Source organism: Yersinia nurmii (genome assembly GCF_001112925.1).
GTDB lineage: Bacteria > Pseudomonadota > Gammaproteobacteria > Enterobacterales > Enterobacteriaceae > Yersinia > Yersinia nurmii.
The window spans coordinates 57672-115342 of record NZ_CPYD01000014.1; the positions used below are offsets into that span (position 1 = coordinate 57672).

A 57671-nucleotide genomic window follows, 5' to 3' on the forward strand; every position below is an offset into this window, starting at 1 on the left:
AGCGTGCCAGATTACTTTCACTGATTGAACAACGGCTTGAACAATCTGTTTTAACCATACCTGGAGTTGTCAATGCTAGAGTACATGTGAGTTATCCCCTATCAAATAATAGCAGAACTACTCAGTTGCAAAATATATCTTGTTTAGTGACTTATGCCGGTAATGAAGATCCAAGTCGACTGATGACTAAAATAAAACTTTTTTTAAAAAATAGTTTTTCAGACAGTTCATACGACAATGTCTCTGTTGTTATTGTAGAACGTCCGATTATTCAACGTAGTGCATCACTAGATAGTAAATCTAATAATTTAATTCATTATTACATTTTAATTATCATTATAATGATAGGCTTGATTATTTTCATAATCTTTTACTTTCGCAAGTCTACACGTTTTATGGAAAAAAACAGTGATTCCTCAAAAAACATTAACACATAACAGGAGGGTTAATGGATTATATGAAAATATTACTTTCACCAGGAAGCTACTTTCATCCTGATCACATAATGATTGAGCATAAAAAATCACCAATTTATCTTCAGGCTTTCCAGAATAATTATTTAATTAGTAAATATCGACTACCTATTCCTTGCGAACTGTCACTCTGTATTCCTAGAGTGATTAAGGAATCCTGGGGCAACTTACAAGATATAGCTTGGAAATTAGGAACGCTACGAGTTGATACAAAGCATCATTTATATTTATTAACTTATGATGATATAGAATTAAGAAACAATATACTACCTAAGTTCAAATACATATTACAGAAATATAAAGAAAAACATATCACACCCAATCATATAATGGCTTTTGGCGCACGACAACTTGTTGAAACGATTATTTTTTTTGATGCAACATTAAAAAGTAGAGCTGAACACGTATTTAGCCAACGTGTGATAGATATTATGGGCACATTGCAATGTGCCAGGCTCCCATTCAATTTAATAGAAATGGTTTGTTATCATGTTAAAAGTAAAAAAAATACCTTTGAATGAAATATCAAATGAAAAAGTACTTATCAAGAGGAGTTATATTAGTTCTAATGCTTATCACGTACGTATGATTGAATACGCAAAGAAAGAAGCAAAAATGAGGTTATCTAAAACTGAAGTTGAAGTCAAAAATATGACTAATCAAGCACATGATTTTGGGTTCAAAAGCGGGATTTTTTTATTTATTGACACTGTCATCTCAGCAATAAGCCTCTATCAAGAAATATACAACCAAAATACAGCTAATATTGAGGTGAGGCTGAAAAATAAACTACAAGAAATATTCGGTGATACTAGATTTATCGAGTTAGTTTCTGAGCATTTTCATGGTTTTTCAAAATCATCACCAAATATCGAACTACATATCCCCAAAAAACATTACGCTAAAATAATTGTAAACTTGAAGAATAAATCATATGTTTTCGAAAATAATCAGGAAAATATAATCTTCAAGCTAGGTGATGAAATCATAGTATTTGACCCGAATAAAGATCGCCCGGATTTTTTACAAGAAATATTCCCATCAATAAAAACACATATTTTAAATGTTAATGGAATTGTTAACTTAAAAAAAATCAAAGAAATGATAAAATCAACCCCATACGACCCGAGTGAAGAAAATGAAAATAACAAACAATTTGAATAAATTAATAATGAATAACCAAAATACCAATGAAGTAGGAATTAACAAAGGCAACACTCTCTCATTGGAAAAAAAATTTCCTGAGGACATTGCTTATGAACTTGTTAACAATATAAAAATTAATAATTTAAAAAATCTAAAAGAGGCTTATAAAATTATTTCAGAAAATCTCAATGGTAATGATAACAATACAAAATCTAGTATTATAGTTCATGCCAATGCTTTACTACAGTCAACTGACAGTAAAGAAGATAAGGCGCTATCATCCAACATTGCCACCCCACTTTTAATAAACGATTCCGTTATTAATAAAACCGTTAAAGAGTTCACCAGCAGTATATTAAACAATCAACTTAGTTACATTGAGAGTGATGATGAGGACGAAATTTTCTAATTTAACAACACTTATATATTATTTATTTTTCTTTGTGGGAACAGCCCATTCTACTGGTCTAAACCATGCAGCCAAAAAATGGAATGTTCCCTCTATTATGCTTGAATCTATTATTTCTCAAGAGTCTTCCTGGGAAATAAATGCGAGAAATAAAAACGCGAATGGCAGCCATGATGTTGGCTTGATGCAGATAAATTCAATTAATATTTCATTACTGCAATCGGCAGGAATTATTGAAAATGAAAATACGTTGAGATCTCCATGTGATAACATTCAGGCCGGAGCTTATTTGCTTAGCCTCAAGTTTAAAAGATATGGTTATAGCTGGAAAGCGGTAGGAGCCTATCACTCTGAAACACCCAAATTTAGGGATAAGTATGCCAAGCTCATAATGGAAAGATTATATTCTAATGTCGATTTATCAGAAAAAAGATCGCAAGTGCTAGCTAACACACCTTAAATATAGTTATAGTAAATTAATATATATTACAATTCACAAACCATCTTATCATTAAAAATAATCTCAATGCCTTAATTCATCTATCATTTCATTAACTTTACAAGTTTATTCATATATTCCAAGTTTCCTTTATTTATTTCTATTATGCATAATCATCATGTGATAAGTCACAATAACTATTTAGTGAAGCAAGAATATTAGACTTATCCTAATTTATATCGTTTAATGATTCACGAGCATCGGAATAGTCTGTGAAAACAAATTGATATAAGGAAACGATTATATGCACAAAGGGAAAACCATACGACTGAATGGCAACATCGTGTTTGACACATTGCAACGAAGCCTAGCAACTGATCAAAAAAAAACAAGATTATCTGAGAATGAATCACGCCTTTTGCAAATGCTGTTGGAAAAAACCTGTGAGAAGAGAGAAATACTATATACCATTTGGGAATCACGTGGTGTCATTGTTACGGATAGTAGCTACTACAAACTTATCAAGCAGCTCCGCCAATCATTTGTAATGATAGGTGAAAATGAAGACCCAATAATGACGCTTCCACGCATTGGCGTTAGATTTGTCGGCACACAAGAAGAATTCACGCCTACTGCACCATCAAAAATAAGGATTCTTAACATAATCAACTATGTTAAATTAAAAATAGCATCTTCTTTTTTTATCATTGCTGCCATTTTATTCTCCTTCGATTTTATTAGCATTTAATGAGCCACATATGTATTTTACTTTTAAAAAACATTATTCATCCGTTCCGCTATTTATAGCAACATTACTGTGTCTAACGGGATGCAGTATAAGCAATGATTATTTTAATTCCTCATTTTCTATTGACGGGGAGGTTTCTTCATCAATACGGGAAATACCGGAAAATTCACGTATAACAATCACCGTTAGCAACAAGAATCCAGAAGAAACTACAGACAGAGTCATTCAGGAGTTTATTTTCCTCACTCAAAAATTAAAAAGAAATCAGCCTTTCCGTATGAAAATAGCGGAAAAAATTCTAATGAATGAAAAAAACATTCAATTTAGTGTCAGAGTAGAGCATGATGATGAGTTAATTATGATGAGCGATAAAATAGTAGCCATACAGATCGATAAACACGTGATGGAAGGAAGGAAAATAAATAGGCTATTGCTAACGGTGACGCAATCTTGACTTTATTTAAACGAATAATTACAGATATCGGATGACTGCATTATTTCATGTTTCAAAAAACTTTTCTCTATGTCATTCAATCTGTAATTTATTCCTTATAAGTTATTATGTTGTTTATTTTATTCCATCGATGTAATGAGTATTACAAAAATCCCATAGCCCACTGCACAATATTTCTACATTTCTACCTGCGACAACAAAAAAAAATGAAATTCTTATTGAGCGCAGATCGGTAATTCATGATTAAAATTTACCTGCACTGCGAATGAGTGGCAGAAAGTGATTATCTGTAAAATTCACTTACCGCAGACATATCAGGGATAGAGACAACTTGGTGCTTACAACGACTACTACGCTTGTTTTCCTTTCACTGCAGGCTAACTTTGCGAGATGCTTCCAGCTTTTACCCGTGTCAGTTTGCGAGTTGCTGGGATAATATGTCCCAAGAGCCGATGTGCTGTTACCGGCACCTGCGTAATTAGAGCTACTGTGCTCTTAGGCAACATTCACGTAGTATTTACCTATGCTGGATTACTGTGATAATTAACGATAACAATTAAAATCACAATTAACTTTAATTTCAATGGATTAGAAATATATACGCATGAATAATACCGACAAACTCGACGCTCACACCCCCATGATGCAGCAGTATCTACGATTAAAAGCCCAGCATCCTGAAATTCTGCTCTTTTATCGTATGGGCGATTTTTATGAACTTTTCTATGATGATGCAAAACGTGCGTCGCAATTGCTAGATATCTCGCTAACCAAGCGTGGTGCTTCTGCAGGTGAGCCAATTCCAATGGCCGGTGTTCCTCATCATGCTATTGAAAACTATCTGGCTAAGCTCGTCCAAATGGGAGAGTCTGCCGCAATTTGTGAGCAAATAGGCGACCCGGCGACCAGCAAAGGGCCAGTAGAACGTAAAGTGGTTCGCATTGTGACACCTGGCACAGTGAGTGATGAAGCCTTATTAAATGAGCGCCAGGATAATCTGCTAGCCGCAATCTGGCAGGATGCCCGTGGATTTGGTTATGCCACTCTAGATATCAGCTCTGGTCGCTTCCGCGTTTCCGAACCCGCGGATGCAGAAACCATGGCGGCCGAATTACAGCGAACCAATCCCGCTGAATTATTGTATCCAGAAACCTTCGAACAGATGTCGTTGATTGAACAGCGGCACGGGCTACGCCGCAGACCTTTGTGGGAGTTTGAGCTGGATACCGCCCGTCAGCAATTAAACTTACAGTTTGGCACCCGCGATCTTATCGGTTTTGGCGTAGAACAAGCCCATCAAGCCCTGCGCGCCGCAGGCTGTTTACTGCAATACGTTAAAGATACTCAACGCACCTCATTGCCGCACATTCGCGGGTTAACGATGGAACGGCAACAAGACGGCATCATTATGGATGCGGCTACGCGCCGAAATCTGGAACTGACTCAAAGTTTATCCGGTGGAAGTGATAATACTCTCGCAGCAATTTTAGATCAGTGTGTAACACCGATGGGCAGTCGCATGTTAAAACGCTGGTTACATATGCCTATTCGCGACATTGATGTACTCAATCATCGTCAGCAGGCAATCAGTGGTTTGCAAAATATCACTGCGGAACTACAGCAGCCACTGCGACAGGTTGGTGATTTAGAACGTATTCTGGCGCGATTGGCTTTACGTACCGCGCGACCGCGCGATTTGGCCCGGATGCGCCATGCATTCCAGCAATTGCCTGAAATTCACCAATTGCTTAGTTCCGTTGAGGTTCCCCACGTTCAGAATCTGCTATCGCAGGTAGGTAAATTTGAAGCACTCTTGGATCTGCTAGAACGCGCTATCGTTGAGTCTCCGCCTGTATTGGTACGAGATGGCGGAGTTATCGCATCAGGCTACAATGCCGAGTTAGATGAATGGCGCAGCCTTGCCGATGGAGCGACCGATTACCTCGACCGGCTGGAAATTCGCGAGCGGGAAAAACTGGGGCTGGATACGCTCAAAGTTGGATTTAACGGTGTCCACGGCTATTTCATTCAGGTGAGCCGTGGCCAAAGCCATTTGGTGCCAATTCACTATGTACGTCGCCAAACGCTGAAAAATGCGGAACGCTATATCATTCCAGAACTTAAAGAATATGAAGATAAAGTTCTGACTTCCAAAGGTAAGGCACTAGCAATTGAAAAAGGCCTTTATGAAGAAATTTTCGATCTATTATTACCACATCTATCCGATCTACAACTGAGTGCTAACGCACTGGCTGAGCTTGATGTATTGACCAATCTGGCCGAGCGGGCAGAAACATTAGACTATACGCGCCCAACGCTCAGCGAAAAACCGGGCATCAAGATTATTGCAGGTCGTCATCCCGTAGTAGAACAGGTGCTTCGAGATCCTTTTATTGCGAACCCGTTATCACTTTCGCCACAGCGCCGGATGCTTATCATTACTGGCCCGAATATGGGAGGTAAAAGTACCTATATGCGTCAGACTGCCTTAATCGTGTTGCTGGCACATATGGGAAGTTTTGTTCCTGCCGAACAGGCGACTATCGGGCCAGTCGACCGTATTTTCACCCGCGTGGGAGCCGCAGACGATCTGGCCTCTGGCCGCTCTACCTTTATGGTGGAAATGACCGAGACGGCCAATATTCTGCACAATGCAACAGAACAAAGCCTGGTATTAATGGATGAGATTGGTCGTGGTACATCAACTTACGATGGTTTATCTCTGGCCTGGGCCTGCGCTGAAAATCTAGCGAGCCGTATCAAAGCAATGACGCTTTTTGCTACCCATTATTTCGAATTAACCACCTTGCCGGAAAAAATGGAAGGCGTGGTTAACGTGCATCTGGATGCCATGGAGCATGGAGATACTATCGCCTTTATGCATACTGTACAGGATGGTGCGGCCAGTAAAAGTTATGGCCTTGCCGTGGCCGCGTTAGCCGGTGTACCCCGTGAAGTAATCAAACGAGCGAGACAAAAGCTACGGGAGCTTGAGTCACTGTCAAATAATGCGGCGGGAAGCAATATTGATGGCTCCCAGCTGACTCTGCTGAATGAAGAAGTTTCCCCTGCGGTGGAGGCACTGGAAACCTTAGACCCCGATACGCTTAGCCCTCGTCAGGCCTTGGAATGGCTCTATCGCCTGAAAAGTATGGTGTAAGGTAATATGGCGTTATCGGTTAGGATTTTTGCGATTAAAGTTATTTTCCTAGCCGATTCTTTTGGCGCTGAATTAGTCAGTGCCTTAGGCTAGGCTATTCGATAATAAGAAACCGTCTTTTTAAAAGGTCAGTTTCAGTCGATAAAAAAACGGTGGACGAAATGTCCACCGTTTTTATTTAACCCAGTAACAGAATTTACTTTCATCCTCAATAAATCATGAAGTAACACTGCTTCGATTTAGCTAATACTGAATCTGTTTTCGCTATCTTATCTATTGCCTTAATTCAGGCTGCCGATAAGCTTTTTACTCGCGGAACAGTGCTTCAATACTCAAACCTTGTGTTTGCAAGATTTCACGCAGACGGCGTAAGCCCTCAACTTGAATTTGACGAACACGTTCACGGGTTAAGCCGATTTCCCGACCTACATCCTCAAGAGTTGCAGCTTCGTAGCCTAACAGACCAAAACGTCGAGCCAGCACTTCACGCTGTTTAGCGTTCAATTCGAACAGCCACTTGACGATACTTTGTTTCATATCATCATCTTGCGTGGTATCTTCCGGCCCATTTTCGTTTTCGTCGGAGAGAATATCCAGTAACGCCTTCTCTGAGTCGCCGCCTAACGGTGTATCAACGGAAGTGATACGTTCATTCAGGCGTAACATACGGCTCACGTCATCGACCGGTTTGTCGAGTTGCTCTGCAATCTCTTCCGCACTCGGTTCGTGATCTAATTTATGAGAAAGTTCGCGCGCGGTGCGCAAATAGACATTCAGCTCTTTGACAATATGGATTGGCAAACGGATGGTACGGGTTTGGTTCATAATCGCCCGTTCAATCGTCTGACGAATCCACCAGGTTGCGTAAGTAGAGAAACGGAAACCACGTTCTGGATCGAATTTTTCCACTGCGCGAATCAAACCAAGATTGCCTTCCTCGATCAAATCCAACAGCGCCAAACCGCGGTTGCTGTAACGACGGGCGATTTTCACCACCAGCCGCAAGTTACTTTCAATCATACGCCGACGTGATGGCACATCCCCGCGCAATGCACGTCGGGCAAAATAAACCTCTTCTTCTGCGGTCAGCAGCGGTGAATAGCCGATCTCACCAAGATAGAGCTGCGTAGCATCCAGCACGCGTTGGGTAACGCCCTGCGCCAGTAGCTCATCTTCTGCTAATTCACTTTCGGTTGGTTCATCTTCTACTAATGCTTTTTCATCAAAAATTTCAGTTTCCGTACTGTTTTCGTCGAAATCTGCATCTTCGTTTAACTCGTTAACTTTCAGCGTATTTTGGCTCATAAGCTGCTCCTACCCGTGATACCGCGAGCAGAATACAGCGTATTCTGCCCAATCTATCGCTGCGGAAGATAACGCAGCGGGTTTACGGATTTCCCCTTGTAACGAATTTCAAAATGCAATCTAACTGAACTGGTTCCGGTGCTACCCATAGTCGCTATTTTTTGTCCCGCCTTCACTTCTTGTTGTTCCCGGACCAGCATTGTATCGTTATGAGCATAGGCGCTCAGGTAGTCATCATTATGTTTGATGATTATCAGATTACCGTAACCACGCAGCGCGTTGCCGGCATACACTACCCGCCCATTAGCAGTGGCGAAGATAGGCTGCCCACGCGAACCAGCGATATCAATCCCTTTATTACCTCCTTCGGAAGCAGAGAAGCTATCAATGGTTTTCCCGTCGGTTGGCCATTTCCAGCTACTAACTGGACCACCATTACTGGTAGGGATGCCAACGGGAGTGCCCGGAGCGGTAACAGGCGCTGTTGTTGATGCAACGACCCCTGATGCTGGCAACATTTTACCAACATTCTGTTTACCCGAGTTACCAGAATACGCGTTAGTTGATTGAGAATCAACCGCTGAAGCTGTGTTTTGGATGTTTGAAGGCGGTTTTGATACCCCATTAGAGGTAGCGTCAGTTGCCGCCATCATACCGCCGCCAGAACCGTTACCCAACTGGATTGTCTGGCCCACGTTCAAGCTATAAGGCTCGGGAATGCCGTTTTTATTCGCTAAATCACGGAAATCATTACCAGTAATCCAGGCAATATAAAACAGGGTGTCCCCCCGTTTAACCGTATAGGTGCTGCCGTTATAACTCCCTTTAGGGATAGAATTGTAACTACGGTTATAAACAATGCGATCGCCTGATGCATTACTGCCACTCATCATCGAACCAGATGTTTTACCACCCACGGTCGATATTGGCGCAGACGTTGACGCATCATTAGTACAACCAGCCAACCACAAACTCACAACCGTACACGCCGCAACCCGGCGTAAAGTAATCATTGGGCTTCCCGTGCTCATGCTTCCCCCATGACAGCAATATTAAGCAATATTTCCAAATACCCTTTACATCCTAGCTGAGTGTCAATGTTTCACTCATTTTTCTAATGATGAAAGGTTCCTCTGCGCGCCTTGAATAATAAGGTAAAACGCAGAAGAAATAAGATGCAGCACCTTGGGTACAAATTGCACCACCTCTGCCCTACCGTAATCTCGTATAGTTTACATATCGCGCTAACCCAATGGGTTCCTGACCGGAATAAATAGCCAGGGATTAAATACGCGATTTAAAAAATTGTCAGGCCAGTTCCCCTTTCACCAGCGGAACAAAACGAACGGCCTCCACCGTTTCAATAAAGAACTCGTGATCCCGGCGCTGCACGTATTTTAACGTCTGCGCCTGTTCACCGACGGGCAGAACTAATCTCCCACCGTTTTCAAGCTGCTGCAATAATGCTTCTGGAATCTCCGGCGGTGCCGCCGTCACAATGATCGCATCAAATGGCCCGCGCGATGCCCATCCCTGCCAACCGTCACCGTGGCGGGTAGAAACATTGTGCAGATCCAATAATTTTAGGCGGCGCTTAGCCTGCCATTGTAGCCCTTTGATTCGTTCAACTGAGCACACGTGCTCAACCAGATGCGCCAGAATTGCGGTTTGATAACCCGAACCGGTGCCAATCTCTAAGACTTTCGATGTTGGCGTCAGTTGCAGCAATTCTGTCATCCGCGCCACCATATAAGGCTGAGAAATAGTTTGCCCTGAACCAATTGGCAGAGCGGTATTCTCATAGGCCTTATGCGCGAGCGCTTCGTCCACAAAGCGCTCCCGTGGTACAGCTTCAATCGCCTGTAACAGGCGCTCATCACGAATACCTTGCTGTTGTAACTGTTGCAGTAAGGTTTGCATGGATTTATTTACCATTCCCCGTCAACCTCAGTCCTGTCTAACCAGGTTTTGACTACGTCCTGGGCCGCATAGGCGGTTAAATCAACCTGAAGCGGCGTCACTGAAACATATCCCTGTTCCACAGCGCTAAAATCAGTATCCGGCCCAGCGTCACATTTGTCACCTGGCGGCCCAATCCAATAAATATCTTGCCCTCTTGGGTCTTGCTGGCAAATGACCGTTTCGGCTGGGTGCCGACTGCCACAGCGAGTGACTTTGATACCTTTAATTTCATTTAACGGTAAATCAGGCACATTCACATTAAGAATTTTGCCGGTACGCAGCGGGGCGCGCTGTAAAGCGCGCAGCAAGCGGCAGGTTACCGCCGCCGCTGTATCATAATGCTGATGGCCGTTTAGCGAAACTGCCAACGCAGGAAAACCCAAATGCCGTCCTTCCATCGCCGCCGCAACGGTCCCGGAATAAATCACGTCATCCCCTAAATTCGGACCAGCATTGATACCTGAAACTACGATATCTGGACGCGGGCGCATCAATGCATTTACGCCAAGATAAACACAATCCGTCGGCGTACCGTGCTGTACAGCAATATCGCCGTTTGACAATGTGGTCGTTCGCAACGCGGAATCCAGCGTCAGCGAGTTAGAGGCACCGCTACGATTGCGATCCGGTGCAACAATCTGCACTTGAGCAAACTCACGCAATGCCGCAGCCAGCGCCTGAATCCCCGGGGCGGCAATGCCGTCGTCGTTACTCAGTAAGATCCGCAGCATCGCCGTTATCCAGATTCATGATTTCTCTGACTACGCTGGTAGCAAAACTGCCAGCAGGCAGCCAGAAGCGCAGCTCAAGGGTAACTTCATCCCACCAATCCCAACTCATTTCCTGTGGACGCAGCAAGATGGCACGGCGCGCGCCTTCCACTCGTTCACGTTTCAACAACGAAAGCAGTTCGGTTTGATCCGCCAGACAGTTTTGCTCAAAGGCCAAAGCTGCGCCTTGAGTGCCTAAATCGCCGTCTCCCGGCAGCGGTGCGGTGACGTTTAGCTCTCCGGCATCCAAACGCTGCTGCAAAGACTCCAGCTCTTCCGACTGTGCAACAAACCAGCTACCACGGCCACTCAGCTGCAATGCATCCCCCTCCAGCACCTGCATGGCGCTGTTTTGAGCCAAACGAGTGCTGGCAATCAGGTTAAACATGGCGCTGCGACTAGCAGACAGATAAAAGCTACGCTTACTGCGTTCTTTTACCCGAATTTCATTATTCGACCAACGGCGAGCCTGCACCAGATTATTGCCACCGCGGCCAAAGCGTTGACTACCAAAGTAATTGGGAACGCCTTGAGCAGCAATCAGATTTAAGCGAGCCTCAACGTCCTTCTGGTTGCTGATATGGCGTAACACCAGAGTGAACGCGTTACCTTTCAGAGAGCCGATGCGCAATTTTCGCTTTTGACGCACCGTTTCCAATACTTCACAACCTTCCAGCTGAAAGTCCTGCATATTCGGCGTTTCTTTACCTGGCAAGTGTAGGCAGAACCATTGCTCGGTCACCGCATGACGGTCTTTTAAGCCAGCGTAGCTCACTAAACGCGGATGAATACCGGCGAAACGGGATAAATAATCGGCAACAAATTGGGTATTGCAGCCGTTTTTACGAATACGCACCAGCAAATGCTCGCCTTCGCCGTCGGGTTCGAACCCTAAATCCTCTACCACCACGAAATCTTCAGGATTCGCTTTCAACACGCCGCTGGCTTTAGGTTGGCCGTGCAGCCATGTCAGATTTTCCATGTCCATTACTGCTTTTCTCTCTTTACCAACAGTGCCACAGCTTCACAGGCAATTCCCTCACCGCGACCGGTGAAACCCAGCTTTTCCGTGGTGGTGGCTTTAACATTAACGTCATCCATATGGCATTGCAGATCTTCCGCCAAATTCACACGCATTTGCGGAATATGAGGAGCCATTTTAGGGGACTGGGCAATAATGGTGATATCCAAATTGCCGAGCTGATAACCTTTTTCAAGGATACGACGGTAAGCCTCACGCAACAGAGCGCGGCTGTCAGCGCCTTTAAAGGCGGGATCGGTATCGGGGAAGAGTTTGCCGATATCACCCAATGCAGCAGCGCCTAACAGCGCATCAGTTGCAGCATGGAGAGCTACATCACCATCGGAATGAGCCAGTAGGCCCTGCGGATAAGGAATGCGCACGCCACCGATGATTATCGGGCCTTCACCACCGAATTTATGTACATCAAAACCATGTCCAATTCGCATTATGTGCATTCCTTATTATAGAGCCGGGTAAGGTAAAACTCGGCCAACGCCAGATCTTCCGGGCGCGTGACTTTAATATTATCTGAACGGCCACTCACCAATAACGGGTGATAGCCACAGTGCTCCAGAGCAGAGGCTTCATCGGTTACCGTTGCACCTTCACGTAACGCTCGGCTCAGGCAAGTTTTCAGCAACTCGAATGGAAACAGCTGCGGTGTTAGCGCATGCCAGAGATTCTGACGATCGACCGTATGTGCCACCGCGTCAATCCCAGCTTCACCGCGCTTCATGGTGTCTCGCACCGGGGTCGCCAGTAATCCGCCGATTTTAGTTTGACCCATAATGGCCAGAAGATCGCTTAAATCGTCTTGATGCAGGCAAGGTCGGGCAGCATCGTGAACCAGCACCCAGTCAGGCGTTCCGGCACTCATCAAGCCAGCCAGAACCGAATCGGCACGTTGCGCGCCGCCATAAACCCGGCTCACGCGAGAGTCATTGGCGATTGGCAACAGATCGAACTGTTCATCGTTTGGGCTTATTACCACAATAATCCGCTCAATTAGCGGATGGCACAGTAAGGCATCAATAGCGTGTTCAAGTATTGTTTTGCCGCCCACGGTTAAATATTGCTTAGGGCAATCGGCTTGCATACGACTGCCTATTCCAGCAGCCGGCAATACAGCAATGACTTCAGGAAGGGAACCTGCGAAGTTACTCATTATTTATTGTTGCGCGTTATTTTGTGTCGAAGGGATACCCGCATTACGTCTGGATTGGTCAGGAACCAAACGATAGAAACTTTCACCGGGCTTAATCATGCCCAATTCGTTACGTGCGCGTTCTTCGATCGCCTCTTGACCACCGTTTAAATCATCAATCTCAGCAAATAGCTGATCGTTCCGCGCCTTTAGTTTGCCGTTGTTACCCTCTTGGGCAGCAACGTCATTTTGCACGCGGACAAAATCATGAACACCATTCTTACCCAGCCACAGCGAATACTGTAACCAGCCAAGCAAAACCAGCAATAGTAGCGTAAGTTTTCCCATCTCCGCCCCCTGAAAAACTGACTAATCATCCCACAACTTTTCGTCGGACTCCACTCTGAGTGGGAAAATGCCCCAGAGTTTAAGATTAAGGACGATTTCTGGCAAAAATACCATGCAAATCTGCAAAAAGACGGCAATTATTGGGACGCAACAATAGCGACAGTCGTCAAAAATTCCCTTTACCTCGTGAGTTTCTTAGCGAGAAATGCTGCTAAATCGGCTTTTACTTTTCATTTTGCCTTACCGTCACACCCGCTTTTCCGCGAGGGGAAAGGAAAAAAGTGCGTAAAAATAACGGGTAATAAGCGAGGAAAGCAAGAGGAAAAACAGAGTGAAAGCTAAGGATTAAAAAGGTCATCGGGGCATTATGGCGATCATTGTCGCCGCGCCCCCCGCCAGTCGTTTTACCATCCGGTGAGGAAAGAGAACAGCATCCAAAACAGACATATTACCGCAATACCCGTCCCACCGAGGGTAAATAGCACATTACCACGCAGCAACATACTTAAGGCGATGCCGATTAATACCGAAACCGGCATTAGCGCCAGAAAAAACGGCCAGGTATAAAGCAGAAAAAAAACGGTGTTTGGCCCGTAGACCAGAAATGGAATGGCGAAAGCCAACCAGTAAAAGGTAAAACCGGCGATTCCGCCGAGAAAAGAGTGCGATGGTTCCTCCCTTTCTCGCTGTTTGCTCACAATAATTTGGGTGACATTCTGCATAAAAATCCCTAAGGGTATTCTGTAACGGCGCGCTCTGTAGGCGCTTGGCCGAGGGTACATTCAGGATTTGATAATAGCTCTCTCACGCAGGACGTCTAACAATTGTTCAATCAAATATGTTACTAATTGTTCGTCATTCAAGCGAATAGTTAATCGCGGCGTTGGAACGCAGGGATTAACGATGACATCCGTAGCCAACAGGCAAAAAAAGAGGCGATATTTTCGCCTCTTTCTATCATTAGTGTTTTGATATATTTATTAATTTAGCCTCGGATTCTTTTCCCGGCATGCTGTACCAGACCACTGCGGTGAGTAAAATCAAGATGCCGCTAGCGATGCTTAATACTAGACTATGCGAGGTCGAAAATGCCTCACTGGCGCTGGCGAACAATCGCTCGCCCTGCTCCCCACCCAGTTCACTGATAACCTGCATCGCTTCGCTAATAGAGGCGCTGGCCTGTTCTGCCAAATTCGCGGGTAAATCTTCCGGTAAAACCACTGAAGCCATATACACCCGCGATAACAAAAGACCAAATAGCGCTACGCCTAAACCCGCGCCCAGCTCATATGCCATGCCTTCAACCGCTCCAGCGGCACCGGCTTTTTCCGGCGGCGCAGCGCTCATGATAGCGGCAGTAGAAGCCAGCAACGAGATTTGAATACTGCAACCGAGCAACGCCATCCAACCCCACGCCTGATAGATTTGGTAGGAGAAATCCGTCATTGCCAATCCAAAGAAGCTAACGGCACTTAAGGCTATGCCCAGAGTAGCAACTAAACGCAAACCTAACGTTGCCACCAGCCAACCGGCTAGAGGACCACTCAGGCCGCTGGCAATCATCAGAGGCATCAGGAAAAGACCGGCTTCGAGCGGCGTTTTCCCTAATACAAATTGCAGTTCCTGCGTCAGTAACAATTCGAAACCAACCAAGGTAATCATCGCGGTCAGCGCCATAATCATACCGACGGCAATCACCCTCTGGCCAATCAGTCGAAAATCAATCATCGGCGAAGGTGATGAAAGCTGATGCCGGATAAAACCGTACAGGATAACGCCCCCCATCACCGCGGTTAGCGAGGTGCCGAGTAAATCACCATTGCCGCGCAGCCCGCTTTTAGCCGCATAAACCAGTAATAATATTGCCGTGGTCAATACCAAGGCCGGTGCCAGCGTCCAGCTTTGCGTTCTGCGACAAGGCTGGTCTGGAATCAGGAAACAGGTTGCCAATACCACCACTGCGACTATCGGCACGTTAATCATAAAGACCGAGCCCCAATAGAAGTATTCCAGCAGCGCTCCGCCGACCAAGGGTCCCATAGCGGCGCCAGCGGTACCTACCGCCACCCAGATTCCCAATGCCAGCGCTCGCTCGCGCTCATCGGTGAAAATATGCCGAACCGCAGATAAAGTGGCGGGCAGAATCATAGCGGCTCCAATTGCCAAAGAGGCGCGCGCGGCGATTAGCGTTCCCACCGAATCAGCCAAAGCGGCGGCCAGCGACGATAGCCCAAATAGTACAGAACCAATCAGCGCCAGCCGTTTAAAACCGATGCGATCGCCCAAAGCGCCCATGGGTAACAGCAGACAGGCCATCACCAAAGAATAGATATCGATAATCCACAGCAATTCACTCCCCGTTGCCGACAAAGCCAATCCAAGGCGAGGCGCAGCCACATGCAAGACAGTGGCATCAATAGAAATTGGGAGGTACATCAAAATGATAACGCAAAAAATAGTCCATTTCTTAGACATAATCAGAGACTCAAATAAGGCAGAATTTAATGTTGAACACGTGTTCAATACGCGATTGTAGCGAAATGTTGAACATCAGTCCAATTCTCTGCATAATTCCCCTACATACCTAACTGTTAATTCATCTCAGAATGAGAACAAAGGAGCATCCTTGGCATATTTGAATCGCGAAGAGCGGCATAGCAGTATTTTGAATGCTGCCGTGCGGGTGGCCATGGCCGAAGGAATGGCCGCTACCACGGTGCGCCGCGTAGCAAATGAAGCCGAGGTGGCGGTAGGACAGGTTCACCACCATTTTGCGTCGGTCTCTCAACTGCGAGCCGATGCTTTCCTGCTGCTGGTTCAGCAATCACTCGCCGCCTTTAATATAGCCAGCCAAAATCATCCGGCGGTTGAGCGCTTGCTCCTAGTACTAGGTTATCCGCAGGATGACGTGGGAAAAAGAGAAACTCGGCTGTGGAATGAGGTTAGCCTGCTGGCCGAGCGCGATGATGCCATCCGTCTCGCCTATACCCAATCGATGTCCAACTGGCATCAGGCCACGGTAGCCGTCATTAATGCCGGCCGAGAGAGTGGCGAGTTTCGTTCGGGTGATGACAGCGGCAATATTGCCTGGCGATTGATTGGTCTCGTGTGCGGTTTGGATGGAATGACACAGTTTCCGGAGCTTCATTTCTCCGAGGATGAAATCCTGCGTCACCTGAATTCCATGATGAAAAGCGAGCTGCTTAGCGTTTCTGCCTAATCCCGGATAACAGGCGATAAATAGCGTGATAAAAGGGGCCGGTAAAGTCGCCCCTTTCCTGCCAATAAACCTTCGATACTTAGCTGATAATGGCTTTCGCCGAAAGTTGTTCCAGCAATTGCTCAACTAACTGTGCTAAAGGCCGATCCCCTTTCAGATGAATATCAGGTGCCAGTGGTGATTCATAAATTGAATCTATTCCGGTAAAGTTTTTCAGCTCACCGGCACGAGCCTTTTTGTATAAACCTTTTGGATCGCGCGCTTCACAAATGGCGAGAGGCGTATCGACAAAAACCTCGATAAACTGGCCGTTGTCTAACATTTCCTGCACCATTTGCCGTTCTGCACGATGAGGCGAAATAAAGGCGGACAAGACCACCAGTCCGGCATCGACCATCAGCTTTGCCACTTCACCAACACGCCGAATGTTTTCCCGTCGATCGGTATCGGAAAAACCTAAATCCCGACATAACCCGTGACGAACATTATCGCCGTCCAATAAATAGGTGCTGATCCCACGCCGGAACAACTCCTGTTCCAGCGCACCAGCCAACGTCGATTTACCCGAGCCGGATAAACCGGTAAACCACAGCACCACGCCTCGGTGGGCATTTTTCCTTTCACGATCCTGCCGGGTTACCACATGGGAATGCCAGACGACATTCTCATCCGCTGGCATATCCACAGGTAAAGTTTGCTGGTTATCAGAATGCAAAGAATGAGCAGGCAAACTACTTTCCTCCCAGTAGATCGCGCGCACCCCAGTGAGGGTAGTGGCGACGTACTAACGCATTTAATTCCAACTCAAAAGCGCTAAACGGACTGGTTTCCTGATAAACCGACTCCAGCGTTTCGCGAATCAGCCCTGCACCAACCGTGACGTTACTCAACCGATCGATAAAAATCACTCCTCCGGTATCGCGGTTACGCTGATAGCTATCTAATACCAGCGGTTCGTCGAAGGCCAGTGCAACCAGCCCTATCCCGTTCAGAGGCAAGCTTTCTACTACTCGCTGGGTCAGGCTGTTAATTTCCACCTGATACTGAATATTCTCCACCCGAGCACGAGTCTTTTTGCCCGCCACTTTGATGTCGTAACTTTGCCCAACCACCAGAGGCTGCTCCGCCATCCAGACCACGTCTACCAGCGCATTTTGCGCCGGTTTTAGCGTTTCATCGGCATCCACCAGTAAATCGCCACGGCTAATATCCACTTCGTCAGTCAAAACCAGTGTGATAGCTTCGCCGGGAATGCCCTGCTGCAAATCGCCATCGAAAGTCACAATTCTGGCTACGGTGGATTCAACGCCAGAAGGCAACACTTTGATTTTTTGCCCCACGCGCACCACACCGGCGGACAAGGTGCCGGAATAACCGCGAAAATCCAGATTAGGGCGATTCACATACTGCACCGGAAAACGCAGAGGCTGCTGGCGGCTGGCGTTCACCACATCCACGGTTTCTAATACGTCCAACAGCGTGGGACCATTGTACCAGGCCATTTTCTCACTTGGCGTCGCTACGTTATCGCCGTCCAATGCAGACAGTGGAACAAATTTAATATTCAGATCTGTCGGCAACTGTTCGGCAAAACTAAGGTAATCACTTTTGAATTGCTCGAAAACCGACTGCTGATAATCCACCAAATCCATTTTATTCACCGCCACCACCAAATGACGAATCCCCAGCAGAGTGGCGATAAAACTGTGACGACGAGTTTGATCCAATACGCCTTTACGCGCATCGATCAGCAAAATCGCCAGGTCGCAGGTTGATGCACCGGTCGCCATATTACGAGTGTACTGCTCATGCCCCGGAGTATCCGCGATAATAAACTTCCGTTTTTCCGTCGAGAAATAGCGGTAAGCTACATCAATAGTAATGCCCTGCTCCCGCTCGGCCTGTAAGCCATCAACCAACAGCGCCAGATCCAGTTTTTCGCCCTGCGTACCAATGCGCTTGCTATCGGTATGCAGCGTCGTTAATTGGTCTTCATAAATCTGACGAGTATCGTGTAGCAAGCGGCCTATCAGGGTACTTTTCCCGTCATCCACACTGCCACATGTCAGGAAACGCAGCAGGGTCTTATGCTGCTGGGCGTGCAAATAAGCCTCAACGCCGCCTTCATCGGCGATTTGTTGTGCCATCGCCGTATTTTGTAAAATCATGTTGCTCATCGGGCCGCTCCTTAAAAATATCCCTGACGCTTTTTAAGCTCCATGGAGCCGGATTGATCGCGGTCGATCATTCGACCCTGGCGTTCGCTGGTGGTTGATATCAACATTTCTTCAATAATCGACGGCAATGTCTCAGCCTGCGATTCCACCGCACCGGTCAATGGCCAGCAGCCCAATGTGCGAAAGCGCACCATTTTCTGCGTGATCATTTCACCCGGTTGCAGATCGATACGATCATCATCCACCATCAGCAACATGCCGTCCCGCTCGATAACCGGGCGAGGCTTCGCCAGATACAGTGGCACAATGTCGATGTTTTCCAAGAAGATATACTGCCAGATATCCAGCTCAGTCCAGTTGGATAGCGGGAAAACGCGAATGCTTTCTCCCTTATTAATCTGGCCGTTATAGTTATGCCACAGCTCAGGGCGCTGGTTTTTAGGGTCCCAGCGATGGAAACGGTCGCGGAACGAATAAATACGCTCTTTAGCACGGGATTTCTCCTCATCTCGGCGCGCCCCACCGAAAGCGGCATCAAAGCCATATTTGTTAAGAGCCTGCTTTAACCCTTCGGTTTTCATAATGTCGGTGTGCTTGGCACTGCCGTGAACGAAGGGATTTATCCCCATCGCCACCCCTTCCGGGTTTTTATGCACCAACAACTCGCAGCCAAAATTTTTGGCGGTGCGATCGCGAAATTCATACATTTCGCGGAATTTCCAGCCAGTGTCGACATGTAGCAAGGGGAAAGGCAGATTACCGGGGAAGAAGGCTTTACGCGCCAGATGCAACATCACCGAAGAATCTTTACCGATGGAATAAAGCATCACCGGATTCCCGAATTCGGCGGCCACTTCACGGATGATATGGATGCTCTCCGCCTCCAATTGCCGCAAGTGAGTGAGTCGTTTTTCGTCCATAACAGATCCTTTATGCCAAATTCACGATTGACGACCTAAGCGGCCGTTCAGTCTGCGGTTGTTGCCCAAACCAGGCTATCTGGTGGTGTAAATCCACCACTTCTCCAATTACCAGCAATGCTGGCGCCGGAGCTTGATGTGCTAATGTGTCCAATTGATCCAATGTGCCCGTCAGTACCTGTTGGTCGGCGCGGGTTCCACGGCCAATAACGGCTACCGGCGTCTGCGCCGCCCGACCGTGTGCGATCAATTGCTGACTGATTTCAGCTGCTTTGACCGTTCCCATATAAATAGCCAAAGTTTGACGACCACGCGCCAGCGTTGACCAATCCAGCCCGTCACCGTCTGCCCGACAATGACCGGTAATAAAAGTGACGCTTTGGGCGTGATCCCTATGGGTTAACGGAATCCCCGCATAAGCCGTCGCTCCAGCGGCAGCCGTTACGCCCGGTACAACCTGAAACGGAATTCCGGCAGCGGCTACAACCTGAAGTTCTTCCCCCCCGCGGCCAAAAATAAAGGGATCGCCGCCTTTCAGACGCACAACCCGCTTGCCCTGCTGAGCGAGTTCCACCAGCAAACGATTAGTTTCCTCCTGCGCTACGGAGTGAGCGCCCGCCCGTTTACCCACGCAAATGCGATCGGCATCGCGCCGAACCAAATCCAGCACTTCGGGGCTAACTAAATGGTCATATAACACGACATCCGCCTGCTGAATAACCTGTAGACCACGTAAAGTGAGTAAACCCGCATCGCCGGGGCCAGCGCCAACCAAAGCCACTTCACCGCTTTCCCTTTGCGGTGCTATCAAGGATAGCTCCAGCTCATCTTCTGCCAGCGTCGATTGTCCACTGGCCATCAGGCTGGCAAATCGACCGGTAAAAGCCTTTTCCCAAAAACGACGACGTGCACTCATGGACGTGAGCCGCTGTTTAACTTTTGCACGCCAGCGACCCGCCACGGCGGCCATGTCACCCAGACTCGCGGGCAGTAAGGATTCCAGCTGTTCGCGTAAGATTCGTGCCAGAACCGGGGCCTGACCGCTGGACGAAATAGCCACAACCAACGGAGAACGATCGACAATAGAAGGAAAAATAAACGAACAACGCGGCTGATCGTCCACCACGTTAGCCAGAATCCGCCTCTCATCCGCAGCAGCGAATACCGCAGCATTCAAAGCGTTGTCATTCGTGGCGGCAATCACCAGAAAAACCTCGTCCAGCTGTTCTGGCGAAAAAACATCTGCCACCCAGCGGATTTTTCCCGCGTCATGCTGTTGCTGAAGTTCGGAAGAAAGCGCCCGCGCCACTACCCGCACCTGAGCGCCCGCGCGATGAAGCAAATCTATTTTTCGCGCAGCGATTTCGCCGCCGCCAACAACCAGCACAGGGCGTTGTTTCAAGTCGGCAAATATTGGTAGATAGTCCACAGCGGCCTTCGATTACATGATAAAGCGTAAGGTGACTATAGGGGCGGGTTATGACCTTATGAAATGACGAAAAGTAATTACAAGTTCCGTAATGATATAAAGCCGATGCAGTCAGCCTTGTAGAGGCAAGTTCACTTATAGCGCTGAATGACATTTCGGATTTAGACATAAAAAATTCTGATAATTAGGAACCATACAAATTGTCTAATCGCGCGGACAGTCTCATACTAAGCCCCGCATAGCGCAGCGTTGTCCATACCAAACTGCGCGGTTAAGACTCTATAAAAGGATATTTAGGTATGTTTTCCCGCCTTCATCTGAAACTAGCGATTGTTACGCTTTGTTTTAGCACTGTATTCCCACTGAATGCGGCGGCCGCAGCGGCTAAAAGTGAGCCGTTAGGGAAAATTGCCGAGCAGCAAACTCGCCATATTGCCACCTACTTCCCAGGACGTATGGCCGGTAGCCCTGCCGAATTGCTTGCCGCCGATTATCTTAATCAGCAATTTGAAACCATGGGTTACCAGACCAATTTGCGGGTGTTCAATACCCGCTATCTTTACACCAGCAAAAACGGCAAGCAGAGTTGGCGCAACCTCAGTGCCACATCGGTCATTGCAGCCCACGGAGGCCGCGAGCCGCAGCAAGTGGTGATCATGGCCCACTTTGATACTTACACGCCTCATAGCGATCAGGATTTGGATAAAAACCTCGGCGGCCTGACGCTGCAAGGCGTGGATGACAACGCCTCTGGTGTCGGTGTAATGCTTGAACTGGCGGAGCGCTTGAAAGAAACTCCGACCCGTTACAGCCTGCGCTTTGTCGCTTTAAGCGCTGAAGAAGTCGGCGCTCAGGGTGCAGCAAACTATCTGAAACGCATGAGCGCAGAGGAAAAAGAAAATACGTTGCTGGTCATCACGTTAGACAGTTTGATTACCGGCGATCGGTTGTATTTCAACCCCGGTCAGCATGATGCTAAAGGCTTCGCAGCGAAAAGCCGCGATCGCGCCCTGGCGTTAGCGCGCAATGCCGGAATCCCAGCGGCGAGCCGGCCGGAAAACACGCCAGAGCCTCACTGCCGCGCCGATCAGGATGCCTTTGATAAAGCGGGTATCCCAGTGCTTTCCGTCGAAGCCACCAACTATCAGTTAGGCAAAAAAGACGGCTGCCAACAGCGTGCTATCAGCCGGCATTTTCCGCTGGGCGAAACCCGCCACCAAAGTCAGTGGGATAATCTGAATTATCTCGATCATCACTTGCCTGGCCGGATTGCCAAACGTTCGCGGGATAGCGTCAAAATCCTGCTGCCACTGGTAAAAGAGCTAGCAGGAGCGAATAAATAATCATTTTTGTGGGAAGTCATTCGCAATCTGATTAAAAAGTCCGATAAATACCAACAGGGTGCTCATTACGAGCGCCCTTTTTTGTATTCCCCGCGTATAAATTCGTTGTGGGAGTCTCCTCTAAGGAAAGCTGTTTGTGGGGATAACAACCGCCACGCGGAAATCGCCTTTGCAGTTCACGTTGAAGCTTTGATAGCCAGAGAGAAAATCACCGATTAGTTTGATAAATAGGTTAACCCGACAAAAAGCGTGAGTCATCGTCTGGAACGAACGCCGACGAAGAAGTGAGTAAAAAAATAACCTGATATTTTAATGAATTATATGGTAACGCATTGCATTTAACGGGTTAGCCAATATGACATTGGGAGCACACATGCATACCCAATGCCATTTGAGTGGAAAAGCGGGTTCTAGCTTTCGTGAAGCCCGCATTCCCGTTTCAAACCGAAAAAGCGCGTTTCTTCTTCACTCATGCCGGGTTCCCATTTACGGGTTGTATGAGTATCTCCAACAGATAAATAGCCCTGCTCCCATAACGGGTGGTAATTCAGACCATGCTCGGTCAGATATTGATAGATACGGCGATTATCCCAGTCGATAATCGGCAGTAACTTGAATACTCCACGCTGTAAGGCCAACACTGGTAATTTGGCCCGACTCCCCGACTGCTCGCGCCGTAGGCCTGCAAACCAGGTTTGCGCTCCCAGCGTTTCCAACGCGCGATTCATCGGCTCAACTTTATTCAACTCATTGTAACGCTCAATACCTTCTACGCCCTGCTCCCACAGTTTGCCATAGCGCGCTTCCTGCCACGCCGGGCTGTGTTCAGCACGAAATACCTGCAGATTAAGCCGCAGTTTCTCGGCTAGTTCGTCAATAAACCGATAGGTTTCGGGAAACAGGTAGCCTGTGTCCGTCAGAATAACCGGAATTTCTGGCCGTTGGCGCGTCACCAAATGCAGGCATACCGCCGCCTGAATGCCAAAACTGGATGATAAAACGTATTCACCTGGCAAATTCTCCAATGCCCAACTCACGCGATCCTGTGCTGAAAGGACTTCCAACTGACCGTTAACCAGCGCGAGTGCCGCAGCCTGCTCGGCCTTAGGTAAGGCATTTAATTCATTGAGATTAAACTGGCTCACACCGCCTCCTGCCATTCGTAAAAGTCACGGGCTGAATCAATAACTGGCTTTACCACGCCTGCGCGAATAACAAAATCCCCGAAGCCTTCGTTAGCACCACGCTCTTTGGCCCAACGGCCGACTAATTCATCAATAATAGCCAGAATCTCATCGGCGGTAATATTTTCACGATACATGCGCGGAATACGCGTGCCTTCACGATTGCCGCCCAAATGCAGGTTATAGCGGCCTACCGCTTTACCCACTAATCCGATTTCTGCCAATAAAGCGCGACCGCAACCATTCGGGCAGCCGGTGACGCGCATCACGATATGTTCATCAGGTAAATGATGTTTGTGCAGAATATCTTCAATTTGCGTGACAAACTCCGGCATGAAACGCTCGGCTTCCGCCATCGCCAACGGACAGGTAGGGAATGACACGCAGGCCATCGAGTTTTCTCGTTGACGGCTAACGCTGTTTCCCATCAGCCCATGCTGACGTGCTAGCGCCTCAATGCGATCTTTTTCTTTCTCCGGGACGCCCGCCACGATCAGGTTTTGATTAGCGGTTAAGCGGAAATCTCCCTGATGAATTTTAGCGATCTCAGCCACGCCGGTTTTCAGGCTACGATCCGGATAATCTAGCAGGCGACCATTCTCAATAAACAGCGTCAAATGCCACTTTTTATCAATCCCTTTCACCCAGCCGATGCGGTCGCCCCGGCCTGTAAATTCATAGGGTTTGGTCGGCGAAAAGCTTATTCCGGCACGTTTTTCCACTTCTGCCTTAAAGACATCCACGCCGACGCGCTCCAGCGTATATTTGGTTTTCGCGTTCTTACGATCGGTTCGATTACCCCAGTCCCGCTGGGTTGTTACTACGGCTTCAGCTACCGCCAGCGTGTGTACCAACGGGATAAAACCAAAATCGCTGGCTTTACGTGGATAAGTATTTTTATCACCGTGCGCAATAGACAGCCCGCCACCAACCAACACGTTAAAACCGATTAATTTGCCTTTATCTGCCACCGCAACGAAGTTCAAATCGTTAGCATGCAAATCAACATCGTTTTGCGGAGGAATCACTACCGTGGTTTTAAATTTTCGCGGCAAATAAGTTGCACCCAGAATAGGCTCTTCATCGGTGGTTGCCACTTTCTCCGCATCCAGCCAAATCTCGGCGTAGGCTCGAGTACGCGGCAATAAATGCTCGGAAATTTTTTTCGCCCACTCGTAGGCTTCCTGATGCAGCTCAGACTCAACCGGATTAGAGGTACAGAGTACGTTGCGGTTTACATCGTTGGCCGTCGCCAATGCATCCAAACCTAACTGATTCAATAGCTGATGAGCTGGTTTGACGTTTCCTTTCAGAATACCGTGAAACTGAAAAGTCTGACGATTGGTAATACGAATGCTGCCGTACAGCGTGCTGTCCGTGGCGAATTGATCAATGCCCAGCCATTGCTGTGGCGTGATAATCCCCCCCGGCAGGCGGCAACGTAGCATCATGGCATGGCGAGGTTCCAACTTTTGCTCCGCTCGCTCAGCGCGAATATCGCGATCATCCTGCTGATACATTCCATGAAAACGAATTAACAGGAAGTTATCACCGGAAAAACCACCGGTCAGGCCGTTATGTAAATCCTCGGCAATCGTGCCACGCAGGTAATTGCTCTGGGACTTCATCCGCTCGCCGTCAGACAATTTGCCAGTCACAACCAGTGGTCCAGGGTGTTTATCATTCATCAGTACACATCTCGCTGATAACGGCGCGCAAAGCGCAGCTCACTTAAAAATTCGTCAGCTTGCTCGGCATCCATCGCACCGTGCTCAGCCACCACGTCCAGTAAAGTTTTCTCGACGTCTTTAGCCATGCGATTGGCATCGCCGCAGACGTAAATGTGAGCGCCTTGTTGTATCCAGCGCCACAGTTCTGCGCCTTTTTCGCGCAATTTGTCTTGTACGTATATCTTTTCCGATTGGTCCCGCGACCAGGCCAGATCGATATGGGTGAGCAAACCGTCTTTGACATATCGCTGCCACTCGACCTGATAGAGAAAATCATCGGTAAAGTGCGGATTGCCAAAAAACAACCAGTTTTTCCCACTGGCACCTTCAGCATCGCGCTGTTGCATAAACGCGCGGAAAGGCGCGATACCGGTGCCGGGTCCAATCATAATGACCGGCGTTTCTGGGTTTGCGGGCAAACGGAAATTATCGTTATGTTCGATAAAGACCCGAATATCGCCATCGATTTCCAAGCGTTCGGCCAGGAAACTAGACGCGCCGCCGCTGCGGAGACGCCCATCTATCTCATAGCGCACGACTCCGACGGTGATATGCACTTCGGTTTCATTTTCCGCCTGTGATGAAGCTATGGAATACAATCGTGGGGTGAGTGGACGTAACATAGCAATCAGCTGATCGGCGTTGAGATCCGCCGGTGCCTGACGCACCATATCGACGAGCGGTGTGTTATGAGCGAAATGCTGTAATTTGCTTTTATCCGCCAACAAAGCAATCAGTTTCTCATCGCGAGAAAGCGCGGCATATTTATCAACAATCACCGTGGTATTTTGCGTCAGCTCAAAGTGCGAGCGCAGCGCCTGTGCCAGTGGCAAAGTTCGCCCCTCCACCGTGACCGGTTCATCGCCTTTTAGCCACAGTAACCCGACTAGCTCATCCACCAACGCCGGATCGTTTTCATACCACACGCCCAGTGCGTCCCCCGGCTGGTAGCGCAAACCGGATTCACCTAAATCTATTTCTATATGGCGTACGTCTTTTTCCGAATCTCGCCCGGTAATTTTCTGGTTAACCGCCAACTGTGCGGTAAGTGGCGTAGTTTTGCTGTACGGGCTACTGGTAATTTCATCCACAGTACCACTTAGCGTCTGCGTCGCTGCGCTGGCAGATTGTGCCGGAGCGCGAGCTTGCAGAACAGTCACCACCTGCTGCCGCCACTGTTCGGCCTGCGCCTGATACTCCACATCGGCATCCACACGTTCCAACAAACGTTCTGCGCCTAATTCGGCCAGACGCGTATCAAAATCCTTACCCGCCTTGCAGAAATATTCGTAAGAGGTATCGCCCAATCCAAAGACCGCAAACGCGGTTCCCGTCAGTTTAGGCGCTTTTTTGGATAGCAGAAATTTGTGCAGCGCTACCGCTTCTTCCGCCGGCTCCCCTTCTCCTTGAGTCGAAGCGACAATGACTAACAGGCGCTCCTGAGCAATCTGCTTAAACTTGTAGTCGCCCGCATTAACCAGATTAACCTTTAGTTTTGCTGCCAACAGATCGTCACGCAACTGTTCGGCCAAACGACGCGCATTACCCGTTTGTGACGCAGAAATCAGAGTAATAGACGGTGTTTCTGGCTCTGTAACCCCATGAGCAGTCGCGTTCGGCTGTTGATTGACCATGCCCCAAAAATATCCGGACAGCCACGCCATTTGCGTTGGCGAAAATTCGCCGACCGCCGCCTGTAAGCGGGCCAGTTGCTCCGGCGAAAGCGGGAGTAATGAAGTTGGAGGAGCCTGAGTCGTCATCGCGGTACGAATTCCCTTGTGCTTTAGCCAGTGTCAGTCCGATATTTTGTCGGCAAATAAATCTTTTGCTTTGTAAGGTTAACCATCCGGATAATAACAATTAAAGAAGTGATAGAAATAATTAATAACTAAAACAACTAAGCGCTTTTTTCGCTATCGCATACGAGTCAAAGTGTTCAACTTATTAGGAAAAATTTCATTGGTCCGAAAATCCAATAATCGACCAAGCGGAGGGTTCTAAATCAAACGCATAGACTGCTACATTATAATAATCATAGTAAATCGGATGTCGCGCCAAGACCGGCAAACGTAGCTTGCGCGCCCAGTTTCCGGTACTATTCGGCGGTTTTTTGAGTCAATAAGGCCAGGATGATGAGCACCACATTATTTAAAGATTTTCAGTTTGAAGCCGCACACCGGTTACCTAACGTGGCAGAAGGCCACAAATGTGGTCGTTTGCACGGCCATTCATTTATGGTTCGCCTGGAAGTGACCGGGGAAGTTGATGCTCATAGCGGTTGGGTTATGGATTTCGCCGAGCTGAAAGCAGCTTTTCAGCCTATTTGGGAGCGTTTGGATCATCATTATCTAAACGATATCCCTGGTTTAGAGAACCCAACCAGTGAAGTTTTAGCGGCTTGGATTTGGCAGCAGTTGAAACCGCAATTACCGGAACTGAGCGCAGTCATGGTAAAAGAAACCTGCTCCGCAGGCTGCGTCTACCGCGGCTAATCTGGCTAGGTCAGGGCTGGAGAGCATCCCTCAGCCCTGCGCCTCTCACTATCAGGCAATATTCAAATATTTGTGGGTCTGCATAGATAAGCGCCAATTGCGGGCAATGCAGGTTTCAATACAAAGTCGCGTGGCCTCTTCTTTCTGACTGATAGGCTGTAGCGCAATAATTCGTTGTTTATCATCGTGCAACGTAGCCAATAATGCATCCAGCGCTTCAATATCTCTCATTCGCCCAACGGGGTGCTTCACTTCATCTGCCCGCGTTAAAGCCTGCTCCAATACTTTTAACCCGCCACGCATATTCACTTTAGGTGAAACGGTCACCCAGGTTTTTTCCGAGCATTGGACTTCATAAGTACCACTGGTTTCGATCTGACAGCTAAAGCCTTCCTGCTCTAGCAGAGTGGTCAGCGGCAATAAATCGTAAATACAAGGCTCACCGCCGGTAATCACCACGTGGCGCGCCGTATAGCCTTGCTGGCGGAGAATGGTTAATAACTGTTGCTCACTGGCGTTACCCCAAGCGTCGCTTTCCTCGGTTTTCACCAAAATACGCTGCACATCGACTTCCCGATCGACGTTTTTCTCCCAGGTATGTTTGGTGTCACACCAGCTGCATCCTACCGGGCAGCCTTGTAAACGGACAAATATCGCCGGTACGCCGGTGAAAAAGCCCTCACCTTGCAAAGTCTGGAACATCTCATTAATCGGGTAAAGCATCAGAATCTCTATATGAAAGCGGGTAATGTGCGATTATCGCAGATTCTGACGCTGTCACCAAACCGACCGCCTGCTGGCGGCCAGCTTTGATTGTATCAGGGAGTTACTCAATCACACCGCAGGCCATTCTCGCTCCGCCGCCGCCCAACGGCATAGGATGATCGGCATAGTTATCGCCGCCGGCATGAATCATTAGGGCGTGATGTTTAAGTTCCGATAAGGATTTTAGGCGTGGAGCCAAGACTTGATAGTTGGCTGAACCATCAGCGTTAACGACCAATCCAGGCAAATCCCCCAAGTGTCCTTTATCACTATAAGGCCCCTGATGCGCAGAAGTTTTTTTCGGATCGAAATGCCCACCCGCCGCTAACGCGGGTACCATTTTTCCGTCCTTTTCTGCGGGCGCACAGCTGGCATTTTCATGCAGGTGGAAGCCGTGAATGCCCGGAGCTAATCCGGCTAACTGAGGGCTAAATAGCAAGCCATAGGGCGTTTCCGTGACGACTATATTGCCAAGCGCCCGACCATTTCCGTGTGGTAATGATTCATTCATAGTCACGGTCAAATCCGCGGCCAAAGCTGTGCCTGAGCAAAAAATAAGGGGTAAGAAGAAGGTTCTTAGCTTCATATCTTTCTTTTCCTTGATGTTTATTGATACTGATTAGCCAAACTCTTAAGCAACACCATTTACCGGCAAGCCAGAGTTTATCGAAAATATCACCATGAGAGATAAACGGAACCAATATGCTAAGAACCCCAATACTTTTTGTTATAAAAACTCTTTGTTGTAAAATTTTTTATTATAAAATTCATCGCTATACAGGTTCATCATTATAAAAAATCCACCGTCATGACAGCCCGATTTTATCATGGGAAATTCGCCGTCACTGAGCATATCTCTCGAGGTTTCGCGCTTTAGCGTGAGTATTCCCAAGATGTTCCAATGCCTGTAATAAGTCCTGTTTGATATCGTCCACACCCTCTAGACCAACGGACAACCGTATCAGTCCATCACTAATTAAATGCCGTTTTCGCTCTTCTGGAGTATAGACCGAGTGGGTCATGCTCGCCGGATGCTGAGCCAGACTCTCACAATCGCCCAAACTAACGGCACGATAGATAAGTTTCAATGCGTTCAGGAAGGCAATACCTGCCTCCAGCCCACCGCACAGTTCAAAGGCGATCATCCCACCAGAACGCCTCATTTGCCGCTGACCCAAGGCATATTGAGGAAAATTCTTCAGACCCGGATAATAAATTCTCTCAACGGAAGGGTGATTATTCAGCATTTCAGCAATCACTTGCGCGCTATCACAGTGACGATCCATTCTCACAGCCAGCGTTTTCATGCCACGTAATAGCAATGCAGCATCCTGCGCTGAAAGTACCGCGCCATTCATATCTTTTAAGCCAATCATACGGATTGGCTCTGCGAGCTCCTGACGAGCAACCACTAAACCAGCCAGTAGATCGCCATGCCCCCCCAAATACTTAGTGGCGGAATGCACCACAATATCAGCACCTAAGGTCAGCGGCTTCTGTAAATATGGCGTGCAGTAGGTGTTATCCACCAAGAAAATGGCCCCAACAGAATGAGTAATATGGCTGATAGCCGCAATATCCACCAAACGCATATTAGGGTTGGCTGGAGTCTCGCAATATACCATTCTCGTCTGTCTGGAAATGGCTGCCAGTAATTTCTGCGGTTCGGTTAAATCCACATGGGTGACTTTGATACCAAAACGAGCTAATCCCTGATGAAAATAGGCATAAGTGCAACCATAAATAGTCTGGTCGACGATGATTTCATCTCCAGGCTTAAGGAAAGTCCAGCAACAGGCCGTTATTGCGCCCATACCCGAAGAAAAAGCCACGCCAGCGTCACCTTCTTCCAGTACGGCAATTCGTCGCTCTAATAAATCTAAGGTTGGGTTACTGATACGAGAATAAAAATACCCCTTTTGTGTCCCAGCAAAACAGGCTCCACCATATTCTGCACTGGGGAACGTAAAGGTTGAGCTCATATAAACCGGAGGTGATAAAGCACCTAAGTGATCTTTCGGGTCATAACCGTAATGTATGGCTTGAGTAGAAAAATCAGGTGATTTTTTGCTAAACATATAAAGGGTCTCCTTCTGACTGAATAACTGGCGAAGTCTCAGCCTTACTGATTAGGAATATCCGCACTAACTCTTTGGCCAATAATTTGTAATGTCCTTAAAAACAAACTCATGCCGCGTAAGGTATCCGGGTCACGGAGTAATTTATAAACCGAACGAAAATTGGGTTGTGACTGTTCAATCTGTGATTCGGTATACGCCATATTTAACGCGTTACCCCCTTCCCAACTGACGATTACCAATCGCTCAAATAATAAAGACAGTTTTTCCACCATGTCGTTATCGACAATATCTATTCCATCAGATATCAGGGAAATAAAATCAATAAAATTATGAAAGCGCTTCCCCGCTAGCAATGGTTGGATTTTGACGAGTAATTCATTGAGCGCCACGTCATTTTCCGAAGAAATATGTGCCTTTAGATCCGAAGGTGTATCACTCATTATTTCTCCTGATATTTACATTAAGCCACGCACCGTTGCCCAATAAAGACCGCGGTTAAAACCGCTACGTAGCAAACCACCGACCTTAGTCGGTGGCGTAGGTAAGAGATCATTCCGATAGTCATAACAAAGCGGCATTCCGGCATTCAACCCCATTTGGGCGATAGCCTGTACTTTCCCATCGTAGTAACGAGTGGGATAACCCATGGTCATTTCGGAAATAATATTATCTGCAACTATAGGTGCCTGGTTATGGCAGGCGCCACCCGCTTTACTGATAGGGAGATCAACGGTATCACCGATAACATAAACGCCCTGCTGCCCATAAACCTGAAGCGTTTGTGGGTCGGTTGGCAACCAGCCTTCTTGGTTATCCCATTCACTCAGACCCGTATTTCGCACCGCATCAACGGCGCTAATCGGTGGCGTAGCCATCAAAATATCAAAGGGTTGAGCATCGCCTTCTGCGGAATAGGCAATTTTTTTATTCGGATCGACTTTGCTCAGTGTAAAACTTCTCTGATATTTAATATCTCTGGCAGCAAAGACGTTAGGTAAAATATCCCCGGTAGGACGCTGTAAAAAGAGACAGTTACGCAATAGCTGCGCTACCGTCGGATAGGTATAAATAATTTCTATCGCACTACGCACCCCCCGCTGTCGCAAATAGTCATCTAGCATTAACGTAGTTTCTAATGGTGCAATTCCGCACTGGTGGGGAACGTTAGGTGTCTCAGGGAAAGAGACCGTAATAAAAATTCGCCCTTTCTCTATTTTGGCTAGCTTTTCAGCTAATCGGCGGGAAGCTTCATACTGATAAAAATGATCGCCGCTTTCTACCAATCCCTCTATCCATTCAGGTCGAGGTACGCAGCCGGTCGCAAAAACTAGAAAATCATAACCATATTTTTCACCTTTTCTGGTGAAGATAATTCGTTTATTTAAATCAAACCCTTCCGCCTTATCTATAATAAAGCTTATTTCTGGTCTCAATAGACTTTTTTGTGGTCTTTCTAATTCCTGTTTAAGAAATAGATTAAATGCAACATACATAAACGCTGGTTTATAATAATGCATTGGAGAATCAGACATTAAGATAATTTCGACCTTCTTTGAAACAATATCCCTGCGCAGTTTGCCTGCCAACAAATTTGCAAGGATTGTCCCTCCGGTGCCACCACCGATGATAACAATTCTGTATTTCATGGATACGCAGCCTCAAACAGATAATAATGGCTTTTATCAAAAACGTAACCAGCATTAAATATGTAGTAACTTGGCTGGTTAAACCAAAATGGAATAAGCTTATTACTATATTTACACTTCAAGTGTAGTATTCAAAGCAGATTATGCAAACAACAAGATTTATTTTATTTTTATATAAAAATAAGCCCAATAAATATATAAGATTTATATTATTTGTTGAATATGTTCATTTTTAATTGAATAATATATTTCAATTTGATTAATCACCGATAGAACTCATTTATTTCCTGCATAAACATATAAATAAAAAATAATGGTTTCCATTTCATTAACTTTAGATATAAAAAAACCCGCCGAGGCGGGTTTTTTCTAGCAAGTACCAGGGCAGAAATTACTGACCTTTAACTTCTTTCAAACCGTTGAATACTGCGCGGTCGCCCAGCGCTTCTTCGATACGGATCAGTTGGTTGTATTTAGCAACACGGTCAGAACGGCTCATAGAACCCGTTTTGATTTGACCAGCAGCGGTACCAACAGCCAGATCTGCGATGGTTGCATCTTCGGTTTCACCAGAACGGTGAGAAATCACCGCGGTGTAGCCTGCGTCTTTCGCCATCTTGATTGCAGCCAGAGTTTCGGTCAGAGAACCGATCTGGTTGAATTTGATCAGGATAGAGTTAGCAACACCTTTCTCGATACCTTCTTTCAGGATCTTGGTGTTGGTTACGAACAGGTCATCACCAACCAGTTGCAGTTTGTCGCCAAGCACTTCGGTCTGGTATTTGAAACCATCCCAGTCAGACTCGTCCAGACCGTCTTCGATAGAAACGATTGGATATTCTTTAGCCAGACCTTCCAGGTAATGAGTGAACTCTTGAGAAGTGAAGGTTTTGCCTTCGCCTTTCAGCTCATACATACCAGTTTCTTTGTTGTAGAATTCAGAAGCTGCACAGTCCATAGCCAGAGTAATGTCTTTACCCAGCACGTAACCCGCTTGCTCTACGGCTTCTTTGATTGCAGCCAGTGCAGCAGCGTTGGATTCCAGGTTTGGCGCGTAGCCACCTTCGTCACCCACTGCAGTGTTCAGACCTTTAGCTTTCAGAACTTTAGCCAAGTTGTGGAACACTTCAGAACCGATGCGAACCGCTTCTTTCAGAGTTTTAGCGCCAACAGGCTGAATCATAAACTCTTGAATATCAACGTTGTTATCTGCGTGCTCGCCGCCGTTGATGATATTCATCATAGGCAGTGGCATAGAGAATTGGCCTGGGGTGCCGTTCAGTTCAGCGATGTGCTCGTACAAAGGCATGCCTTTAGACGCAGCAGCCGCTTTAGCAGCAGCCAGAGAAACAGCCAGAATTGCGTTTGCACCGAATTTAGATTTGTTTTCGGTACCGTCCAGATCGATCATGATTTTATCGATGTTAGCCTGGTCTTTGGCATCTTTACCGATAACAGCCTGAGCAATTGGGCCATTAACAGCGGCAACAGCTTTCAGAACGCCTTTGCCCAGGAAACGGGACTTGTCACCGTCACGCAGTTCCAATGCTTCACGGGAACCGGTAGAAGCACCTGATGGTGCAGCAGCCAAACCAACGAAACCGCCTTCCAAATGGACTTCAGCTTCTACAGTTGGGTTACCACGGGAGTCGATGATTTCGCGACCGATGACTTTAACGATTTTGGACATTAGATTTTCCTCAGTACAAGTTAAACTAAAACTCCAGACAGATGGGGCGACATTCAAGCCGCCCCACCTACCAAATATTTTATTTCACCTGGCGCTTCTGATAATCACCAGCCGCTTTCACAAAGCCGGCGAACAACGGGTGACCATCACGTGGCGTCGAAGTAAATTCTGGATGGAACTGACAAGCGACAAACCAAGGATGGTTAGGCAACTCGATGATTTCCACCAGCTTGTTATCAGCAGAGCGCCCGGCTACGCGTAGACCGGCAGCTTCAATCTGCTTCAACAACATGTTGTTTACTTCATAGCGATGACGATGGCGTTCAACGATGGTTGGTTCGCCATACATCTGACGTACCAAGCTACCATCGGTCAGGTTGCATTGCTGCCCACCCACACGCATGGTACCCCCCAAATCGCTTTCTTCCGTACGGACTTCAACGTTGCCGTCTTCATCACGCCATTCGGTGATCAATGCAACCACCGGGTACTTACAGTCTGGCACAAATTCCGTGGAGTTGGCGTTCTCCATACCCGCGACGTTACGGGCAAACTCCATCAGTGCAACTTGCATACCCAGGCAAATGCCCAGATAAGGAATATTGTGTTCACGGGCATAACGCGCCGCAGTCACCTTGCCTTCTACACCGCGATAGCCGAAACCACCTGGGATTAGAATAGCATCCAGCCCTTTCAGCATTTCTTCGCCGCGGGTTTCTACGTCCTGTGAATCGATCAGCTTGATGTTAACGGTCAGACGGTTTTTCAACCCGCCGTGTTTCAACGCTTCGATCACGGATTTGTAGGCATCCGGCAGCTCAACGTATTTGCCGATCATCCCGATGGTCACTTCGCCACCCGGATTGGACTCTTCATATATTACCTGTTCCCACTCGGCAAGATTTGCTTCAGGACAAGTTAAGCTGAATCGTTTACAAATATAATCGTCAAGGCCCTGTGATTTCAAGAGGCCTGGGATTTTATAAATGGAATCAACGTCTTTAAGGGAGATAACGGCCTTTTCTGGCACATTACAGAACAGAGCGATCTTCGCCCGTTCGTTAGCAGGAACTGCGCGATCGGAACGACAAATCAGCACATCAGGCTGAATACCGATGGAAAGTAGTTCTTTAACCGAATGTTGTGTTGGCTTAGTTTTCACTTCGCCAGCCGCGGCCAGATAAGGAACCAGCGTCAGGTGCATATACAAAGTATGCTCGCGGCCAACGTCTACCGCCATCTGACGAATCGCTTCCAAGAACGGCAGAGATTCGATATCACCTACGGTGCCACCAATTTCGACCAATACCACGTCGTGGCCTTCGCCGCCTTCGATGATACGTTCTTTGATCGCGTTGGTAATATGAGGAATAACCTGGATAGTTGCACCCAGATAATCGCCACGACGCTCTTTACGCAGAACCTCTGAGTAAATACGGCCAGTGGTGAAGTTATTGCGGCGGGTCATTTTGGTGCGAATGAAGCGCTCGTAGTGCCCTAAATCCAGATCGGTTTCAGCACCATCTTCGGTGACGAAAACTTCCCCGTGTTGTGTCGGGCTCATGGTGCCCGGATCCACGTTGATATACGGGTCCAGTTTCATGATGGTAACGTTGAGGCCACGGGCTTCAAGAATAGCCGCCAAGGAGGCTGCGGCAATGCCTTTACCCAGAGAGGATACGACCCCGCCGGTCACAAAAATATAATTAGTTGTCATGCTGAACCTGAGAGTTTAGGTTTAAAGACGATGGAAGAACCAAGACGGGAAAGTAGTATACTCGAACCTTGGTTTCGCTACAAATGATCTCAACGCCTCGCAGAGTTTTACTCATGAAAAGCGCGCTGAACACCGTCTTCCTATCCGTTATAATTCAATATATTAACGTAATTGAAATTCAACAACCATCCATCAAATGAATTAAAACACGTTAGATTTCAGTTTCTTGCTTTTTAACCTGCTGCCATGCGGCTTCCATTTCGGCTAAAGAGGCCTCTTCCATAGTGCGGCCAGAAGCGGTAACTATTTGTTCTACCTGACGAAAACGTCGCTCGAATTTACGGTTTGCCGCCTGCAAAGCATTTTCAGCTTTATGGCCCAAATGGCGGGACAGATTCACTGTCGCAAACAGCAAATCGCCGATTTCCTCTCCCAGCTTCTCCTCGTCCACCACCGCCTGTTTCGCTTCGAACATCACTTCGTCGATTTCTTCGTATACCTTGTCCAGCACTGGGCCAAGCGTATCCCAGTCAAAACCAACGGCGGCACAGCGTTTCTGGATTTTATGCGCCTTCATCAACGCCGGTAAAGCGTTTGGAATATCATCCAACGCCGAGTACAACGCCTTATCAGCCCGTTCACCGGCTTTGCGTTGCTCCCAACCGGCAATAATTTCTGCGCTATCCATTACCTCAGGCGATTGGCCCGAAACAGGAAAAACGTGAGGATGGCGGCGCACCAGTTTGTCGCTGATGGCATTGCAAATATCATCGAAGGCAAATAGCCCCTGCTCTTGCCCCATTTGGGCATAAAACACCACCTGAAACAGCAAATCGCCCAATTCATCACGCAAGTCGGGATAGTCCTGCCGCTGAATCGCGTCAAGCACCTCGTAGGTCTCTTCCAGTGTGTAAGGCGCGATGGTGTCGAAAGTCTGCTTACGGTCCCACGGACAGCCGTTTTCCGGGTCACGCAACGTGCGCATGATATCCAACAGACGTTGTAAGGCAGAAGCGGTGGAATCAGAGGCGGTTTCAGTAGGCGTCATAGCGGTTTATTCACTTTTGTTTTTTGATAATCAAGGTGTAACGTGCGCAGGAGAATTGATGCTAACCAGCGCTCCACTCACAAGTAGAACGCTGGTCAGAGCTAACTAAAAGGGCAACGTGTGGCCCGGATCGCCCACTAGCAGATATCCCCCGTTAGTTTAATTACCGTGCAAGCGGCGGGCATCTATCACATCCGGCAACTGATTGAGCTTAGCTAACACCCGACCTAATACCTGTAGGTTATAGATTTCAATATCCATATCGATGGTAGCCAGCATCTTTTTGGTATCACTACGGCTGGCGACACCCAGTACGTTGACTTTTTCGTTAGCCAAAATAGTGGTGATGTCACGTAGTAAGCCGCTGCGATCGTTGGCTGTGACCCGCACCACCAGCGAATACCCACTGGAATAGCTTTCTCCCCATACTGCATCAACAATGCGTTCCGGCGCGTGAGATTGCAGATCCAGCAGTTGTTCACAATCGGCGCGATGAATGGAAATCCCCCGCCCCTGAGTAATAAAACCCACGATTTCATCACCCGGAATCGGCTGACAGCAACGTGCGATGTGATGCATCAGATTACCGACACCTTCCACCACAATGCGTCCGCTGTCTTTACTGCTATTGCGGGATGGCTGCTGGGTTTTGTTGGTCAGATGGCGTAACGCCTCCAGATCGGCTTCTTCCGCCGTAGGTTTGTTAAGCTTCCCTTGCAGGAAGTTCACCATCTGATTTAGACGAATATCACCGCCGCCAATGGCCGCTAACACTTCATCCAGAGAATTCATGTTATAGCGTGGAACCAGCAGCTTTTCGGCCTCTTTCAGGCTGATATCCATATGTTCGAGTTCGTCGTCCAGCATCTGACGACCAGCCAGAATATTTTTATCGCGATCCTGTTTCCGGAACCAGTTATGAATCTTGGAACGACCGCGACTGGTGGTGACATAACCGAGGTTCGGGTTCAGCCAGTCACGGCTTGGATTCGGCTGCTTTTGGGTGATAATTTCGATCTGATCGCCCATTTGCAACTGATAGGTAAAGGGCACAATGCGTCCGCCGATCTTGGCTCCGATACAACGGTGACCCACGTCGCTGTGGATATGATAGGCAAAGTCCAGCGGCGTAGAACCGGCTGGCAAATCAATTACATCGCCTTTTGGCGTAAACACATACACCCGATCGTCGAACACCTGGCTACGCACTTCATCCAGCATTTCGCCAGAGTCGGCCATTTCTTCCTGCCACGCGATCAGTTTGCGCAGCCAAGCAATACGCCCTTCATAGCCTGAACGTCCTGCTGCAACCGCCCCTTCTTTGTATTTCCAGTGAGCGGCGACACCCAGTTCCGCATCCTCATGCATCTGGCGGGTTCGAATTTGAATCTCCAGCGTTTTTCCACGCGGACCAAGCACCACGGTGTGGATCGACTGATAACCATTAGGCTTAGGGTTGGCTACGTAGTCGTCGAATTCATCTGGCAAATGACGGAAATGAGTATGCACAATACCTAATGCAGCATAGCAATCTTGCAAGCGCTCAACCACCACGCGCACCGCGCGAACGTCAAACAGCTCATCGAACGCCAGCGACTTCTTCTGCATTTTGCGCCAGATACTGTAGATATGTTTAGGACGGCCATAAATATCCGCTTTGATTCCTTCATCAGCCATGGCTTGACGTAAAGAAGCAACAAAATCGTCGATAAACTGTTCGCGATCGATGCGGCGCTCGTGAAGCAACTTGGCGATCTGTTTGTATTCATCAGGATGCAGATAACGGAAACAGAAATCTTCCAGCTCCCATTTAATCTGACCAATCCCCAAACGGTTAGCCAACGGCGCATAGATATTGGAACATTCCTTGGCCGCCAGCACGCGTTCATCTTCCGGTGCGTCTTTGACTTCCCGCAGATGAGCGATACGTTCCGCCAGTTTAATGACCACACAGCGGAAATCTTCCACCATTGCCAGTAGCATACGGCGGACATTATCCACCTGCTCTGAACTCATCGAATCATTAGTGGTGGCCTTGAGCTGGCGAATGGCATCCATATCCCGCACGCCGTGCACCAGATAGGTAATGCCTTTGCCAAACTGTTCGGTCAGGGTTTCTTCATTAACCACATTGGCATCAACCAATGGGAACAGCAGCGCCGCGCGCATACTGTCGTTATCCATACTCAGGGTGGAGAGGATTTCAACCATTTCAAGGCCGCGCCACAGCAGTAGCGAGGCATCGGGATGACCTTGTGTATGTTGTTCACAATAACGCCAAGTTTCGGCTAATCGCTCACATGACTGCGGGTTGGGAAGACCCAAGCTGGCGATCCAATCGTCGAGAGCAAACTCGCCCGCCGGATTCAAATGTGCACTTCTTACCGCAACCATAACTTCTCCCTACTCAGCGGCCAGTGGATCCTGTTGTATAAACAGCGCCATTGACTCAAGATGCCCCGTGTGCGGAAACATATCTAACATTCGCACACGTGCAAGACGGTAACCGGCGTCGATCAGCACGTGGCTATCTCGTGCCAAAGTGGTGGGATTACAAGAGACATATACCACCCGCTTCGGCGCCAGCTTCACTATATGTAACATGACCCCGGCCGCACCTGCCCGCGCCGGGTCCAGCAATATTTTATCAAAACCTTGGCTCGCCCAAGGCTGTTTATTGATCTCGTCCTCTAAATTCTCATGAAAGAACGAAACATTAGCTAAACCATTAATCTGCGCATTATATTGCCCATTAGCTACCAGTGTCGCAACTCCTTCTATACCCACAACTTGCAGGGCATGGCGCGCTAACGGCAAAGTAAAATTACCCATACCGCAGAATAAATCCAAAACGCGCTCATTCGATTGCACATCCAGCCATTCCAGCGCCTGCGCCACCATTTTCTCATTTACCGTGGCATTGACCTGAATAAAATCGCGCGGATTAAACGCTAAGCGTAGACCTTCTATCTGATAGTAAGGCTCCTCACCGCTTAAACGCTCAATATGATCGCTGTCGGGAGCCAGATAAATCGCGACCTTTTCGCGCAGAGAAAAAGCCTGTAACGCAGCGCGATCGGCGGTACTCAAGCTATCAAGATGGCGTAGTGTCAGCAACGGTCCGTTATCGGCCAGCACCAATTCTACGTGTCCTAAGCGTTTAACGGCCCGCAGTTCTGACAAACAGCGATAAAGCGGCGCTAACAGGCGCTCGAGCTCTGGTCGCAGTACCGGGCAGGTTTTTATCGCCACCAAATCGTGGGAACCGACTTTGCGAAACCCCATGATCAAACGCTGCTGTTTAGGTTGGTAGTACAACCCTAAGCGCGCTCGCCGTCGATAACCGTATTCAGTCCCGCAGATGACAGGCTCTGCCTCCACGGTCACGCCAGTTTCTCGCGCAATTAAGCGTTGCAGATGAGCAGCCTTACTGCTCTGCTGTAAGTGGGTATCGGCATGTTGCTGCTGGCAGCCGCCGCAGGTTCCAAAATGCGGGCAATGGGGAGCGACTCTCTCAGCACAGGGCTTCAGTAAACGCTGAAGCTTCCCACGGGAAAACTGACGTTTTTCTTCGGTTAGCTGTATCTCGGCCTGCTCTCCGGGTAGCATACCGGGGACAAAAATAGCCTTACCTTGATAATGTGCAACGCCCTGCCCTAAAGGATCTAGGTCGTCAGCGGTCACGGTTATCATTTGCCGAGTCGTCACGCGGCGGTTTGGAGAGTAGAATTGCGCCATAATTATTGATGAGTATGCGTTGGTTTTCGTAAGCTGCTAATTCTCCCACATTGGAATACCATGACCAAATACAGTCTTCGCGCGCGCATGATGATACTAATCTTAGCTCCCACGCTGCTTCTTGGGCTATTACTCAGTACATCTTTTATGGTGCATCGATATAATGAACTGCAAAACCAAGTAGTTAACGCAGGAACCAGTATTATCGAACCGCTGGCGGTTGCCAGTGAATATGGAATGACGTTCCGTAATCGAGACACCGTCAGACAGTTAATTAATCTGTTACATCGCCGTCATTCAAATATTGTGCGTTCAATTACCGTTTTTGACGCAGATAATAATCTTTTTGTCACATCCAACTATAATTACAACTCGTCACAATTAAGGTTGCCGAATAATATTCCGATCCCCAGTTCTTTGATGCTGACCTACCGAGGGGATTCGTTAATCTTAAGAATGCCCATCGTCTCGGAATATAATATCTCCAGTGACAGGCCACCAGAAGCCAATATTAGCAACCGTCCGTTGGGTTATATTGCCATCGATCTGGATTTACAATCAGTACGACTTCAGCAATATAAAGAAGTATTTATCTCTACGTTATTGCTATTGTTCTGCCTGTGTATTGCCATTTTGTTTGCCTATCGTCTGATGCGCGATGTTACCGGCCCTATCCGTAATATGGTGAATACCGTAGACCGGATTCGGCGCGGCCAGCTGGATAGTCGGGTGGAAGGACACATGCTGGGAGAATTGGATATTCTGAAAAACGGGATTAACTCGATGGCCATGTCGCTGGCGGCCTACCACGAGGAAATGCAGCAGAATATCGATCAGGCCACCTCAGATCTGCGGGAAACGCTGGAACAGATGGAAATCCAGAACGTTGAGCTGGGTCTGGCGAAGAAACGGGCGCAGGAAGCGGCGCGAATTAAATCCGAGTTTCTGGCCAATATGTCCCACGAATTACGCACGCCGCTGAATGGCGTAATCGGTTTCACCCGTCAGACGCTAAAAACCGCCCTAACGCCAACTCAAACAGATTACCTGCAAACCATCCAGCGTTCAGCCAATAATCTGCTGTGTATCATCAATGACGTATTGGATTTTTCCAAGCTAGAGGCCGAAAAACTGGTTTTGGAGCATATTCCATTCCCGCTACGTGAAACCCTTGATGAAGTCGTTATTTTGCTGGCTCACACCGCACATGAAAAAGGGCTGGAACTAACGCTGCACGTCAATAATGATGTGCCTGAACAAGTGGTAGGCGACGCTATGCGCTTGCAGCAAGTCATGACCAATCTGCTGGGCAATGCCATCAAGTTTACCGAAAATGGTAACGTAGATATCCACGTAAGCCTGCTATCGCAGACAGCACGACAAATTAAGCTGGCGGTGGAAATTCAGGACACCGGCATCGGTATTTCCGAACAGCAGCAGTCTCAGCTGTTTCAGGCTTTCCGCCAGGCAGATGCCAGCATTTCCCGCCGCCACGGCGGCACCGGGCTAGGCTTGGTAATAACCGAGCGTCTGGTGAAAGAAATGGACGGCGATATTAGCTTCCGTAGCGAATTAAATCGTGGCTCAACCTTCCGTTTCCATATCACTTTGGATCTCAACGAAGGCATGGTCTATCGCCAGCCAACCATGGAGCAGCTCGCCGGCAAGCATTTAGCCTATATCGAACGGAACCCGGCGGCGGCGCAGGCCACGTTGGATATGTTGAGCATTACGCCTCTGCGAGTGACTCACAGCCCGACCCTAGCTCAACTTCCTGATAAATATTACGATTTCCTACTGGTCGGCGTTCCGATTCCTTTCCGCACGAATATGGCAGGTCATCAGGATAAACTGTTGGCAGCACTAAAAATTGCCGATCATGTAATTCTGGCGTTACCAAGCCAGTCTCAGGTTGATGCTGAGCAATTAAAACAGTTAGGTGCCAAAGCCTGTTTGGTGAAACCGATTTCCAGCAATCGCCTGATGCCACTGTTGCTGAGGGAAGACCCGCTAGCATTACCCGCACCAAACGAAAACGAACCAAAAAGACCGCGTCTGCCGCTACGCGTGATGGCGGTGGATGACAATCCTGCGAATCTAAAACTGATAGGCACGCTGCTGGAAGAACAGGTGGAAGAAACCATTCTGTGTGAAAGCGGTGAAAAAGCCATTGCCGTCGCCCGCGAACATGCTCTGGACGTGATTTTGATGGATATTCAGATGCCAGAAGTGGACGGTATTCGCGCCAGTGAGTTAATTCATCAATTACCTAATCATGTTAATACGCCAATAATTGCCGTCACCGCACACGCCATTAGTGGCCAACAGGAGCAGTTCCTCAAGCTTGGTATGGCTGATTATCTGGCTAAACCTATTGATGAAACCCGGTTGACGCAGGCACTGGCGCGTTTTTATCAACATGAACAAACGACCGTTCAGAATTCTGCCGCGGTAATTACCTCGCGATCTGCGGGCTGGGAAGATTCGATTAACTGGCCGCTAGCTATCCGTCAGGCCGCCAATAAAGAAGATTTGGCGCAGGAGCTATTGGTTATGTTATTGGCGTTTCTCCCGCAGGTCACACAGCGGGTCAACGCCATTGTGGAAGGCGCAGACGACGAGGATATCGTTAATCTGATCCATAAATTACACGGTAGCTGCGCGTGCAGCGGCGTTCCGAGACTAAAACGGCTGTGTTTCTATATTGAGCAACAGCTACGGCAAAAGGCTGACAATCAGGATTTATTGCCCGAATGGTTGGAATTACTCGATGAAATAGAGAATGTCATTCAGGCAGCGAAAATTCATATAGACCAACCGCCGTCGCCTGAATCAAAGGAAAGTTAAACGGGAATAGGTAAAATTCGGGGCCGAAATATTCCGGCCCCGAATCGCTGATAATTACTGAGCTAACAGATAAATATCGGTATCACCACGATGAATACTCAAAGCCAGCACTGCAGGCTTAGCATCGAGAATCTTACGTAACTCACCGAGATTTAGCGTCGGTTTCTGGTTTACACCGGTAATAATATCGCCTTTTTTCAGGCCGATACGCGCAGCGGCAGAGCCTTCTTTCACGCTATCTACCTTCACGCCTTTCTTACCTGCGGCATCAAAGTTGCTCAGTTCAGCGCCTTCAATCCCTGTGTAAATATTGCCAGACGCAACCTGTGCCTGAGAACCCTGCTCCAGCGTGATATCGACGGTAATCGGTTTACCTTCCCGCAACAGGCCCAGCGTTATTTTGCTGCCCACCGGCAGTGTGCCAATCTCAGCGCGGAAGGCGGCAAAGCTGGAGATGGCTTTTCCGTTCATGGTCACAATCACATCACCGGCTTTAATACCGGCTTTTGCCGCTGAAGACTTCGGCAATACCTGACTGATAAAGGCACCTTTCTGTGCGTCCACGTTCATGGCTTTAGCCAATTCGGAGTTCAGTTCGGTCCCCATAATTCCCAGTTCGCCGCGTTTCACTTGGCCAAACTCCACCATTTGCGACGTCAGGTTTTTCACCATATTACTTGGGATAGCGAAACCAATACCGATATTGCCACCGTCCGGAGCCAGAATAGCGGTGTTAATCCCGATCAGTTCACCGTTCAAATTCACCAGAGCGCCGCCGGAGTTACCACGGTTAATTGCAGCATCGGTCTGGATAAAGTTTTCGTAGTTTTCAACGTTCAGGCCACTGCGCCCTAGTGCCGAAACGATACCGGATGTTGCAGTTTCTCCTAATCCATAAGGGTTACCGATCGCTACGGTATAGTCACCCACCCGCAGTTGATCGGAATCGGCCATTTTGATCGCCGTTAGATTTTTAAAGTCTTTCAACTGGATCAAGGCAATATCGGTACGCGGATCTTTACCGATCACTTTGGCGTCGAATTTACGCCCATCGCTCAACTGCACCTGAATTTTATTCGCATTTTCTACTACGTGGTTATTGGTCACCACATAGCCTTTCGCAGCATCAATCACTACGCCAGCACCCAATCCACGGAATTCTTTCTGAGTTGGCTGACCATCGCCTCCCCCCTGCCCGCCCTGACACAGCGGTGAACCCTGGAAAGGCGAACCCTCCTGACACAGCGGTGAATTTCCGCCGAAGAACTGTTGGAACTGATCTGGCATCCCGGTACTTTTTACCGAAGCACTGCCTTCCACGTTGATGCTGACCACCGATGGCATGACCTTTTCTAGCATCGGCGCCAGACTAGGGAGCTGCTGGGTGCTGGATGAGGCGGTTTCTGCGGCAACGGCAGAGACCGGCCCCATGGCGAAACCAATGCTTAATGCCAATGCGCTTAACACTAACGTTGTTTTTTTCATGGGTCGGTTCTCTTTCTCTCTATATACAAATAGCAAGTTAATTAATAGTTTCTGACTAACTAATCGAGTCATGCAAAGTAAGAGTAGCCGTCAGAGCCTAAGTTCATTAATACTGAATCTGTAATAGTAAAAATTGTTTACCGTCTTTACAAAACTCGACCTAATAAAAGTTAAATAATAAAACGGCAGCAGAAACTTATTCTGCCGCCATCAAACGACGATATTCATCATAGGCATAAAGATCGGTCATACCGCTGATGTAATCCTGAATCAATCGAGCCCGATAATAATATTCGCTAATCTCTCGCTGCTCGGCGGATAAATGGCTCAAACCTTCTACTGCCTCGACATAGGCTAAACGGTGCTTAATCGAAAGTTTATGGTATAAGCGGGTTTCAATCGGATAACCGCGATGACTGTCCTCCGCGACCAACTGAGCGAAAGCCGCCTGCGGCATAGAGAGTAACGGGCTGTAAATATCAAGCAACCCACTGATAACCCGATAGCCTTGTAGCTCAAGTTGTTCAACTTCCGGATGATTAAATACGTGTTTTGCCGCTACAGATTTAAAAATCTGTAATAATTTACAGGCTGGACTGGAATCCTCTAATAACGCCTGATTAAAGGTTCCATTAAATACGCTAGATAAATTATCAATAAATCGTTGAGCGGCATGGGGAACCAATTTACCGACGGTATATACCCGTAAATACATAAAGAATTGATCTTCCGAACTCCTTCGCCCTTGAATTCGTTCAACCTTCCGCGCCGCATTCCAAATTATTTTATCAAACAAATCGCCGGATACGACTTCACCCCATTCGTTCTTCAAATGTTCAAATAGCTGTTCCACGGTAAAGATGCTCTTTTCTACCGCATCTTCCAGATCGGCAATACAGTAAGAAATATCATCGGCAGCTTCCATAATATAAGTCAGCGGGAAGCGATCGAATTCTCCCATATTCAATTCTCGTCTCAACCGCTCAACATATTCTTCTTCCGCCAAATAGAAACCGGGTTTTTTCATCAAATAGCTGTGGCTGGGAGGCGGGGGCGCAGACCAATAGGCAGGGCGGGTATATTTTAAAATACAACCAACCTGCGCGTAAGTCAGATTAAGCTTCAGCAAGGTATAAACCAAACGAATAGCTTGAGCATTACCTTCAAAATGACTGAGATCCTGTCGAATACGGCTGCGCAGCTGGTTCAATTCCTGCTGTCCTTCTGACAATCGCAGAAAACTAACCTCGCAACGATCCTGAGTTTGCGGCTCCGATCCGCAGCTAGCGGGGTCCATACGGCGGGAAAACCAATTATTGATTGCAGATTCGCCAAAATGTCCAAAAGGTGGGTTGCCGATGTCATGCATCAGACAGGCCATTTCTACAATACTTTCAAAAGGATCATGTAGCTTATCCAGACCTAATTCGTCGATCCGTTTATCTTGTTTAAAGCGATTCAGTATTTCTTTAGCAATGTGCCGCCCCACCTGCTGAACCTCTAGCGAGTGGGTTAAGCGGCTACGAACCGCCGCATTACGTTCTAACGGAAAAACCTGAGTCTTTTGCTGTAAACGCCGAATAGCCGCCGAATTGACGATGCGCCCGCGATCGCTCTCAAACTGGCGCACAATGTCATATTCATCTTCCGCGGTAATCGTTTGACTAAACGGACGCTGGAAACTGATTTTCTGCTTAAAGTCGATCCCGGACATCATTCCCCCCTGACGGTTGCACCCTTATATCCACCCGCGACGCAACGCCATTGCACATTACCTGCAGCTCACTACAATGATAACCTACTGACAGAGAAAAACATGGTTATCCCCTTTTAAAAATTAGCGAGTATTCAAAATGAAAGTAGGAATTATTGGCGCGATGGAACAAGAGGTTACTCTGCTACGCGACAAGATAGCAAACCGCCAGACCTTGTCACGCGCAGGCTGTGAGATCTACACCGGCCAGTTGTATGGAGTAGAGGTTGCCCTGCTGAAATCCGGCATCGGTAAAGTCTCTGCGGCAATGGGCACCACATTATTACTGGAACATTGCCAGCCTGACGTCGTCATTAATACCGGCTCCGCCGGCGGCCTAGCGGCCTCGCTGAACGTGGGTGACATTGTAGTTTCCGAAGAAGTGCGTTACCACGACGCGGATGTCACCGCCTTTGGTTATGAGGCTGGCCAAATGGCCGGTTGCCCAGCAGCCTTTACCGCAGATAACGCACTGATCGAACTGGCTGAAACCTGCATCAAACAATTGAATCTTAATGCAGTACGCGGCCTGATTTGCAGCGGCGACGCCTTTATCAATGGCGCAGAGCCTTTGGCTCGTATCCGCAAAACCTTCCCGAGCGTAGCTGCTGTAGAAATGGAAGCCGCCGCTATCGGCCATGTTTGTCACGCCTTCAATACCCCATTTGTCGTGGTGCGCGCAATTTCTGACGTTGCCGATAAAGAATCGCATCTGAGCTTCGATGAGTTCCTGGTGGTAGCCGCTCAGCAATCAACGCTGATGATTGAAGCCATGCTAAAAATGCTGTCCCAGCGCGCGTAAGCATGAAATCAGGCTCACTGACATTCTGCCGCAGAGTCATATTCTGCGGCTTTTTGATCCTAGGAATGGCGATACCCGCATTGGCAGCCGAGCGGGTCATCAGTCTGGCTCCTAGCACGACCGAACTGGCCTATGCCGCCGGTTTGGGGGATAAACTGGTCGCCGTCAGCGATTACTCCGACTATCCTGAAGCGGCCAAAAATCTGGAGCATGTGGCTTCCTGGCAAGGGATTAATGTTGAAAAAATACTGGCGCTTAAGCCAGACCTGATTCTGGCCTGGCGCGGCGGTAATGCCCAACGCCCGCTCGATCAGTTGGCATCATTCGGTATTCCCATCTTTTATTCCGATCCCACTACTATTGAGCAGATCGCCGACGATCTCGATAAACTGGCGGGATACAGCCCTGAACCGCAAAAAGCCCATCAGGCAGCGCAGCAAATTCGCTTACAGCGAGCAGAGCTGGCAAAGCATTATGGAAAAAATCAGCCACTGAAGGTATTGCTGCAATTTGGCACCCAGCCGCTGTTTACCACCTCCGGGCATACCTTACAAAGTGAAGTCGTCGCGCTGTGTGGCGGCGAAAATATTTTTGCAGATAGCCGCGTACCTTGGCCGCAAATCAGCCGTGAACAGGTACTTAACCGCCAGCCAAAGGCTATCGTTATCGCCGGCGGCGATGAACAAATCAAGACGGTTCGCGCCTTCTGGCAGCCACAGCTCGATATCCCGGTTATTGCCGTCAATGAAGACTGGTTTAATCGCGCCAGCCCGCGTATCCTGCTCGCCGCTCAACAGCTGTGCCAGCAACTGGCCAGCATTTCATCCTCTGTCGCGGAGTAATCTCAAATGCTGGTCTATTGGCTGGATATTTTAGGTACGGCGGTATTTGCCATATCCGGCGTACTCTTGGCAGGCAAGCTACGGATGGACCCTTTTGGCGTATTGGTATTGGGCGTGGTGACCGCAGTCGGAGGCGGAACCATTCGCGATATGGCGCTGGCTAATGGCCCGGTTTTTTGGGTAAAAGATCCCACCGATCTGGTGGTAGCGATGATCACCTGTCTGGCGACCATTTTGCTGGTGCGCCAACCACGCCGGACACCAAAGTGGATTCTACCTGTACTGGATGCCATTGGATTGGCGGTGTTTGTGGGCATCGGCGTGAATAAAGCCTTTGCCGCCGGAGCCAGCCCGCTGGTGGCGATTTGTATGGGCGTGATTACTGGCGTGGGCGGAGGAATTATTCGCGATGTATTGGCACGGGAAATACCGATGATTCTACGCACCGAAATCTACGCCACCGCCTGTATTATTGGCGGCATTGTGCATGCCACGGCTTACCATACTTTTGGTATGCCGCTGCAACAGGCTATGATGTTGGGGATGGTCATCACACTGGGTATCCGGCTGGCCGCCATTCGCTGGCGCTTGAAATTGCCCACCTTTGAGATTGAATAGATTAATCTCAATTCAGCCCAGCATTAACGAGCGAAAAACGCCCGTTGATGCTGGACAACTTCCGTTTGCAGTAAACGGCTTCAAGTTGCGAATATCTACTCCAGTGCCGGCCCAGAAAGGGCAAAAAATGCTCTTCCCCACTGACCATATCGACTCACATAAATCCAGTGGCCCTAAACGTCGACTCGACCAATGACTAGGAACAATGAGTTTCCGTGTTTCCATCATATTCTTTACTGTAAAAATGGAAGTTAGTGCAATCGACAGAACCATCCCCTGCAATAGTAAAAGTGGCTTTAAGACTAAGTCCATCATACCAATGCGCGTTTTCTTGAAAGTAATGTTCACGTAACACCTTAAAATGTTCATGACTTACATTCTGCTGAATGAGATGGCTGACTTCAACCTCACCACTCTCTGCATCAAAGCGATACTCAGCTTGCTTGTCCGGGTTCCCAAGGAAAAAAAACTGCTTTTTAGAGGACAATAAAGTATCTATCAGCGCAATTTGCCCAAGTTGCGATCCCACGATATTAAAAACTGCTTCCTGTTTTACCGTTAATTTTTTAATAAAGTTTTTCAGATGAGATTCTTTCATTTCTGGGCTAATTTTATCAGTAGTGGACATTTTTAACCCGTCTACATTATATGTTCCTCTGCATATATCTTTGAAAATCTGTTTAGTTCCGCCATTATTCCCCTGCACTCTTAAATCACCAAAAATATATCTTTTAATTGCTGCAGCAAAATCTATTTTCAAATCTTGGTCAGTATTGATTCTTTCCATATTATAGTATGAAAGGAACTGTTTCTCTTCTAGTAGTAGAGTGTGGCGATCTTGGCTATATATATCCTGCTCGCCAATAAAGAACGTAATGTTATCTTTATTCGGATGGTCCTCTACTCTAAATAAATTCCTATACACTGGCTCAGACATTAATTTAAGTTTATTAAAAGTCTCTACCCGATCTCGTAGAGTTATGCTTGCTGATGTGCCATGAGCATGGGTTAACCTGTAAAGTTCATTCATTACATCCTGTTTTTTTTCCGGGCGGAAATAATCCATGATTTTGTCCCATAATCCCAGATGCGTTGCATGGTCTTTATCCTGTGAAATCATTCGTTCAAGGCGACTTTCACTAACTAAAACCGAACGAGTCCCAATAGTTACAGCTATGCTCATAATATCCTCCTGTCACTTTAGATACCGTTACATTACAGTGCTTATTTATATGCGGCTTTAATATTACGATTGCGCTATAATCGCAGACTGATAAATGCAGGTGTGTCATAAAAACAGTATTCAGCATAGAGTTTAAAGTTAATTTATCATTTTGTTTTTTCAGGTTTTTACATCATGAAAATCAAGCGTATATTGTGGTGACATATTACTTTTTCATCACGACAATTTTTCCCACTCTGCTTCTATTATCACGACCCCTAGCACTGATTAAGTTATATTCAGAGTTCAGCCATCAAGTTTTTTCTCAGCAGACCGATACTTGATACTCAATGTGCTTTCCGTTTGAACGAAAAGATGGCCAATAAACTATAAAATTTATTATGAAACGACTTTTTTTGACTTCCTGGTTAACGCTATTCGCAATGCCCGGACTGGCAAAAAGTCAGAATGGCAGTATCTTTGTCAGCCTGAAGCTGTACGCAGCATGCCAGATTTCACCAGAGACCAGTGATACCCCATACGGGGCAAACCCGCAGGTAAATTGCCCGAAAGACGCCGGTTATGCCCCCAAAATTACGCGTTCTGAGACTGTAACACTACGGAAAAATGAGGTCATAAACGATGTGCAGCTTCCTGTTCAATTGATGACTTTAGAATGGTGATCGAGAACGTGTGGCTCGAAAGTGATCAACGCCGGACATAAAAAAACCGCTTACCGAAAGGCAGGCGGTTTTTTTCACGATCAACAAGTCGATGCAATATCTATCAGATACTAAAGGAAGAACCGCAGCCGCAGGTTGATTTGGCATTCGGGTTAGTCACGATAAAACGTGAGCCTTCCAGACCTTCAGTGTAATCCACCGCACCCCCCACCAAATATTGCAGGCTCATTGGGTCAACCACCAGCTCAACCCCTTCTTTTTCAATGGTCATATCGCCATCATTGATCTGGTCGTCGAAAGTAAAACCATATTGGAATCCGCTACAACCGCCGCCGGTAATGTAGACCCGCAGTTTCATATTCGGATTTTCTTCATCTGAAATCAGCAATTTTACTTTTTTCGCCGCTGCCTCGGTAAACTGCAGGGGCAATACTGTTTCGTCGCTCATACTCTGTACTCCCAACCGGTGTTCGAGTTGCAGGTCACTACAATGGCAGCCTGATCTATGTGGCAATTATCTAATACCTGAGTAATGGGTTCAAGTATTCCCGGTAAATGATATATTTTATTTACCTGTTTCAACCGCCGTTTCCCGGGCTTTTGCCGCTTCTGCGGCCTGTTCCTGACGCTGTAAGGTACGGGCTAATATGGCAGAATACAATGGCTTACCGCCCATAAATTGGGCAATGAGCGTCGCCCCCAGACAGGTCACGATCATCGGTAAAATAAGTTGGTAGTTATCGGTCATTTCCAGCACCAGAACGATGCCCGTCAGGGGCGCACGGACGGATGCGGCAAATAATGCCCCCATTCCTGCGATAGCAAAAGTCCCTGCTTCAATATTATATTCTGGGAAAAAGTGGCCGCAAGATAGACCAAAGGCGGTACCTAACATGGTGCCCAATGCCAGCATCGGTGCGAAAATGCCGCCCGGCGCACCAGAGCCGAAGCACAGCAAAGTGGTGATCGTTCGAGCGATAAAGATAAACAGCAGCATACCGATGGTGTAATTTCCCGCTGCCGCGATAGGAATTAGCGAAAAGCCACCGCCGACGGTTTCAGCCTGAATGACCCCTAACAGCCCGCACATACCGCCCAGTAGTCCACCAATCATCAGCAGTTTACGCCAGTCTCCGCCGTGGAAACGCATAAACATATCCTGAGTGCGAAATACCAAAGCATTGAACGCTACACCCACCGCCCCAAACAAAATTCCCAGTGCCAGATACAGCCAAAGGGTATTCAACGGCGCATCGCCGAGGCGACCAACGTCTATCAGTGCTTTTTCACCGTTAAAATAGCGGTAAACAATGGTCGACATAATAACGCCGACAAATACCGCCTTAATCGAAACCAGGCTGTAGCGGAACTGAGAGCGCATTTCTTCGATAACAAACAAAATCCCCGCCAGCGGCGCATTAAAGGCGGCGGATAAACCGGCTGCGGCCCCTGTTGCCAATAGAGAATGTCTCGCTTCTGGGCTACGGAGTCGGAAAATATCCACCACCATTCGTCCGGTGTTGCCCCCCATCTGCACCATTGGTCCTTCACGCCCCAGAACCATTCCAGCGCCCAAAGTACCCAGACCACCGAAAAATTTTACCGGAATCACCCGCCACCAGCGAACCGGGCGCATTTCCTCCAGCGCGCCTTCGATTTCAGGAATGCCGGAACCACCTGCTTCTGGGGCAAAGCGGCGAACCAAAAAGTAACCGACCATGGCCAACAGTGCAGAGAGGATGAAAGCCAGCGGCCACACCAGAATGGCGTAATCTGCAACCTGCCCTATCGCTGCAAAGCGTTGCTGTTGGACCCAATCGACGCCACGATCGAAAGCGACACCGAGCAAACCGGTAATGACCCCAACCACGCCCGCCATAACTAAAATAATAATCGGCGTTTTATCACGATTAATCAGGGTTCGAATGAAATGACCACGCCTAATTCGTAAGGCGCCAACGTTAGGTGTTTGTTGTGTTGAATCAGTCATAGTGAAGTTATTTATCAGTTGAACCAATAAGTAATACAAATAGACGGTGTGCAGATTTTAGCGCACAACCGACCTATTCGCCTGCATAAAATCCGTAGAGGCATGATCTGGCGCAGGATGCCGCGAGTTGGCGATCTTTTTTCCTTAATGAGAAAGCGGGCTATAGCCTGCATTCCTACACGAAAGATGCCCAATTATTTGATAACCGCCGTCAGTACTTTAGAATGAACGGATTAATTCCTTGCCAAGCCCAATTCAGGAGCCAGTTAATGAATAAGTCCGAAAGTTTGTATGCCCAGGCGCAACAGTTGATCCCCGGCGGGGTTAACTCTCCGGTGCGTGCATTTACCGGTGTCGGGGGCGTACCACTATTTATCCATCGGGCTGATGGCGCTTACCTTTTCGACGTCGATGGCAAAGCCTATATCGATTATGTTGGTTCTTGGGGGCCAATGGTGCTCGGTCATAATCATCCGGCGGTGCGCAACGCGGTTATTGAAGCGGTTGAGCGCGGCCTGAGCTTTGGCGCTCCCACCGAAATGGAAGTGAAAATGGCTGAGTTGGTTACCAATCTGGTGCCAACCATGGATATGGTGCGGATGGTAAACTCCGGCACTGAGGCTACCATGAGCGCTATTCGCCTAGCGCGCGGCTATACTCACCGCGATAAAATCATCAAGTTTGAAGGTTGTTATCACGGCCACGCCGATTGCCTACTGGTTAAAGCCGGCTCCGGCGCTCTGACCCTTGGGCAGCCTAACTCTCCGGGCGTTCCGGCCGATTTCGCCAAGCATACCCTGACCTGCACTTACAATGATTTAGCCTCTGTACGCGCTGCTTTCGAACAATATCCGCAGGACATTGCCTGCATCATCGTCGAGCCGGTTGCCGGCAATATGAACTGCGTACCGCCGCTGCCAGAATTCCTGCCGGGCCTGCGCGCGCTGTGTGACGAGTTCGGGGCACTGCTGATTATCGATGAAGTAATGACCGGTTTCCGCGTGGCGCTGGCCGGTGCGCAAAGCTATTACGATGTAGAACCGGATCTGACCTGTCTGGGTAAAATCATCGGCGGCGGTATGCCAGTCGGTGCTTTTGGTGGCCGTCAAGAAATCATGGAAGCGCTGGCGCCGACCGGCCCGGTTTATCAGGCGGGGACTTTGTCCGGTAACCCGATTGCCATGGCCGCCGGTTATGCCTGCCTGACGGAAGTCTCGCAGGTTGGCGTACATGAAACCCTGACCGAGCTGACCGACACTCTGGCTGCTGGCCTGCTACATGCGGCAAAAGAGGAGAATATCCCGCTGGTCGTTAATCACGTTGGCGGCATGTTCGGCTTGTTCTTTACCGATGCTAAATCAGTGACTTGCTATCAGGACGTCATGGCTTGCGACGTAGAACGTTTCAAACGCTTCTTCCATCTGATGCTGGAAGAAGGGGTTTATCTGGCGCCGTCCGCCTTTGAGGCTGGCTTTATGTCCGTAGCGCACAGCGCAGAAGACATTCAGAAAACCGTGGATGCCGCTCGCCGCTGTTTCGCCAAGCTGTAAGGTTCACCTGACGTTAAACGTAAAAACCCGCCTTTTAAGCGGGTTTTTTTATTCTCTGTAGGCAATCAGAAAATCACCGAATAACCGAGAGTAAAGGTACGCCCGCGCCCTTTGAAATCATACAACGAGGCCGGTCCGTACAGCGGGCTGTAGAAGACCTGAGCCCGTTGCCCCCAAATTGTGGTGTATTCAGTATCCAGCAGGTTTTCGATAGAGAAAGAAACCTTACCCACCGGCAGACTGTAAGAACCCAACATATCCACGGTGTTGTAGCCATCCAGTTTCATTCCAGCGCCATCGGTCACATCGAACGCCTGCTGAGTCTGTACTCGCAGATTCCAGTCTCCCGGCGTCCAGCCTACATAAGCGGTCAGTTTTGACGGGCTGGCTTCAGTGATAGTCACTTTGCTCCAGCCCGTTTTTGTCTGATTTTCAGAGCGAATCAGGTTGAAAGAGGCACCGGTGGTCCATTCTGGCATTGGCAGACTGAAATCAACTTGCCCTTCCATCCCGTAAATACGACGTTTGCTATCCACCACATCAATATTTAACGTGGATTTATTGTAGTTAATCGATTTATCCGACTGCGTGTAATAGGCCGCCAATTGGGTAGTGACGTTATCGCCCAGATAACGCCAGCCTAACTCATAGGAGTTGGTTTTAATCCCTTGCAGGCGAGAATCCGCTACGTTAATGCTGTCTTTTAGGCGATAGTGGTCGCCCACTTTGACGTAGTTGCCCTGACCGTAATATTTACCGATGTCTGGCAATTGGAACGCCTGAGAAAAGTTTAGCCACATTTGCTGATTTTCGGTCAAATGTGCCAATACGCCAGCGTTGAATAACAGATTATCGTAGCTGGTTGTGCCGCCGGGAATAGCATCGGCGCTCTTAGCCTGACCAGAGGCAACGGCTTCCTGTTGAGTGGTCCCCACAAAGTCGTTGATGGTATTTTTCGCATATTGATAGCGCACACCGCCGTTCAGCGTGAACATTTCCGATAACGCATAGTCCGTTTGCATAAACAGTGCGCTATTAGTCACGCTGTAGCCCGGATAGCGGCCAATCTGATAAATGCTGCTCATATTCATGCCGCCGCTGGCATTGGCTTTCGCCATATCGAAACTCATCTGATTTGCATCAAACTCTTCCCGATCAATGTCCGCGCCGTAAGTTAGATTCCACCTGTCGGTTAATGTACGGGTAAGCGCTACTGTTGCACCGTATTGATCGGTATTTTGCTGAGAAGTGGAATAACTATCGACTTTGGTTTTATCGGCGTTCAGCCGCGGGAAGGGATGGAAATCCAGCTTTTCGTTACGATAATAAGTTTGAGCCAACAATTCTTGGCCGAAGAAATCTTTATCGGTATAAGTGAAATTCAGCAGGTTACGCTGAGTGCCGGGAATGCGGTCCGAATACATACCGCTGCGGTTTTCTGCGTGTCCACCTTTGCCGGTCACAACGGAGAAGTCCTTACCTAAATACAGCGCATGATCGCCATCGCCGGCACTTTTGTAATACTGCGCCAGCACTTCGATACGGCGATTAGTATCCAGATTAATACCGCCATTGGCCATCAAATCCAGGCGGTCGGAATACTGTAAACCGGTCTGGGTGATATCCATGGTGATAGGATCGCCTTTGCCATCGTACCCGCCACCAAAACGACGATAAGACGCAGAAATGCGTCCGTCGATATGTTCATTGCCGCCGCTCCACGCCGCGCCAAAGTTGTTATCCATATCATCGCTATTGTTGAAACCACTTTTAGCGCCGGTTTCGAATTCAAACTCGGAGCCCAGCTTACCTTTTTTAGTAATGATATTGACCAAACCGCCAATACTGCCGCCGCCGTAAAGTGCGCTGGCGCCGGAAAGCACTTCTACACGTTCAATATTGAACGGATCGATAGAATCCAGCTGACGGCTACCGGCGCGGGAAGTATTCATCCGCACTCCGTCGATTAGCACCATCATTTCGCGGCCACGCATATTCATGCCGAAGTTAGTACGCCCTTGACTGCTGACGTCCATACCCGGCACCAATTGCGCCAGAATTTCTTTGATATCTTTACCGCCACCGGCCTGCTCGGAGATTTGCTGGTTGTCGATAATCCAGGTGGTCTGGGCGATATTCGCCACGGTTTTATTAGTGCGACTGGCGGAGATCACCATAGTATCGGCGTTAGTCTCAGCGGCAGCATAAACACTGCTGCTCAACAGTGCCGCGGCAATAACAACAGTATCTCTGAGCAACTTCTGACGATTATTTTTCATTAGCGTACCGCGAAGGAAGTTATGACGAAGTGTAAAAAACGCGTAAACACTAATACAAATAATTTCTATTCACAAATGAATTATTAACAGGCTTTTCAAAATGCGACCACACCAGAAAATCGCGAAGAAATGCCGTGAATTAGCCGAGTTTTCAACGGTGAATTTGCGTCAGGTTAGAATAATTTTCTGAGGGGATATCCCAATTAAAGAGCGGGGCTGGATTCGGCGCAGAGAGAGTTCTCTGCGCCTGATAAAGGCTTAATTGCTCTGTTTACGTAACAAATAGACGAAGTAAGGCGCACCAATAAAGGTGGCCAGTAGACCCGCCGGAATCTGGTAAGGAAACAGCAGCATACGCCCGAACCAATCGGCAAACACCATCAGCAAGCCGCCAATGATGGCCGCAATGATTAACTGTGGAATAGCACGACGGAAGCCCAGCATCCGCGCCATATGTGGCGCCATCAGGCCGACGAAGCTCAGCGGCCCTACCGTTAAGGTTGCAGCGGCGGTCAGGCTGGCGGCCAGCAGTAATATCGCTAGGCGGCTAGGAGCCAGTGCCATTCCTACCGCTCGCGCCGTTACACCGCCCAGAGGCAAAATCATTAGCCAGCGACGACACAACGGAGCCAAAGCCATCAACACCAGCGCGATAATTGCGGTGGATAATGCCTGTGAACCGGTGACGTTATAGGTAGAGCCAGAAATCCACGCCAGCACGCCACGCATTCGCGGATCGCCACTGGCCAGCAGCATGGTGATTATTGTGGTAAATGCAGTACTGACCGCGATCCCCGCCAGCAGCATTCTACCGGGAGAAAAACCGCCGCGCCCGGCGACAACCGAAATTAGGAATAAAGTAACCGCCGCCCCCAAACTTCCAGCGGGCAACAGCCATACCAAGGCATTGCCCGGCACAATAAAGAGCATCATGACCACGCCAAAAGCGGCGCCAGAGCTGATACCTAGCACTTCCGGGCTAGCCATTGGGTTGCCGGTCAGCTTTTGAATCAGCGTACCGGCTACCGCCAGCATCATCCCGGCAGCCAGAGCAGCCAGAACCCGCGGCCAGCGCCATTGCAACAGCGCCGAAAGATG

At 48.1% G+C, this 57671-nt stretch carries 50 protein-coding genes and 1 pseudogene (2 of these 51 cut by a window edge); 16 read left to right on the forward strand and 35 right to left on the reverse strand.

The genetic code is table 11. The annotated features are described in order from the left end of the window. The 8 genes from sctJ to mutS form a co-directional block, all read left to right on the forward strand. Nucleotides 1-437 carry the 3' portion of a type III secretion system inner membrane ring lipoprotein SctJ gene (sctJ, locus tag AD970_RS15870; protein ID WP_049601185.1) on the forward strand. It extends 307 nt beyond the left edge of the window, so only the last 437 of its 744 coding nucleotides appear in the window; the start codon falls outside the window, past its left edge; the stop codon is at nt 435-437. An 11-nt stretch (nt 438-448) separates the two neighbouring features. Continuing rightward, nucleotides 449-994 (forward strand): hypothetical protein, encoded by a 546-nt coding sequence (locus AD970_RS15875; protein WP_049601187.1) that lies wholly within the window; start codon nt 449-451, stop codon nt 992-994. Then, nucleotides 963-1637, forward strand: coding sequence for a hypothetical protein (locus tag AD970_RS15880; protein WP_157045555.1), 675 nt, complete (start codon nt 963-965; stop codon nt 1635-1637). The genes AD970_RS15875 and AD970_RS15880 overlap by 32 nt, the downstream gene beginning before the upstream one ends. Before the next feature lie 7 nt (nt 1638-1644). Continuing rightward, nucleotides 1645-2028, forward strand: a complete 384-nt coding sequence (locus AD970_RS15885; RefSeq protein ID WP_049601193.1) for a hypothetical protein — start codon at nt 1645-1647, stop codon at nt 2026-2028. After that, nucleotides 2006-2488 carry a lytic transglycosylase domain-containing protein gene (locus AD970_RS15890; RefSeq protein WP_235786949.1) on the forward strand — a complete coding sequence of 161 codons (483 nt, stop codon included), beginning with the start codon at nt 2006-2008 and terminating at the stop codon, nt 2486-2488. The genes AD970_RS15885 and AD970_RS15890 overlap by 23 nt, the downstream gene beginning before the upstream one ends. 283 nt (nt 2489-2771) lie before the next feature. Then, nucleotides 2772-3215 carry a winged helix-turn-helix domain-containing protein gene (locus AD970_RS15895; RefSeq protein WP_053215280.1) on the forward strand — a complete coding sequence of 148 codons (444 nt, stop codon included), beginning with the start codon at nt 2772-2774 and terminating at the stop codon, nt 3213-3215. Nucleotides 3216-3225: 10 nt separating this feature from the next. After that, on the forward strand, nt 3226-3669 hold the full coding sequence (locus tag AD970_RS15900; RefSeq protein ID WP_049601198.1) for a YbaY family lipoprotein: 444 nt from the start codon (nt 3226-3228) through the stop codon (nt 3667-3669). A gap of 604 nt (nt 3670-4273) precedes the next feature. Continuing rightward, nucleotides 4274-6829: a DNA mismatch repair protein MutS gene (mutS, locus tag AD970_RS15905; protein ID WP_049601201.1), complete on the forward strand. Its 2556-nt coding sequence runs from the start codon at nt 4274-4276 to the stop codon at nt 6827-6829. Nucleotides 6830-7135: 306 nt separating this feature from the next. Here the strand turns inward: mutS and rpoS are convergent, their stop codons facing one another. The 11 genes and pseudogenes from rpoS to AD970_RS15955 all read right to left on the reverse strand — a co-directional run bounded on the left by rpoS (nt 7136) and on the right by AD970_RS15955 (nt 15857). Further along, complete coding sequence (gene rpoS, locus AD970_RS15910) at nt 7136-8134, reverse strand: RNA polymerase sigma factor RpoS (RefSeq protein WP_004875011.1); 999 nt, start codon at nt 8132-8134, stop codon at nt 7136-7138. A 53-nt stretch (nt 8135-8187) separates the two neighbouring features. Next, complete coding sequence (gene nlpD / locus AD970_RS15915; protein ID WP_049601204.1) at nt 8188-9147, reverse strand: murein hydrolase activator NlpD; 960 nt, start codon at nt 9145-9147, stop codon at nt 8188-8190. Nucleotides 9148-9442: 295 nt separating this feature from the next. Further along, nucleotides 9443-10069, reverse strand: coding sequence for a protein-L-isoaspartate(D-aspartate) O-methyltransferase (locus tag AD970_RS15920; protein ID WP_049601207.1), 627 nt, complete (start codon nt 10067-10069; stop codon nt 9443-9445). Next, nucleotides 10063-10827, reverse strand: a complete 765-nt coding sequence (gene surE, locus AD970_RS15925) for a 5'/3'-nucleotidase SurE (RefSeq protein WP_084728168.1) — start codon at nt 10825-10827, stop codon at nt 10063-10065. The genes AD970_RS15920 and surE overlap by 7 nt, the downstream gene beginning before the upstream one ends. Then, a complete protein-coding gene (gene truD / locus AD970_RS15930; RefSeq protein ID WP_049601210.1) occupies nt 10805-11854 on the reverse strand; it encodes a tRNA pseudouridine(13) synthase TruD in 1050 nt (349 codons plus the stop codon). The genes surE and truD overlap by 23 nt, the downstream gene beginning before the upstream one ends. After that, the gene (ispF, locus tag AD970_RS15935; protein ID WP_049601213.1) at nt 11854-12336 is read right to left on the reverse strand and encodes a 2-C-methyl-D-erythritol 2,4-cyclodiphosphate synthase; all 483 of its coding nucleotides are present in this window, start codon (nt 12334-12336) and stop codon (nt 11854-11856) included. The genes truD and ispF overlap by 1 nt, the downstream gene beginning before the upstream one ends. Beyond that, nucleotides 12336-13055, reverse strand: a complete 720-nt coding sequence (gene ispD / locus AD970_RS15940) for a 2-C-methyl-D-erythritol 4-phosphate cytidylyltransferase (protein ID WP_049601216.1) — start codon at nt 13053-13055, stop codon at nt 12336-12338. Before ispD ends, ispF begins: the two co-directional genes overlap by 1 nt. 3 nt (nt 13056-13058) lie before the next feature. After that, nucleotides 13059-13382, reverse strand: coding sequence for a cell division protein FtsB (gene ftsB / locus AD970_RS15945; protein WP_049601218.1), 324 nt, complete (start codon nt 13380-13382; stop codon nt 13059-13061). 404 nt (nt 13383-13786) lie between these two features. Beyond that, nucleotides 13787-14104 carry a DUF3561 family protein gene (locus AD970_RS15950; RefSeq protein ID WP_049601222.1) on the reverse strand — a complete coding sequence of 106 codons (318 nt, stop codon included), beginning with the start codon at nt 14102-14104 and terminating at the stop codon, nt 13787-13789. Nucleotides 14105-14164: 60 nt separating this feature from the next. Continuing rightward, nucleotides 14165-14251: pseudogene (locus AD970_RS19715) on the reverse strand (adenylyl-sulfate kinase); the annotation flags it as partial. Nucleotides 14252-14342: 91 nt separating this feature from the next. Further along, nucleotides 14343-15857, reverse strand: a complete 1515-nt coding sequence (locus AD970_RS15955) for an MFS transporter (protein ID WP_049601224.1) — start codon at nt 15855-15857, stop codon at nt 14343-14345. A 151-nt stretch (nt 15858-16008) separates the two neighbouring features. Here AD970_RS15955 and AD970_RS15960 point away from each other — a divergent pair, with 151 nt between their 5' ends. Continuing rightward, nucleotides 16009-16602, forward strand: a complete 594-nt coding sequence (locus tag AD970_RS15960) for a TetR family transcriptional regulator (protein WP_049601226.1) — start codon at nt 16009-16011, stop codon at nt 16600-16602. Nucleotides 16603-16681: 79 nt separating this feature from the next. On the opposite strand, the gene cysC is transcribed toward AD970_RS15960, so the two are convergent. Genes cysC through cysG form a run of 4 tightly spaced genes read right to left on the reverse strand, consistent with a single transcriptional unit; the run spans nt 16682 to nt 21128 of the window. Further along, entirely contained in the window at nt 16682-17332 is a 651-nt protein-coding gene (gene cysC / locus AD970_RS15965) for an adenylyl-sulfate kinase (RefSeq protein ID WP_049601227.1), read from the reverse strand. Between the two features lies 1 nt (nt 17333). Further along, a complete protein-coding gene (gene cysN, locus AD970_RS15970; RefSeq protein ID WP_157045560.1) occupies nt 17334-18770 on the reverse strand; it encodes a sulfate adenylyltransferase subunit CysN in 1437 nt (478 codons plus the stop codon). Nucleotides 18771-18790: 20 nt separating this feature from the next. Then, nucleotides 18791-19699 carry a sulfate adenylyltransferase subunit CysD gene (gene cysD, locus AD970_RS15975; RefSeq protein ID WP_049601232.1) on the reverse strand — a complete coding sequence of 303 codons (909 nt, stop codon included), beginning with the start codon at nt 19697-19699 and terminating at the stop codon, nt 18791-18793. 10 nt (nt 19700-19709) lie between these two features. After that, nucleotides 19710-21128: a siroheme synthase CysG gene (cysG, locus tag AD970_RS15980; protein WP_049601234.1), complete on the reverse strand. Its 1419-nt coding sequence runs from the start codon at nt 21126-21128 to the stop codon at nt 19710-19712. A gap of 299 nt (nt 21129-21427) precedes the next feature. On the opposite strand from cysG, the gene AD970_RS15985 reads away from it, so the two are divergent. Then, the gene (locus AD970_RS15985; RefSeq protein ID WP_049601237.1) at nt 21428-22471 is read left to right on the forward strand and encodes an aminopeptidase; all 1044 of its coding nucleotides are present in this window, start codon (nt 21428-21430) and stop codon (nt 22469-22471) included. A gap of 410 nt (nt 22472-22881) precedes the next feature. Here the strand turns inward: AD970_RS15985 and AD970_RS15990 are convergent, their stop codons facing one another. From AD970_RS15990 to cysJ, 3 genes are read right to left on the reverse strand one after another with little or no spacing between them, the layout of a single operon-like run. Beyond that, nucleotides 22882-23616, reverse strand: coding sequence for a phosphoadenylyl-sulfate reductase (locus AD970_RS15990; RefSeq protein WP_049601240.1), 735 nt, complete (start codon nt 23614-23616; stop codon nt 22882-22884). Then, on the reverse strand, nt 23613-25343 hold the full coding sequence (cysI, locus tag AD970_RS15995; RefSeq protein WP_049601243.1) for an assimilatory sulfite reductase (NADPH) hemoprotein subunit: 1731 nt from the start codon (nt 25341-25343) through the stop codon (nt 23613-23615). The genes AD970_RS15990 and cysI overlap by 4 nt, the downstream gene beginning before the upstream one ends. Then, entirely contained in the window at nt 25343-27145 is a 1803-nt protein-coding gene (gene cysJ, locus AD970_RS16000; protein ID WP_049601246.1) for an NADPH-dependent assimilatory sulfite reductase flavoprotein subunit, read from the reverse strand. The genes cysI and cysJ overlap by 1 nt, the downstream gene beginning before the upstream one ends. Before the next feature lie 372 nt (nt 27146-27517). Here cysJ and queD point away from each other — a divergent pair, with 372 nt between their 5' ends. Further along, nucleotides 27518-27877: a 6-carboxytetrahydropterin synthase QueD gene (queD, locus tag AD970_RS16005; protein WP_049601247.1), complete on the forward strand. Its 360-nt coding sequence runs from the start codon at nt 27518-27520 to the stop codon at nt 27875-27877. Between the two features lie 51 nt (nt 27878-27928). Here queD and queE read toward each other — a convergent pair whose 3' ends face one another. From queE to rlmD, 10 genes are all read right to left on the reverse strand, one after another. After that, nucleotides 27929-28600 carry a 7-carboxy-7-deazaguanine synthase QueE gene (gene queE / locus AD970_RS16010; protein WP_049601251.1) on the reverse strand — a complete coding sequence of 224 codons (672 nt, stop codon included), beginning with the start codon at nt 28598-28600 and terminating at the stop codon, nt 27929-27931. A gap of 103 nt (nt 28601-28703) precedes the next feature. After that, the gene (gene sodC / locus AD970_RS16015; protein ID WP_049601253.1) at nt 28704-29228 is read right to left on the reverse strand and encodes a superoxide dismutase family protein; all 525 of its coding nucleotides are present in this window, start codon (nt 29226-29228) and stop codon (nt 28704-28706) included. 256 nt (nt 29229-29484) lie between these two features. Further along, the gene (locus AD970_RS16020; protein ID WP_049601254.1) at nt 29485-30720 is read right to left on the reverse strand and encodes a methionine gamma-lyase; all 1236 of its coding nucleotides are present in this window, start codon (nt 30718-30720) and stop codon (nt 29485-29487) included. 44 nt (nt 30721-30764) lie between these two features. Continuing rightward, nucleotides 30765-31163, reverse strand: coding sequence for a hypothetical protein (locus AD970_RS16025; RefSeq protein ID WP_235786950.1), 399 nt, complete (start codon nt 31161-31163; stop codon nt 30765-30767). A gap of 15 nt (nt 31164-31178) precedes the next feature. Then, nucleotides 31179-32369: an NAD(P)/FAD-dependent oxidoreductase gene (locus AD970_RS16030; RefSeq protein ID WP_049601256.1), complete on the reverse strand. Its 1191-nt coding sequence runs from the start codon at nt 32367-32369 to the stop codon at nt 31179-31181. Nucleotides 32370-32760: 391 nt separating this feature from the next. Then, nucleotides 32761-34059: a phosphopyruvate hydratase gene (gene eno, locus AD970_RS16035; RefSeq protein WP_049601259.1), complete on the reverse strand. Its 1299-nt coding sequence runs from the start codon at nt 34057-34059 to the stop codon at nt 32761-32763. 79 nt (nt 34060-34138) lie between these two features. Further along, entirely contained in the window at nt 34139-35776 is a 1638-nt protein-coding gene (pyrG, locus tag AD970_RS16040; protein ID WP_049601261.1) for a glutamine hydrolyzing CTP synthase, read from the reverse strand. Nucleotides 35777-35987: 211 nt separating this feature from the next. After that, nucleotides 35988-36824 (reverse strand): nucleoside triphosphate pyrophosphohydrolase, encoded by an 837-nt coding sequence (gene mazG, locus AD970_RS16045; protein WP_049601264.1) that lies wholly within the window; start codon nt 36822-36824, stop codon nt 35988-35990. A gap of 159 nt (nt 36825-36983) precedes the next feature. Next, nucleotides 36984-39218 carry a GTP diphosphokinase gene (gene relA, locus AD970_RS16050; RefSeq protein WP_049601266.1) on the reverse strand — a complete coding sequence of 745 codons (2235 nt, stop codon included), beginning with the start codon at nt 39216-39218 and terminating at the stop codon, nt 36984-36986. A gap of 9 nt (nt 39219-39227) precedes the next feature. Next, a complete protein-coding gene (gene rlmD, locus AD970_RS16055) occupies nt 39228-40562 on the reverse strand; it encodes a 23S rRNA (uracil(1939)-C(5))-methyltransferase RlmD (RefSeq protein WP_049601269.1) in 1335 nt (444 codons plus the stop codon). 60 nt (nt 40563-40622) lie between these two features. Between rlmD and barA the strand changes: the two genes are divergently transcribed. Then, nucleotides 40623-43409 carry a two-component sensor histidine kinase BarA gene (gene barA, locus AD970_RS16060; protein WP_049601272.1) on the forward strand — a complete coding sequence of 929 codons (2787 nt, stop codon included), beginning with the start codon at nt 40623-40625 and terminating at the stop codon, nt 43407-43409. Between the two features lie 54 nt (nt 43410-43463). On the opposite strand, the gene degP is transcribed toward barA, so the two are convergent. Then, on the reverse strand, nt 43464-44894 hold the full coding sequence (degP, locus tag AD970_RS16065; protein WP_049601275.1) for a serine endoprotease DegP: 1431 nt from the start codon (nt 44892-44894) through the stop codon (nt 43464-43466). A gap of 196 nt (nt 44895-45090) precedes the next feature. Further along, a complete protein-coding gene (gene dgt / locus AD970_RS16070) occupies nt 45091-46608 on the reverse strand; it encodes a dGTPase (RefSeq protein WP_049601278.1) in 1518 nt (505 codons plus the stop codon). Nucleotides 46609-46747: 139 nt separating this feature from the next. On the opposite strand from dgt, the gene mtnN reads away from it, so the two are divergent. From mtnN to AD970_RS16085, 3 genes are all read left to right on the forward strand, one after another. Continuing rightward, complete coding sequence (gene mtnN, locus AD970_RS16075; protein ID WP_049601279.1) at nt 46748-47449, forward strand: 5'-methylthioadenosine/S-adenosylhomocysteine nucleosidase; 702 nt, start codon at nt 46748-46750, stop codon at nt 47447-47449. A 65-nt stretch (nt 47450-47514) separates the two neighbouring features. Further along, nucleotides 47515-48291, forward strand: coding sequence for a vitamin B12 ABC transporter substrate-binding protein BtuF (gene btuF / locus AD970_RS16080; protein ID WP_157045561.1), 777 nt, complete (start codon nt 47515-47517; stop codon nt 48289-48291). 6 nt (nt 48292-48297) lie between these two features. Then, on the forward strand, nt 48298-48909 hold the full coding sequence (locus AD970_RS16085; protein ID WP_049601283.1) for a TRIC cation channel family protein: 612 nt from the start codon (nt 48298-48300) through the stop codon (nt 48907-48909). Between the two features lie 196 nt (nt 48910-49105). On the opposite strand, the gene AD970_RS16090 is transcribed toward AD970_RS16085, so the two are convergent. The 3 genes from AD970_RS16090 to clcA form a co-directional block, all read right to left on the reverse strand. Then, nucleotides 49106-50092 (reverse strand): hypothetical protein, encoded by a 987-nt coding sequence (locus tag AD970_RS16090; RefSeq protein ID WP_049601286.1) that lies wholly within the window; start codon nt 50090-50092, stop codon nt 49106-49108. 765 nt (nt 50093-50857) lie between these two features. Beyond that, entirely contained in the window at nt 50858-51202 is a 345-nt protein-coding gene (gene erpA, locus AD970_RS16100; protein ID WP_049601291.1) for an iron-sulfur cluster insertion protein ErpA, read from the reverse strand. Between the two features lie 117 nt (nt 51203-51319). Next, on the reverse strand, nt 51320-52744 hold the full coding sequence (gene clcA / locus AD970_RS16105; protein ID WP_049601294.1) for a H(+)/Cl(-) exchange transporter ClcA: 1425 nt from the start codon (nt 52742-52744) through the stop codon (nt 51320-51322). A gap of 269 nt (nt 52745-53013) precedes the next feature. On the opposite strand from clcA, the gene hemL reads away from it, so the two are divergent. Continuing rightward, on the forward strand, nt 53014-54294 hold the full coding sequence (gene hemL / locus AD970_RS16110; RefSeq protein WP_049601296.1) for a glutamate-1-semialdehyde 2,1-aminomutase: 1281 nt from the start codon (nt 53014-53016) through the stop codon (nt 54292-54294). 65 nt (nt 54295-54359) lie between these two features. On the opposite strand, the gene AD970_RS16115 is transcribed toward hemL, so the two are convergent. Beyond that, entirely contained in the window at nt 54360-56573 is a 2214-nt protein-coding gene (locus AD970_RS16115) for a TonB-dependent siderophore receptor (protein ID WP_049601298.1), read from the reverse strand. 258 nt (nt 56574-56831) lie between these two features. Continuing rightward, nucleotides 56832-57671, reverse strand: partial view of a Fe(3+)-hydroxamate ABC transporter permease FhuB gene (fhuB, locus tag AD970_RS16120; RefSeq protein ID WP_049601301.1) — the 3' portion only. 1158 nt of this gene lie beyond the right edge of the window; only the last 840 of its 1998 coding nucleotides appear in the window; its start codon lies off the right edge, out of view; it ends in the stop codon at nt 56832-56834.

Excerpts from the sequence above, each read along its gene's own strand:
- AD970_RS15875 (WP_049601187.1), top strand. The coding sequence starts at position 449 with ATGGATTATATGAAAATATTACTTTCACCAGGAAGCTACTTTCATCCT.
- AD970_RS15880 (WP_157045555.1), top strand. The coding sequence starts at position 963 with ATGTTAAAAGTAAAAAAAATACCTTTGAATGAAATATCAAATGAAAAA.
- AD970_RS15885 (WP_049601193.1), top strand. The coding sequence starts at position 1,645 with ATGAATAACCAAAATACCAATGAAGTAGGAATTAACAAAGGCAACACT.
- AD970_RS15890 (WP_235786949.1), top strand. The coding sequence starts at position 2,006 with ATGATGAGGACGAAATTTTCTAATTTAACAACACTTATATATTATTTA.
- AD970_RS15895 (WP_053215280.1), top strand. The coding sequence starts at position 2,772 with ATGCACAAAGGGAAAACCATACGACTGAATGGCAACATCGTGTTTGAC.
- AD970_RS15900 (WP_049601198.1), top strand. The coding sequence starts at position 3,226 with ATGTATTTTACTTTTAAAAAACATTATTCATCCGTTCCGCTATTTATA.
- mutS (WP_049601201.1), top strand. The coding sequence starts at position 4,274 with ATGAATAATACCGACAAACTCGACGCTCACACCCCCATGATGCAGCAG.
- rpoS (WP_004875011.1), bottom strand. The coding sequence starts at position 8,134 with ATGAGCCAAAATACGCTGAAAGTTAACGAGTTAAACGAAGATGCAGAT.
- nlpD (WP_049601204.1), bottom strand. The coding sequence starts at position 9,147 with ATGATTACTTTACGCCGGGTTGCGGCGTGTACGGTTGTGAGTTTGTGG.
- AD970_RS15920 (WP_049601207.1), bottom strand. The coding sequence starts at position 10,069 with ATGGTAAATAAATCCATGCAAACCTTACTGCAACAGTTACAACAGCAA.
- surE (WP_084728168.1), bottom strand. The coding sequence starts at position 10,827 with ATGCTGCGGATCTTACTGAGTAACGACGACGGCATTGCCGCCCCGGGG.
- truD (WP_049601210.1), bottom strand. The coding sequence starts at position 11,854 with ATGGACATGGAAAATCTGACATGGCTGCACGGCCAACCTAAAGCCAGC.
- ispF (WP_049601213.1), bottom strand. The coding sequence starts at position 12,336 with ATGCGAATTGGACATGGTTTTGATGTACATAAATTCGGTGGTGAAGGC.
- ispD (WP_049601216.1), bottom strand. The coding sequence starts at position 13,055 with ATGAGTAACTTCGCAGGTTCCCTTCCTGAAGTCATTGCTGTATTGCCG.
- ftsB (WP_049601218.1), bottom strand. The coding sequence starts at position 13,382 with ATGGGAAAACTTACGCTACTATTGCTGGTTTTGCTTGGCTGGTTACAG.
- AD970_RS15950 (WP_049601222.1), bottom strand. The coding sequence starts at position 14,104 with ATGCAGAATGTCACCCAAATTATTGTGAGCAAACAGCGAGAAAGGGAG.
- AD970_RS15955 (WP_049601224.1), bottom strand. The coding sequence starts at position 15,857 with ATGTCTAAGAAATGGACTATTTTTTGCGTTATCATTTTGATGTACCTC.
- cysN (WP_157045560.1), bottom strand. The coding sequence starts at position 18,770 with ATGATTTTACAAAATACGGCGATGGCACAACAAATCGCCGATGAAGGC.
- cysD (WP_049601232.1), bottom strand. The coding sequence starts at position 19,699 with ATGGACGAAAAACGACTCACTCACTTGCGGCAATTGGAGGCGGAGAGC.
- AD970_RS15985 (WP_049601237.1), top strand. The coding sequence starts at position 21,428 with ATGTTTTCCCGCCTTCATCTGAAACTAGCGATTGTTACGCTTTGTTTT.
- cysI (WP_049601243.1), bottom strand. The coding sequence starts at position 25,343 with ATGAATGATAAACACCCTGGACCACTGGTTGTGACTGGCAAATTGTCT.
- cysJ (WP_049601246.1), bottom strand. The coding sequence starts at position 27,145 with ATGACGACTCAGGCTCCTCCAACTTCATTACTCCCGCTTTCGCCGGAG.
- queD (WP_049601247.1), top strand. The coding sequence starts at position 27,518 with ATGAGCACCACATTATTTAAAGATTTTCAGTTTGAAGCCGCACACCGG.
- queE (WP_049601251.1), bottom strand. The coding sequence starts at position 28,600 with ATGCTTTACCCGATTAATGAGATGTTCCAGACTTTGCAAGGTGAGGGC.
- sodC (WP_049601253.1), bottom strand. The coding sequence starts at position 29,228 with ATGAAGCTAAGAACCTTCTTCTTACCCCTTATTTTTTGCTCAGGCACA.
- AD970_RS16020 (WP_049601254.1), bottom strand. The coding sequence starts at position 30,720 with ATGTTTAGCAAAAAATCACCTGATTTTTCTACTCAAGCCATACATTAC.
- AD970_RS16025 (WP_235786950.1), bottom strand. The coding sequence starts at position 31,163 with ATGAGTGATACACCTTCGGATCTAAAGGCACATATTTCTTCGGAAAAT.
- AD970_RS16030 (WP_049601256.1), bottom strand. The coding sequence starts at position 32,369 with ATGAAATACAGAATTGTTATCATCGGTGGTGGCACCGGAGGGACAATC.
- eno (WP_049601259.1), bottom strand. The coding sequence starts at position 34,059 with ATGTCCAAAATCGTTAAAGTCATCGGTCGCGAAATCATCGACTCCCGT.
- pyrG (WP_049601261.1), bottom strand. The coding sequence starts at position 35,776 with ATGACAACTAATTATATTTTTGTGACCGGCGGGGTCGTATCCTCTCTG.
- mazG (WP_049601264.1), bottom strand. The coding sequence starts at position 36,824 with ATGACGCCTACTGAAACCGCCTCTGATTCCACCGCTTCTGCCTTACAA.
- relA (WP_049601266.1), bottom strand. The coding sequence starts at position 39,218 with ATGGTTGCGGTAAGAAGTGCACATTTGAATCCGGCGGGCGAGTTTGCT.
- rlmD (WP_049601269.1), bottom strand. The coding sequence starts at position 40,562 with ATGGCGCAATTCTACTCTCCAAACCGCCGCGTGACGACTCGGCAAATG.
- barA (WP_049601272.1), top strand. The coding sequence starts at position 40,623 with ATGACCAAATACAGTCTTCGCGCGCGCATGATGATACTAATCTTAGCT.
- degP (WP_049601275.1), bottom strand. The coding sequence starts at position 44,894 with ATGAAAAAAACAACGTTAGTGTTAAGCGCATTGGCATTAAGCATTGGT.
- dgt (WP_049601278.1), bottom strand. The coding sequence starts at position 46,608 with ATGTCCGGGATCGACTTTAAGCAGAAAATCAGTTTCCAGCGTCCGTTT.
- mtnN (WP_049601279.1), top strand. The coding sequence starts at position 46,748 with ATGAAAGTAGGAATTATTGGCGCGATGGAACAAGAGGTTACTCTGCTA.
- btuF (WP_157045561.1), top strand. The coding sequence starts at position 47,515 with ATGGCGATACCCGCATTGGCAGCCGAGCGGGTCATCAGTCTGGCTCCT.
- AD970_RS16085 (WP_049601283.1), top strand. The coding sequence starts at position 48,298 with ATGCTGGTCTATTGGCTGGATATTTTAGGTACGGCGGTATTTGCCATA.
- AD970_RS16090 (WP_049601286.1), bottom strand. The coding sequence starts at position 50,092 with ATGAGCATAGCTGTAACTATTGGGACTCGTTCGGTTTTAGTTAGTGAA.
- erpA (WP_049601291.1), bottom strand. The coding sequence starts at position 51,202 with ATGAGCGACGAAACAGTATTGCCCCTGCAGTTTACCGAGGCAGCGGCG.
- clcA (WP_049601294.1), bottom strand. The coding sequence starts at position 52,744 with ATGACTGATTCAACACAACAAACACCTAACGTTGGCGCCTTACGAATT.
- hemL (WP_049601296.1), top strand. The coding sequence starts at position 53,014 with ATGAATAAGTCCGAAAGTTTGTATGCCCAGGCGCAACAGTTGATCCCC.
- AD970_RS16115 (WP_049601298.1), bottom strand. The coding sequence starts at position 56,573 with ATGAAAAATAATCGTCAGAAGTTGCTCAGAGATACTGTTGTTATTGCC.